This window comes from Desulfocicer niacini (assembly GCF_054657595.1).
Genome location: NZ_BAAHYK010000019.1, coordinates 1 through 57,671 on the forward strand (window position 1 = coordinate 1; position 57,671 = coordinate 57,671).

The following is a 57,671-nucleotide window of genomic DNA, read 5'->3' on the forward strand; positions in this document are numbered from 1 at the left end:
CATTTTTAAATAATGGTCAGGGCCTTTTTTGTTTTTATAATGGATAATGACAAATTTTTCCCAGATAGTTTTTAACCTGAATTGTTTTTGGGGATCGGGATTTGACATAGTCCGGTAACAGCGGAAGCTTGCCTCCACCCCCGGGAAGATCAATCATGTATTGGGGAATGCACATGCCGGACAACCGTCCCCGCATCTGTTCCATGATTTCAAGCCCCACACTGATGTCGGGGCGGAAATGAGCTGTGCCTGCAACGGGATCTGGATGGTGTAGATAGTAGGGTTTAACCCGGATTTCAAGAAGTCGGGTCATGAGTTTTTCCATGGTATCAGCATTATCATTGACCCCCTTTAAAAGTACTGTCTGACATCCCAGCGGAATGCCTGCGTTTACCAGTTTTTCGCAGGCATTGGTTGATGCCGGGGTGATTTCCCGGGGATGATTGAAATGGGTGTTCATATAAAGCGGATGGTATTTTTTCAACATCAATACCAGATCCTTCGTGATGCGGGTGGGCAGGGTGCAAAGGGTTCTGGTATGAATCCGGATGATACGCACATGTTCGCAGGCTTTCAGGGCAAAAAGTATCCTGTCAAGCTGTTCTGTTTGCAATAGGAGTGGATCACCGCCGGATAGAATTACCTCATTGATGGCTGGATGGGCCTTGACGTATTGGATACCCTCCTCAATTCTGTTACAGCGTTTTTTCCCGAAATGAAGATTTTCTTCCCCTACCTTACGTTTTCGCATGCAATGTCGACAGTACATGGCACAAAGATTGGACACCAGAAAAATGACTCGTCCCGGATAGCGATGGATAATGGCCGGTACAGGAGACTGGGGCTCTTCGGCCAGGGGATCTTCCACATTTTGTTGATCAGTAAGTTCCGCCACATCGGGGATGGCCTGTTTCCACAGGGGATCATTCATATTTTCAATTAAAGAAAGATAATGGGGAGATATCAACATGGGATATCGACGGGTCACGCCTGCCAGTGCTTTAACATCCACATTAAACCGTTTTGGGAGCTGGGCAGGTGTCGTAATTGCCTGTCCAAGCTGGGACCTCCATGTTTTCTCTTCTGGGCTTTGTTTTGCTTTTTGATCTTGTTTCAATTCACTTTTTTCCAATTATTTTGTTGCCTTAAAGGTGATTTTAAAAGTACTGGCCGAACCTATTCTTTTTGATTTTGGGTGTCAATGTGTTTTTTATATGAAAAAGTAAGTACTGGGTTTTAACAGCAACTGCTTTTTCATTGTTCGTTATGGTAGGTGCTACTGCCATGCGGGTTTATATAAAAACGCTGCCTCAAAGTAGCGACAGCAGAGCCCCCAACGACAATCCGATCCGGCCCAGGACCGTCGGCGGCCCTTTTGCCCTGCCGGTCTAAAGCGCAGGACCTGTGGCAGGTTTGTTCTAAAACAGCCTGCGCTTTTTAACGACCGGCAGGGCAAAAGGCCTGATCGCCTTTAGCTCCGATCGTGACGGATCGGATGGTTGTTGGGGGCGGTATTATGCCATTTTCATACTTCGTTGTGTTCGCCAGGACATGCGGGTTATATGAAAAACAGATCCAGGCTGGCTTTTCCATTGATCCTTGGACTTTGTTTTTATCATGGGGCATGATATGAATAATTTTATACGGTTATTTTAAGGAACATTTAAACTTGGAAATTCAACATGAACCTGGGAGAATTAATGTGAAATTCGCATGCCTCGTTCTGCTTTGCGTTTTTGTATGCTCGGGATGTGGTGGAGAAGACGAACCCGCAATTAAAGTGAATTTGAAAATAAAAGAACAGACTATCCTGAAAAATGAACCTGATGCACTCACCTATGCATATCTTCCCCAGTATTCACACACCGTTTCTTATACCCGCCATCATCTTCTTGTTTTATACCTTCGAAAAGAGACGGGGTTGAACATCAAACAAATATTTCCTGATACCTTTGATCAATATATGTACATGGTGGGGCAAAATAAAATTGATATTTCATTTTCCAATCCATTTGTTTATGTCAAAATGGCCCATCGATACGGTGCAAAGGCCTTTGCCAGAAGTATAGAAACCATCGGAAGGAAAGATTTCAGGGGGCAGATTATCTGTAGAACGGATAATACTGCCATTAGAACCCTGTCGGACTGTGTTCAAAAGCGGTGGATTGCCGTTGATTCTACCTCTGCCGGTGGCTTTCTTTATCCCCTGGGTTATTTTCTGGATCATGGCATTAAAAAGTCTGATTTTAAAGAGATCTCCTTTGCCCCCGGTCCCGGAGGCAAACAGGAAAAGGTGGTCCTTTCCATCTGTGCAGGTAAATATGATATCGGCACTATTCGTGAGGGTGCTTTGGATGTGGTGGTGGGAAAAATTGATATGCAGCAGATACGGATTCTGGCCGTGACGCCTCCCTATCCTGGTTGGGTGTACGCTGCCCGGAAAAGCCTGGATAAAACTATCGTAGAAAAAATACGCATGGCCTTTGAAAAACTTGACATAAACAATGACAACCATCGAAAAATTTTAAATGCTGCCCATTTTGCCAAGATTATTCCTGCCATGGATTCTGATTTTGACTCGGTAAGACGATTGGCCATCAAGGTTGATATAAGCCTTGGCCCGTAATTTTTTCGGGCGTGCTCATCAGATTGACCACTGCGGGGAGGGGGCAGCCAACTGTGACGGTTGCTCCATGTTGTGGGCAGGTCGCCAGTGCAAATTGGGTTGATTGCTCCAACTTGTTGTTCAGTGTGTTGCGGTGCATGTCAAACCCATTCTTAACCCCGCATTTCAGAGCGCCACAGGTGCACTAAAGATGCATATTGAGAAGGCAGAGGTGACGTTTTGCTGACATTTCTTATCCCGCCAAAGGAAACAATAAAGTTGATGAAACCCGGATTTAGAAAGAAAATATATGCAGCTTTTTTTTCTCTGCTTTTAATTCAGGGCCTTGTCCTTTTTTTCTGGGTCAGCCATGTCATGAAAATGTCATTACTTCAGGAAATAAAAAATCGTGGCATTTCCATTGGAACCACCCTGTCTGCCCGCATGGTGGAGCCCATGCTGGCCATGGATTTTTTGCGAATGCGGGTACTTCTGGACGAAACCGTGCAGCTTGAACCGGATATTTTTTATACCTTTGTGCTGGATGGGGAGGGCCAACCCCTGATTCATACATTTAAACAGGGATTTCCCACCCAATTAAAAAACCTGAATGCGGTATCTGATGATCATAAGGGTTCCATGCAGCTTTTGGATACCGGGGATCAGCTGATTTATGATTATGCGGTTCCCGTGGTTGTGGATGCCCATCGTCTGGGTACCTTAAGGCTGGGTTTTTTGAGAACCCGGGCGGAAAAGGCGGTCAGTAAGATCATGGTTTCTGCGGTGGTCACCATCACTTCAACCATATTCATTGCCGGGATTATGGGCACCCTGCTTTTGAATCCCATGACAAGAAGTATCAAAAAACTACATGATTCTTCGGAGCAGGCATTGCGGGGAAATCTGGATGTGAGAACGGCTCCCATGCTGTCAAAAAACTGTTGGGACATTATGAAGTGCCATCAAAGTCAATGTCCGGCATATAAGAATTATCATCACCGATGCTGGTACATGGCCGGCACCCTTTGCCCCACCTGTGTGGAGGGTGAATATGCCAAAAAAATTGATTCTTGTCACCAGTGTCAGGTCTATCGCAAATGCTCTGGGGATGAAATCCAGAGTCTGGCCGAAAGTTTTGATGCCATGACCCTGTCGTTAAAGGGAAATCTGTCCAGTCTTAAAAATGCCGAGGTTATTTTAAATGAACAAAAAGCGCGCCTTCAGACCATTCTGGATGCCATCCCTGATTTCATTTCCCTCCAGGACCATAAGGGGAGATATGTATCTGTGAATAGAGCTTTTTGTGATATGTTGAATAAAAAAATAGAAGATATTGTGGGCAAACTCAACGAAGACCTTTTTCCCCTGGGCCTTGCACGGCAGTACAATAAAGAAGATAGACAGCTGTTTAAATCCGGCCTGCCTTTGATTAAAGAAAATAAAATAACGGATGAAAAAGGCGTTTCATGGCTGCATGTGGTGAAGATTGCTGTTTTAGATGCGGATAATCGAGTGGGGGGGCTTGTGTGCAGTGGCAGGGATATTACAAAGCTTAAAGCCGTGCAGGAACAATTGACCCATGCCCAAAAAATGGAGTCTGTTGGACGTCTGGCCGCCGGAGTTGCCCATGAGATCAACACCCCGTTGGGGATTATTCTGGGCTATGCCCAGATTCTTCTGGAAGATGTGGAAAAAGAGGGGCAGATCCATGACGATGTGGCCACCATTGTCAAGCAGACCCGGATTTGTTCCAAGATCGTGGCGGATCTGTTAAGTTTTTCACGGTCCCGGGAAAATATTATCAGTGAATTTGATATTCATCATGCCATTGATGAAGTGCTGGATGTGATGTTGCATACCTTTGGATTAAATCATGTGAGTGTGAAGCGCGATTACTATCCCGGTCCTTTGAATATGAAAGGGGATAAGGAAAAGTTGAAGCAGGTGTGTATGAATCTGTTGAACAATGCCTTTGATGCCATTGAACAAGACGGCATGATATCCATTCACACCGGTTTGGGAGCAATGGCTGATGAGATAATGATCTCCATCTCTGATACAGGGCATGGCATCAGCAGGGAAAATATTGCAAAGATTTTTGAACCCTTCTATACCACCAAAGGACCGGATAAGGGAACCGGACTGGGGTTGTCAGTGACCTTTGGCATCATAAAAGAGCACAATGGCAGAATTGATGTTTTTTCTCCTCCTCAGCCAGAAATAGACGATGGTGGCATGGGAACCCAATTTGTTGTCAGTTTACCCACAGGCCTGAATCCTACTGGGGAGGTGCCGGAAAACAAGATTTTACGAGAAAAGGAGTCGTAAATGGCAAAAATTATTGCACTGGATGATGTTCTGGATGCGGTTCGGCTCATTAAACGAATTCTTGAGCGAAAGGGACACACGGTGATTCCCTTCACAGAGGAAGAAGATGCCATTGGATATGTGGAATCCAATGTCGTAGATCTCGCCATCTTGGATATTAAATTGAAAAAAATGAGTGGGGTTGAGGTGTTGGAAGAATTAAAAAAAAGATCCCCGGCCCTTGAGGTGATCATGCTCACAGGATACCCCACCATTGAAACTGCCCGGGAGTGTTTAAATCTTGGGGCTGCAGAGTATTGTGTTAAACCCATTGATAAGGATGAATTGGAAGAAAAGGTGGCCCAGGTGCTGGGGGGGATTTGAAAAATAGTTCCTTTGGTGTATGGACAATTGCATTGTAATTGATTTAGATTGTACGTAACAAATTTTAGAAATAAGTTTAACTGGATTCTTTGTATATGGAGGCGCAGTTATGAAAAGACATCTTATAACATGTACAATAGTTCCAGTATTGTTTTGGGTTTTCTTTTTTTCATCAAGCGTATTTGCATACGATTACGGGTTTGATAACATTACAAACAATAATGCAGGAGACGCCGCCATAGGTGAGGCCCAGCTATCTTTTTCAGTGACAGCTTATTCCTCTACACAAGTTGAATTTTTATTCAAAAACATAGGGTCTGAAGCATCCAGCATTGCTGATATTTATTTTGACGATGAGGTCCCGTTGATGACTTGGAGCCAATTTTCACAGATGGACATGAACGTTGTCTCTTTTAGTGAAGGTGCTAAGCCAGGTAATCTGCCTGGGGGAAAAAGTTTTGAATTTTCATCAGATTACAGCTATGATTCAGATTCGCCAACCCAACCCAATGGCGTTAATCCAGGAGAAGTCTTGGGTATTGTTTTTGATTACACCGACGGCTATGGCTTGGAACAGATTATAGCCGCCTTGAACAATGGCTCCCTTAGTGTGGGCATCCATGTGCAGGGATTTGGCTCAGGGGGCAGTGAAGGTTTCATTTCAGCATCTTCAACCAATCCCGTTCCAGAACCTGCCTCCATGGTATTGTTGGGCATAGGTCTTATGGGAATTGCTGGCATTTCACGAAAGAAAGTATTGAAAAAATAGTTTTTAAAAAAATAGAGACCTTCTTCCTTTTTAGATTATTCCAAAAATAATTATATCTTTTGGAGAAAGGATCCCTGGAAAATGGAAGCTATTGCGTTAATAAGTGTAAAATCAAGGACTCCAAAATATAGCTTCGCTTTTGCTTTAAGCTATGAATTAAACGCGTTCTTGTGAATATGCCCCTGATTTTTATCATGTCAGGGGCATATCATTTTGGGGTTTTGTCATTACATCGGTCAATCATTCTCTTACGTTTTGCTGTTTCCCATCATATGATGGAAATATTTTTGAACAAATTTACCGGAAATGGTATCTGACACAGAAAAGGCAAGGGCTTTTTCCGGCAGAAAATGTCCTGACAGGGCCAGGAATATACTGCGGGAAAGTTCATTGAGTATTTCCTGAAAATCATGAAGATCAGATTCCGCACCAATCCCATAAAACAGACATCTTGCAGGTCTCATGTTGTATATTTCACATGCTGTGCCGTTATTCAAAGGGCATAAAGACGTTTTTTTTTTTGATCCAGCCACCGCTTTTTGTATTAATATTTCCCGTTGGGCTGAAGAAAAATGTCGGTTTGTTCTGGAGTAAAGGTAAACCACTTCCATGAATGGAATTTCAAAGGGCTCCTGGCAACAAATATGTGACCCTTTACCACAGGGAGTCTGTGTTGCCGTTTTTTCGTTGTTATGATTTTCCATCTCGTGGGTCATGTTTTCAAGCAAGGCCTCATAATCTGAAAAAAAACGGCTTAAATCCACCCCTTTTTTCATCTCCAGGGAAGCCTCCCTGATTTTCAGGGTACCGGATTTTTTCCCATATTGTCTCAACAACTTCCACTGACGATAATTGGAGGGACTGGCTCGGGAGCATTTTAGTTTTTTTTTGGCAGCCTTCAGGCCCAGTCCCCGGCGAATCATGTAAGAGGTGATAAATGTGCCGGTGCGGCCGATGCCATGGCGGCAGTGCACCAAGACTTTTTTCCTTAGATAAATGGCCTCGTCCAGCCAGGCCAGGGCTTTTTCCATCTCTTCCATTTCAGGGATATCCTCATCCCATATGGGAAGATAATAGACCTCAAATCCAGCACCTTCCTCAATTTCATGGAGATCGCTGAACTCTGCGCATAGATTTACAATGGCGTTTATGTCCTGGGCTTTGATGGAATCCAGTGCCTCATAGGAGGTGGGGGCATATCCCACGGCAAGGTTGTCTGTGATCCACGTTAATTCGTAAGCTGACATCTAAATCATTCCTCAGGCCCATGTTGTGGCCAATCTCTTGGGTTATGGCTGGTTTCTGAAATCATACCGTCCTGCCATGAATTCATCAATTAGAAAGCCCATGTCATGATCTTTTTTAAGATACATATCCATGAGCCGGGTTGCCCCCAGAAGTCGTCCGATCATATCCAGGGTTTTTTCCATAGTTGACAGGTCCGCATGTCGAAATTCACCGTCCACAAGGTCGGACTGAACCGTAACAGTAAAGCCCAGGCGGTTCAGAACACCTTCAATGAAAGTGGCTCGCAATTTTCTTCCCCCGGGTTCCCCCCCGCCGCCTGAAAATCTGAAAAGAATATAATTATTCCCGGGCAGGTCCGTGCAGATGGTATCTAAAATAACAAAATGATAGCCAAACCGAAAGTTTATATTCACATACTCCGCTGACGCAACGGCGTAGCTGCCAAATCGGGGGGAATCCGCAGAGATAATTCCCCCTGCCATCACAATTTTATCGTGGGTTTCCCAATCAAAATGAGTGGCCTCGGACCAGTGGATTCCAGGCCTTAAAAGTCCCTTTAAGACCCATTGCATGGGAAGGCTTGTGATTTCTTCGGGGGTAATGGTTGAACTGTATTCTGCATTTGATGTAATAGCCTGTCCCACATCCAGGAGATAAAAAAGCATGGGGATGGGGCAGACAAGTTTTTTGGCGGACCTTGTGGGCCTGCCTTGTCTGTTTCCGGTAAAAAACATCTCTTTCACCGCTGTTTCATGGGCAAACCGGACAATATCGTGCAGGGATCGGCAGCTCCCGGGGGCAAAATGGGTGGATTCCGGATCGGTGAGTTTTAATTTTGCTGAAAAATCAATTACGTACCTTAATTTGATCATGAATGAGCTATTTTTAAAAAATGTCTCATTGGCTGGGGGGCGTTCAAGGGGTGTGGTGGATGATGATGGGTGGATGCCATCATATACCATTCCCCTGTCTGCATCCACAGTGATTCCACGTCCATGGATGAGGTGTTGAAACCCATGTTGCACATTGACAATGGCCGGTACCCCAAATTCCCTGGTAAGGGATGAAAAATGGCTGGCGGTGCTTCCCGAAGCCATGACCACTGCGGCCATGTTTTCAATGGCGGTGACAAACCGGGGAGGTGCATGGCGGACCACCAGTACAGAACCTCGGGGCATATCCTTCAAATGGGATATTTCAGACAGTCTGTAGACAGAACCAGATGCAATGCCCGGGCAAGCCCTTTTCCCTCCAGAGCAGAGAATGGTATGCGCTTGTTTTTTTCTTTCCCGGGGATGGCCTGGCTTTTTATCTCCTTTGTTCTCCATGGCATGCATGTGCAACGGTCTGGACTGAAGTATAAAAAGCCTGCCCGATGTGTCCTGGCACCATTCAATGTCCTGGGGATGCTTAAAATGTTTTTCAAGGGACAGTCCCCACCTGGCAAGGGTTAAAAGAGCAGGATCATCAACGGAAAGTTTATTTCTTTGATGTTGGGGACTTTCAATGGTAGACGTTCCCGTATTAGATTCATCTCTTATATTTGAGGTCAGCCCCATTTGAGTTTGTTTTTTACCGCAGGTTGCCTGAAGAATAACCCCTGGATTTTTCCATGATATGCGGATCTCATCCGGAGATACACCGCCGTCCACAAGAAGTTCGCCCTGTCCCCACACCGAATGGATCACCAGATTGTCTGATGTTGGTGTTTGAATGTCCCTGGTGTACATGACCCCCGAGGCCATGGAGTCAATCATTTCAAGAACCAGAACAGCCATGGGGGTTTCCGTATCCAATATGCCATGATTGATTCTGTAAAAAAGTGCCCGGGATGCATATTTACTGGCAATGATTTTTTTATAGCTGTCGGGGATATCCGTTGGGCCAACGTTTAATAATGTGTGATATTGCCCGGCGAACGAGGCAATGCCATCTTCTTTTACAGCACTGCTCCGAAGGGCGATGCGGATATCCTTTTTTCGATTTTGCCCCAGTTTATTTATGGCTTTGTCCATGGCCACTTCAATCTCATGGGGTACAATACCCTTTAAAATGAGATGCTGGATCTCAGATGCGGTGTGTTCCAGGCAGGTGGCATCAGTGATATTCAGGGTGGCCAGTTTTTCATTAATGGGCGTTTGTAAATTGTTGTACGCCAGAAAATAATGAAACGCACGGGTGGTAATGACAAATCCATCGGGGGTGGGCAGATGAAGTGCCTTTGCGAGATGTGACAGATTAAATGCTTTTCTGCCCACCATGGCCTCATCAAAGGAGGCTGCTTTGTCAAAAGAAACGGTGAATGGGGCAGTACATTCAAATTTTGGTGGGGCCAGCATGAATTGGACATAAAAATCAAATTTTTTGAAATAGGCGTGCAGGTCCCGGTATTTTGATGGACACATGGTTAAAAGCGCGTCAACCATGCCTGAAACCGCTTGGGAAAATTGCCCATAGGTTTTTATAACCGCCTGGAAATCATATCGTTTGTGATGATAATAAAGATCCTCCAGGGCGGCCAGATGTTCATGGGCGGCCTTGTCCTGTGCCAGTAACGCCTTAAAAGCCTCATATTTTTCTTTTAAAACCGTTTCCGGAGAAAATAACTGATATGTCCAGTATCTGAATAGATTTTTGATTAACATGGTCTATTCTTTCACTTGGTTTTTAGGGGTAGATGTGAAACACCGGGGATTTTTAAGGGGACAATAAAATGAGCTCCAAACGGGCGGTTGTTATTATCAAGTCCCATGATGGCGATTTATGATCAATTCTGAATGGGTAACTGGATTTTTCGTCCCGCTAACATACCGGGTAATTAAGCCCAAGAATATCACTGAAAGTACAAGAATACAAGTCCAGCCCAAATTGCCGGAAAGAAATCTGCCGGGTGGACTAATTATGGTTGAAATGATAAGTAGGGCAGCATGTAATCGTTGATGCCTTGCCGAAAAGAAAATTCGGCGTAAGAAAAACAATTTGTTGGGATGATATAATGGAAAGATTTTTTGTAATTGTGGTTTCAGCCGCCATCGGAACGGCCTTTTTTGTCTGGTTTTCCCATGCCATAAAAAAACAATCCATGCAGGACTATGTCATGTCCCACCAGTGGCTGTTGCATCCCAATTCAATTTGTTACTGGCGAACGGTCATGGCTGTTTTTGGATTTGGGCTTTACTTTTTTTCCTCCTGGCAATCCCTTGCCATATTTATATTTACCTTTGCCGCCATTCTTGATGGGGTGGACGGAGTTGTGGCAAGGGGGTGCGATCTGGTTTCCCGATGGGGTGAATCTCTGGATCCTCTTTGCGATAAATTGACCTATTTGCCGCCATTAATCGGGTTTGCCCATGGGGGAATTCTTTCGGTAAAACTGGTGTGGATACTTGTGGTGATCGAGTTTGCAGGTCAGTTCTTTGCCCGACGTATTCTGACAAAGATGAATTTTTCCGGTGCTGCCAATAATTTTGGAAAAATAAAGGCCATCATCTGTTTTGCTCTTGTGATTTTATGTGCGTTAATGGATAAAAATCCGGGTATTATAAATATTGCCGACGGGGTCCTCATGTCCTGTGTCATCCTTGCCTTTGCATCGGTGGCATTTAAATTTATTCCGAACCGACTTTATGCTGATATTCTGTCTTCTTTGAACTTCTGCTGTGGTGTGACAAGCCTGATATTGACATACCAGCATCGATTTGCATGGGCCATCTGCATCATCATTGCCGGACAATTGTTTGATCTGTTTGATGGTCGCATGGCTTTAAAGCATGGCGGTACCAAATATGGTCCCTACCTGGATGACATCGCTGATTTTGTCAGTTTCGGGCTGGCCCCTGCCTATGTGGTTGTGCAGAAAAGCGGTACATTGGCCTTGGTGGTGGGGGTAATTTTTATTTTTGGGGTGGCCTTTCGCCTTTACCGGTTTGTGGCCATGGATAAAAAGCGAACGGATATCCCCGAGGGAATATTTAACGGACTTCCCAGCCCTGCAGGGGCATTGATAGTTCTGGGTGCCGCCCTTATTGCACCACCGGTGATATTGTGGGGATTAACAATGCTTTCTGTGGGCTTGATGGTGAGCCATATACGGTTTGCTCATTTTGGGCGGGTGATTCTCAAGAAAATACCAAAACCTGTGTTTTTCATGATTTGTGCATCCATAATTGTTGTGCTGGCCTTTATCCTTAAAACAAAAAATGTCCAGATGTTCGGATATCTGATTCTGGGGTCTGTTTTAACATATATGATGGTGGGTCGAAAAATGTCATGAAAAAAGTTTGCTTGGAGCAAGGGCTGAGAATGGGTTGCCCCCCATAATTCATGGGGGGCAATGGACAAGTAGGGAGTTAGATCTTATTGATTTACCACTTATCAAGCCCGGCTTGCTGCATCTCAAGCACTCAGCCTCGGAATAACGGTAAATTGAGCACAGCAAAGTCCCTTAAGGATCCGTAAATTCTTGATCAATCAACATTGTCCTACATCCATCAGGTATAGTCATAAACCCCTTTACCAGTTTTACGTCCGAATCGTCCGGCTCGCACCAGTTTTTTCAGGTAGGGTGCCGGCATATATTTATCTCCCATTTCTTTGTGAAGCCCTTCCATCACCAGGAGCAGGGTATCAAGCCCGATGAGATCTGACAAGGCAAGGGGGCCGATGGGATGATTGCAGCCCAGCACCATGCCCTTGTCAATGTCTTCTGCCGAGGCAACCCCTTCCCCCAGCACCAGAAAAGCTTCGTTGATCATGGGACACAGCACTCGGTTTACGGCAAAGGCCGGGGCTTCCTCCACCAAAATGACCTCTTTCCCCAGGCTTTTCCCCCATTGTTTTGCAATTTTCAGGGTTTCATTGGATGTTTCATGTCCGTTGATGATTTCAAGAAGCTTCATCACCGGTACCGGGTTAAAAAAGTGGGTACCGATGAATTTGTCCGGGCGCTGGGTGATGGCAGCCAGTTCCGTGATGCTTAACCCCGAGGTGTTGGTGAAAAAGAGACAATGATCCGGTACAATGGTTTCAAGCTGAGCATAAACCTCTTTTTTAACGGCCATCACCTCGATGATCACCTCCACCACGATGTCTGCCCCGGTTGCGGCCTCGGTGAGATCCAGACAGGGCGTGATGCGCCCCAGCACCGTGTCCATCTCTTCCTGGGACATTTTCCCTTTTTTGACATTGCGTCCCAGGTTTTTCCGAATGCTGTCCATGCCGGTGTCCACAAATTGCTGTTTAATGTCCCGGAGGGTCACATCATAGCCCGCCTGGGCGCATACCTGGGCGATGCCGTTTCCCATGAGACCGGCACCCAGCACGCATATTTTTTTTATTTCCATGATACCTCCTTTTCCTTTCTGAATTCTATCCTCCATATGAAGGATAGAACCACTGTTTGATTAAAAAAGTTTTTTGTAAGAATCTCGCATATCCCGTTTTAAAATCTTTCCCGTGGGGGTTTTGGGCAGTTCATCCACAAACATGATTTTTTTGGGGATTTTAAAGGAGGACAGATGAGCCTTGCAGTGGGCCATCATCTCTTCTTCCGTTACCACCTTACCGGCACGGAGCTTGATTACGGCCACCACAGCTTCCACCCACTTGGGATGATACACGCCCACTGCCGCCACTTCCTCCACATGGGGATGGAGATACACCGCTTCTTCCACCTCCCGGGAAGCCACATTCTCCCCACCGGTTTTGATCATGTCTTTTTTTCGATCCACCACGGTGATATAGCGGTCTTCGTCCAATACCCCCAGATCTCCAGAGTGGAACCAGCCGCCTGCCATTGCGGCTTCTGTCTTGTCCGCTTCCTTAAAATACATGGTCATGGCATGGGGCCCCCTGCCGCAGATTTCACCGGGAACATTGACTTCAAGGATTTCATTGCCATCGGGATCTTCGATTCTTGATTCCATGTGAAGACCGCCCATGCCGGCGGAGCCGATTTTTTCCATGGCGTCTTCGGCCTTTAAAATTGTGTGGTAGGGGGCAAGTTCCGTCTGGCCATAATAGTTATACACCCCGGCATCGGGGAATTTTTCCAGAAGCTCCCTTAAAATTTCCCGGGGCATGATGGATGCCCCATAATAGCATTTCACCAGGCTTGACAGATCATACTTATCAAAATCGGGATGACGCAGCATACCTATCCACACCGTGGGCGGAGCAAAGAACATGGTGGCTTTATACCGGGCAATGTTTTTTAAAATCATGCCGATGTCCGGCGACATGAAAATGTTGGTGCCCCCCATCCAGAACACAGGATTCATGAACACATCCCGCTGGGCACAGTGGTAAATGGGCAGGGCATTGATGTTGATATCAGAACTTTCATATTTGCCGTCAATGATGGCGCCCATGTACTCTGCAATGAGGGCCTGGTTGCTGATGATGACCCCCTTGGGAAGGGATTCTGTTCCGCTGGTGTAGGTCATCTGGGCGGGATCTTCAATGCGCAGGGTCACATCGGGCTCGGTGTCGGGGTAGGGGGCATACCAGTCATCAAAGTTGAGAAAATTTTCTGAAGGGACCTGCTCCCCGGCCCCTTGGTTGGACCAGATCAGGGTTTTCACCGTGGGCATTTTGTCCAGCACATCCTTTACCTGGGGATAGAGGGTGTCTTCCACGATGAAGACCTTGCTTTCCGAATGGTTGATGCAGTAAGCAATGTCATTGCCCTTTAAAAGATAGTTCACGGCAAGGTATATGGCACCGATTTTGGCACTGCCCATCCAGGTCAGCACATGGTGATGGGTATTGTGGGCCAGAATGGCCACCCGGTCATACTTTTTAATGCCGAGATCACAAAGGGCATTGGCCACCTGGTTGCACTCTCGTTCCAGAGCTTTGTAAGTGCGGGTGATCTCATTGAACACCAGGGCTGTTTTGTCCGGAAAATGATAGCTGGTCCGTCGAAGCATGTCTGCAATGACCCATCGGTTAGTGCGATTGTTACGCTCCATGATGAATTCAATGTTTTCTTTGTTAATAAGGTTGTATCGTTCCTTGTCCGCGTTTGAAAGGGGTGCTGATGTACCTGGCATGATTCTATGCCTCCTTTTAAAATTGCGACCATAAATGCATGGCAGGACACCTTGATTAATCGAGTTCTTCTGGATCAGTCGAGCTGTCCTGCGTGGATATATCCTTTCCGAACGTGCTGGGCCATGATCCCCGGCTTTGGTTGTCCCAGGCGGGAAAAGGTCAATGGTGTACCGGGATCAAACATTCATTATTCCCTGCCGGGCCAGATTCTTTTTGTCCGGCAATATGACGCTACAGGTATAAAATTACAACATTTCAATGGCACAGGCCATGGAAACGCCACCTCCGCCGCACAATGTGGCAAGGCCCAGGGATTTTTTCTGGTGTTTCATCGCATAAATTAACGTTGTCATGATACGGGCACCGGTGGAACCCACCGGATGACCCAGGCCGATACCGGAGCCATTGACATTGGTGATCTCCCGGTTGAGCCCCAGTTCTTTTTCACATCCAAGGTATTGACCGGCAAAGGCTTCATTGACTTCCAGAAGATCAAAATCCGTAAGGGCAAGGCCGCTGTTGTTTAACATGTTTTTAACCGCAGGCACCGGCGAAAGTCCCATTACCGACGGATGACATGCGCCTCGGCCCACGGCCTTGATGCGTGCAAGGGGAGTTAGTCCCAGTTGTTTTGCCTTGTCTGCAGACATGATGATCATGCCGGTGGAACCGTCGTTGATACCACTGGAGTTCCCGGCGGTGACCTTGCCGATTTTGGGAACAAAGGCCGGCGGTAGGGCTGCCAGTTTTTCCATGGTCATGCCGGGACGAAAATGTTCATCCTTATCAAAAATCAGGGGATCTTTTCTTTTCTGGGGGACTGAAACAGGAACAATCTCTTCTTTAAAAAGCCCTTCATTGGTGGCTTTTTCTGCAGCATTGTGGCTTCTAAGGGCAACTTCATCCATTTCTTGTCTGGTGATACCAAGGTGCTGGGCTATGAACTCCGTGGTGTGTCCCATGATGTAGGGCTTGCCAATGAACATGCTCAAGGGTGCTTTTGTTTCATCCACAGGACCATCTTCCGGATGGGGAATGATGTGGGAACCGCAATGCAGGGCATGGATCATGTTGTCCACAAATTGATGGTCCTGGAGGCGGCAGCCCCAGCGGGCAGCTGGCACGGAATAGGGAACACTTGACATGTGTTCCGTACCCCCGGCCAGGATGACGTCGGCCATGCCTGCCTGGATCATGGCCATACCGGAAATGGCGGCTTCCATGCCGGAAATGCACACCCGGTTAACGGTGACGGCGGTGATGGTATCCGGGATGCCCGCCAGAAGAGATGCCACCCTGGCGGTGTTCAGGGTATCGGCGGATTCAATGCAGCAGCCATAGCGGACATCGTCAATGATAGCGGGATCAATCCCTGCCCTTTTGATGGCTTCTTCCATGGTGATGGCTGCCAGATGGGCACCGCTCATATCCCTTAGAGTGCCGCCAAAGGCCCCGATGGCGGTTCGGCATGCGGATACGATGACAACTTCTTTCATGATAATTTCTCCTTATATTTTTTGTTTAAAACCCATTGTCATGGATGATAATGGTCGGGCTTTCTTCGGCAAGAATGCCGTTTAGTTTTCCAAGGGTCACGGGGAGCAGGGTTTCAATAAAAAATCGCGCAGCCATGAGTTTGCCATGGTAAAAGGCTGCTGTTTTATCCGTTGCAATTGCCTCGGTTATGGTTTTGCCCTTTAGGCGTTTTGTCAGTGCCGGAAGGGCAGCACTAGCCCGCCACAGGAGCATCCAGGCCATGATCAGGTCTCCTGCAGCATCCATCAGGGGGTGGGCCACGGCAAAGGCCGATTTGAATACGGGTGATTTTATGCTGGCGGCAATTGCCATGGCCTTGTTGTAAAACGTATCGGCAACATGATCTACATGATCTGCCATTTTTTCAAGTTCTTTATGCTGCCTTGCCTTTTTTGTGGCTTTTTTAATTTCCGAGATCAAGGTCGTCAGGTGGGCACCTTTGTTCATGGCGATTTTTCTTCCCAGAAAATCCATGGCCTGGATGCCGTTGGCACCTTCGTATATGGAGCATATTTTGCAATCCCTTGCCAGCTGTTCCATGGGATATTCCCGGGTATAGCCATATCCGCCGAAAATCTGCATGCCGTCAATGCACACATTAAATCCTTTTTCACTGCAATAGGCTTTGACAACGGGGGTGAGGATTTCAATGAGCCCCGCATAACGCTTCTTTTCTTCCTGGGTATCTGCACAGTGTTTCTTATCAAAACAGAAGGCCGTAAAAAGTGTCAGGCTTCGCATGCCCTCCACATAGGCCTTCATTTTTAAAAGCATGCGTCGGACATCCGGGTGACCAATGATGGGCACCTGGGGAGCACCGGGCTTTGCACTGTCTTCCAGCGCACGCCCCTGGAGGCGACCTTCGGCATATGTTAATGCATGCAGGTAAGCACAGGAGGCATGGGTAAACGCTTGGGTGCCGACTTCCAGACGTACGTCATTCATCATATGAAACATGATGGCCATGCCCTGGTTTTCTTCACCCAGGAGCCAGCCCCTGCATTTGCCGGCGCTGCCAAGGGACATGCTGCAGGTGGGGCTGCCGTGGATGCCCATTTTTTCTTCAACTCCGGTACACACCACATCATTGGGTTCACCAAGGCTACCGTCTTCGTTGACCCAGATTTTGGGAACCAGGAAAATCGAGATGCCTTTGGTGCCATCCGGGGCACCTTCAATTCTTGCAAGCACCGGATGGATAATGTTTTCAGTGAGATTCTGCTGACCATTGGTGATGAAAATCTTGTTACCGGTGATGGAATAGGTACCGTCGTCATTTTTCACCGCCGATGTGCTCAAAGCCCCCAGATCCGATCCTGCCTGGGGTTCGGTGAGTAGCATGGTGGCCCCCCACTCACAGGTGTACATTTTTTTTAGAAAGAGTTTTTTCTGTGCCGGGGTACCGAAAAGATCCACCATTTTTCCGGCCCCATGTCCCAGAATGGCGTAGGTCATGAGGGTGTAATTGGCACCTATCATATATTCCAGTGCCGCCTGGGCCACAATGTGGGGCAGCCCTTGACCTCCGTATTCCGGATTCTCCGTGAGTGCCCCCCATTCGCCCTCCACCAGAAGTTTATGCACCGGGCGAAAGCATTCGGGTACCTTTACTTCGCCTTTGTCAAAGAGTACCCCCTCTTTATCGCACAGGGTGTATGTGGGCAGTATTTCCTTGACGGCAAGATTCCTTGCCTCCTTTATGACCATGTCCGCCATTTTTCGGTTCACATCGCTGTAGGCACCAGAATTAAGAATGCTCTGGGTGTTCAGCTGTTCGTATAAAACAAACTCAATGTCCCTTCTGTCTGCAATTACTTCTGCCATGGTTATTTCTCCTAAATGATTCAATAAGGAAAGTTTTATGAAATCTGGTAAATAATATTTACTCACCTTGTTTTGTCATGTCAAGTAAAAATGCATTAAGCTCTATATTTTCAGCCAATTCAAGGGTGGGGTTTCATGAGGGTGCCCAAAAAGAACTTGAATCTGCGGGTCACACCGGGTATTGAGTTTAATAAGGTGTTTTGATTAATCTCCAAAATAAGGATCACAGCCCATGCACGAAAATTCCACTGCCAGGATACAGGGGGTCATGACCGCGCCCCTGGATTTTTACGGTCTTATGGATGATCTGCCCCTGGGTATTTCCATCCTGGACCTGGATTTCAGGATTGTTTTTGTTAATCATGTATTTGAAGCGCTTACAGGCTATTGTGTTTCCGACGCCCGGGGGATTCCCTGCTGCCATATTGTGCGAAGTCGTGATTGTGTTATAAATTGTCCCGGGTTGTCGGTCATCCGGGGGAAATCACCCATCTGTATTGAAAGCGATATCATCACCCGGGATCGCCAGCGTCTTCCGGTGCGCATTACCGTGGCGCCACTTGTGGATACCGGCGGCACGGTCACCGGTTACATTGAGACCCTTGAAAATATTCGTTCCATGAAACAGGAGGGGGGAAAGAAAAACAAAGCTTATAGTTTTTCAGATATTGTGGGCAGAAGTCCCCAGATGGAGAAAATTTTTCAGACGGTCCCTATTCTTGCCCAGAGTGATACCTCCATTCTCATCACAGGGGAGACGGGTACCGGTAAAGATCTGGTGGCCGAAGCCATTCATCAGACATCCACCCGGGCTGCGGGCCCCTTCATTAAAATCAACTGTGGTGCATTGCCGGAGACCCTGCTGGAGTCGGAAATTTTTGGTCATCAGAAGGGAGCCTTCACCGGGGCAGTGGAAAACAAACCCGGCCGGTTTCAATTGGCCCACAATGGAACCATTTTCCTGACGGAAATAGGTGACCTGCCCGTTCCTCTCCAGGTAAAGCTTCTGACTTTTCTGGATGATAAAGTCATCTATCCCCTTGGCAGCACCAAGGGATTTAATGCTAATGTCAGGATTATTGCCGCCACTCACCGGGATCTTGAATCTATGGTTAGAGAAAAACGCTTTCGTCAAGATTTGTTTTTTCGCCTTAATGTGGCCAGGATACATCTGCCTCCCTTGAGGGAACGGGAAGGAGATATCCGTCTTTTACTGGACCATTTTGTCAATTTTTTTTCCAGTAAGCTCAATAAAAAAAACAATCGCTTCATCCCGGATGCCTTGGCTATTTTGCTTCGATATGATTACACCGGTAATATCCGGGAACTGCGAAATATTGTGGAATATGCAGTGAACATGGCGGGGGAAAAACCCATTGAACCGGATCATTTGCCCGCCTATCTGTTTGATGATGCCAATACCTTTATCCCCGTTGTGCCTGATATTATCCCTCCACCTGATCGTCCCCGTACCGAAAGAGGCCCTGCTGCGGCACCAAGGACCTGGGCCGGTGCAGAGCGGGAGATGATCCTTGATGCCTTGATCCAGGCAAAGGGAAGAAAGCAGACTGCAGCTGAGATTCTGGGGTGGGGAAGAAGCACCCTGTGGCGGAAAATGAAACAATATGAAATAAAATGAGCCTCCCTGTTTTTAAGCAAGTATGAATCATTGTGAAACTATTTGACAGGATAAGCAGGGCAGGTTTATACTGTTTGAAAATGAAAATTTCAGATTATAACAATGGCATTCCATGCGAGAGACAATCCCCATGATAAAAAAAATTCTCATTCCCATTGCTGGAGATGATGTGGCTCCCCGGTTTGATCTTGCCACGGAAGTTTTGATTATCATTGTCTCAAAAAATAATGCAATTGAAGAAGAACGTACCATTGTGCTTCCCAGGGCCTCTGCTGAGAAGCTTTGTCATCTTATTTTGACGGAACATATCCATGTGGTGATCTGTGGTGGCATTGAAGATGAATTTTATCAGTTTCTTCGATGGAAGCAGGTCACCGTTTATGACGCTGTCATTGCTACCTGGCAGGAGGCCTTTGATGGTTTCCTCCAGAATCGTCTGGCATCGGACAGCATTTTTTACACTCGAATGGTTGAGGGTAGGCATGTTTAAAAATTTCAGAATAAGCAGTTTTCTGGATCGAATCTACAATTCCAGAAAGGCATCCGCAGAGTATTACATTGTGCTTCGCAGAATTATTATCACCACCATGATGATTCTGACCACGCTTCCCCTGGGCATCATGATTATCATCAATCATTTCCAGTACCGCAATCATCTGAGAAATGAACTCATCACGCCCATCATCACCATGGCCAATAAAACCAAACATTCATTTGAACTGCTTCTGGAGGCGCGTCTGTCCACGGTTCGCTTCATCGCCACTGCCTACACCTATGAAGAGCTGAAAGATTCCCAAAATATCAAACGAATCCTTTCCTCCCTTAAAAATGAATTTGGCGGGTTTGTGGATTTGGGACTTATAGGTTCCAATGGTACCCTCGAGAGTTATGCTGGCCCCTATCCGCTGCTGGGTAAAAATTATGCCGATCAGACATCCTTCCAGGAGACTCTGATTAAAGGGAAATACATCAGTAATGTTTTTCTGGGCCATCGTAAATTTCCCCACATTGTTGTGGCGGTTCAACACCTCAACGATGACGGCCAGACCTGGATTTTAAGAGCCACCATAGACACGGATCAATTTGATAATCTCATCCACAGCATGGGACTCGATTCCAAAAGTGATGCCTTTCTTGTGGACAATCAGGGCATCCTTCAGACCAATTCAAAACTGTATGGCAACACCCTTGAAAAATGTCCGTTCAATATTCCCAGCAACCGCTTTGAATCCCATATTTTTGAAACAGAAGCCCCGGATGGCCAGAATGTGCTTATTGCCAGTGCGGGTTTCAGTGCTGCCAATTATACCCTTGTGCTGGTTAAGCCACGGTCTGTGGTGCTGCAGTCCTGGTACGCCCTTAAAACAGAATTGTTTGTGGTTTTTGTTATTGGGTTCAGCCTGATTCTCCTGACCATTATTCAGATCACCAACAGTCTGGTGCGACGTCTCCGGGAGTCCGACGAAAAACGCGAAAAAGTGATGGATGAATTGCAGCACAGTCAGAAATTGTCATCCATTGGTCGACTGGCAGCCGGAGTGGCCCATGAAATAAACAATCCCCTTGCCATTATCAATGAAAAGGCAGGGTTGGTGAACGATCTTCTGGATTATTCCGAGCCCTTTGGTAACCAGGCAAAATTTAAATTGCTGGTTTCTTCCATTCTGCAGTCCGTTGACCGGTGTCGGACCATTACCCACAGGCTGCTTGGATTTGCCAAACGCATAGATGTGAGAATTGAGCCCATGGATGCCAACGTGGTTGTAAAGGAAGTGCTTGGTTTCCTGGAACGCGAAGCGCTTTATAGAAAAATAGATATCCGTCTGAAACTTTTTGAAGAATTAAATACCATTGATTCCGACAAGGGCCAGATTCAGCAGGTGCTGTTGAATTTGTTGACCAACGCCTTTGCTGCTGTGGAGGATGGGGGGGTTATCCGCATTGAAACGGAAAATTTTAGGGTTAGCGGGGTCAGAATTACGGTGAGTGACAATGGCACCGGTATCCCCGATGATATTATTAAACATATTTTTGATCCGTTTTTTTCCACCAAGAAAGAAAAGGGCACCGGCCTTGGCCTTTCCATTTCTTATGGCATTATTGACAAACTGGGTGGCACCATAAACGTATTCAGTAAAGTGGGGCAGGGTAGTGATTTTGTGATCACCCTTCCCAAAAATCCAGAACATTCACCGGAGGATGATCATGACCAAGAAGAGCATCAAAATACTGCTGATTGATGATGAAGAAGAATTTGCCAACACTCTGGCCGAGCGTCTGGAACTCAGGGGATATGAAACCCGAACCGCTGCGTGTGGAGAAGATGGACTGGACCTTCTATCTAAAGAACGCTTTGACATTGCGGTTCTGGATTTAATGATGCCCGGAATGAATGGACTTGACACACTTCGTCGCATCAAATCTGATGCGCCGGATATGCCGGTGGTGCTGCTGACAGGGCATGGTTCCACCAGAGAGGGTATGGAAGGCATGCGCCTTGGTGCCTTTGATTATCTCATGAAACCCCTTGATATCAAGGACCTGACCCTGAAAATTCTCAGTGCAGTGGATGCATCGGACGGAGAAAAAAATGAGTGAACAGGATTTTTTAAAAACCCGTTTATTTGGGAAATTGACTGCCTCTGCCACCCATGAGTTCCAGAATGTTCTGGCCATCATCAAGGAGAGCGCAGGACTCATGGAGGATGTACTGGCCTTTACTCCCATGGAAAATGCCGACATTCTGGAAGAACGTCTGGGGATGCCCCTTTCCACCATAAAAAAACAGGTGGCAAGGGGTGTGGAGCTGGTTTCGTGTCTGAACGGATTTGCCCATACAACGGACCATGCCCGGACGAAGGTTGATCTGGTGGTCCTTTCCAGAAGGCTGGTTCATTTGACCCGTCGTCTGGGGGCAAATGTTGGTGTTGAACTGCTGCTTGAAGAACAGGATAAGCCGCTTTATCTCACCGTTGATGCCATGCAGCTCCAGCTTTGTATGTCCTGCGCCATGGAATCACTTTTCAGCGTCCTGCCGGCCCGGGCAGTCATTTCCATTGGGTTTAAGGGTATCGGCTCACCGTCTTGTGTGAGATTCAGTGTAACCCATCCAGACCAGCCCCTGCCCGGGGATTTGCCCGGACACCTTTCTGAAACGCTTTCCTGGCCCGTTCTTCTGGCGGCGGCAGCACTAATTGATGTCCGTCCAGAAGCCAATGAAACGGGAGTCTCTATTTTGTTCTAAGATATCCGCTTAATTCCAGGCGCGTGTTGTCCATGGGTGACATGGCCGGTTTTGCCAGATCGGGGGCAGCCTCCAAGGCAACCTCAGCAGAGCCGCCCCCCCGATGGGCAATAGGAACCGGACAATTGAGCTGTCTACAGTTCCGGTCCGGGCCCATTGCCCGGCGGGGGGGGCGGCGGTATAATACCATTTGGCTCCGCGTCTATGACCATATATCTGTTGTGTCCGACAGGACATGCCCGTCATATAAAACTCCGTTTAAAGGACTGCATTTATTAGAGTTTCATTTTTCGTTTTGGCTGGTGGTAGTAGGCATGAATGTTTATACTGAATCCCATATGATAAATTGGAACATCAAGTAAAAATACTGTGGGTGTTTTTATTCTCACAGCCCCGGTTTCTATATCTTGCCCCTGCCCAGCAATTCTAATTTTGGAGTCATATGCGTTTAAAACCAAAGAAATGGTCGTTTTCATCAACGTAATTTCACGTGAGTTACACATCAGAGAATTCGATTAAAAGCCATAATTTGAATTGCTGGCCCCTGCCTGTTGCATTTATCCATTGAACCAAAGAACGTTTAATGGTTTCCCAAAATAAGCTTGCTCATAACGCAAAGCTGCTCCCACCGCAAAGAAACCCTGTGACCACGCCTCCCAAATCCATTGCCACGATAATCCCCCCCATTTTGCCGGATGTCTTTTTTGTGTTTCATAAAGACTCAATATCTTCCATCTAAAATGATTTATTTTGTTTCAAAATGATCTAGGGTTTATTTGTGTGTATTTACTAGTATCCGGTTTTATTGATAATGTTTGTCTTGGCACGCCTATTGCTGTACATATGAATAACCCAGGCAGCAAGCATACGAGATAAAAGCTGGCCTGTGAAAAACGAGAACAGAAAGATCTTTTAATATAAACATGTATGGCAGCAACCCCCTGCCACAACGAAAAATGAAACTCCCCTGATTTTGCTCTGTTGGACGGGGTTTCATAAAAAACATTAAGGAGGATATCATGGCGATTATCTCAATAACTGGCGCATTGTTTACCCATTCTGATCAGACCGTTGCAGAGCTTTCATCGGCATTGGGATACACGGTGATTACAGATCAGAAAATCATGGAAGAAACAGCCCTTAATCAGGGCATAAATCCCGATAATATTCAAAAGGTTGTGGATTCCAAACAGATTCCCTTTAATGATTTCACCCATGAAAAAGAAAAGATTATTGCTGGCTTGAAAAAGACCATGGCACAACATGTTCTTGGGGGAAATGTCATTTTCCAGGGGATACTTGGTCACCTTGTCCCCAAATGGGCCACCCATGTCCTTCGGGTTCTCATTGTAACAGACAAGGAAACACGTATTCAAAACGGGATTTCTATTTTGAATCAATCGGAAAAAGAAGTTACCAACATCGTTAATCAGGCAGATAAACATGCCATCCTCTGGGTAAACAGCATCACCGGAAAAAAAGCATGGGATGAGTCTTTGTATGACATTGTGGCCCCTTCGGATAAACTCACTGTTTTTGATACCGTTGCCTTGATCAGTGAGCATCATGACACTTTGTCCACCATGTCCGATGAACTGGTTAAAAAAGAGGCCCAAGACTTTATGCTGGCAGCAGAGGTGGAAGTGGCCCTTGCCACCACCGGCGGTGGACTCATGGTGTATGCAGACGATGGTAATGTGGTGGTGACCATCGATAAAAACGTGCTGCTGCTGTCTAAATTCAAGCAGAAGATCACAAATATAGCTGAAAAGGTGTCCGGTGTGAAATCCGTGGAGACCAAGATCGGTAAAAATTACTATAAATCCGACAGCATTCGTAATTTTGAATTTGAGACGCCCCTGCATGTTTTGCTGGTGGATGATGAAAAAGAGTTTGTGCAAACCCTTTCCCAGCGACTCCAGATTCGTCAGATCAACAGTGATGTGGTGTACAGCGGTGAAGATGCGCTGGAGACCGTTCATCGCGATGGTGCAGAGGTCATGGTACTTGACCTTAAAATGCCCGGCATTGATGGATTCCAGGTGCTTCGGGAAATCAAGAAATCCAAGCCCGACATTGAGGTGATTATCCTCACCGGTCATGGTACCGAAAAAGATAAGGAAACCTGCATGGAACTGGGTGCATTTGCCTATCTCCAGAAACCTGCTGACATTGATCTGCTGGCCGAAACCATGAAACAGGCCTATGAAAAAATAAATCTTAAAAAAGAATTGGCCGGTGGTGATGCCGGTGAGGACAGTACAACAAAATAATAATTCACTATTAGAAATGGGGAAACAAAATGAAAATTAAAGTATTGATCGTGGACGATGAAATTGATTTCGCTAAAACCCTGGCCCAGCGGCTGGAATTGAGAGATTTTTCCGTAACCCCTGTTTTTTCCGGTAAAGCAGCCTTGGAAATTGTGGAAGAAATTGATTTTGATGTGGTGGTTCTGGATGTGCAGATGCCTGAGATTGACGGCCTTGAGATTCTTAAAAAAGTTCGCAAAGTGCTTCCTCTCACCGAAGTGATCATGCTCACCGGCCAGGCCACTGTGGACAACGCCATCAAAGGGATGAAGCTCGGGGCCTTTGATTTTCTGTTAAAACCTGCGGATACCGATCTGCTCGAAGAGAAAATTAAAGAGGCCCACGGTATAAAAATGCGCCACGAGGATCGTATTCGAAAGGCGGAAATTGACAATATAATCAAACAGCGGGGATGGTGATCCTTAGCGTTAAAAGGTAGTCCTTGACGTATTAATTAAACACGACACTATAGGTGTACGACTTGTCTTAACCATTTGAATTTTCATCCATTGCAAATGTGAAAGAAATATATCGGGAGATAACAAATTGACAACACAAACCTTGGCCCAGAGTGGCTCAAAAATTGACTGGAAACGACTTTTTTTTCTGATCCTGGGGCTGGTCCTATTCTTTGGGGTGAATTTCAGTCCAGCCTGGCCCGATGCGGTGGACCCCACAGGTAAACATTTTCTCCTTGCACCCCAGGCCAAGGGAGCCCTTGCGGTTTTCCTTCTGGCGGGTATCTGGTGGGTCTTTGAAGTGGTGCCCATTGGGGTCACCAGTCTGACCATTGGTGTGTTACAGGTGCTTTTTATGGTCCGTCCGGCAAACAAGGCCTTTAAAGATTTCATGGACCCATCGGTGCTCTTTATTTTTGCTTCCCTGGTTATCGGTATGGTTTTTACCAAGACCGGATTGACAAAACGCCTGGCCTATAAAATGCTCTCCATTGTGGGGGAAAAAACATCCATGATTTATCTCGGATGTTTTGTGGTGACGGCGGCCCTGACCCACATCATGGCCCACACAGCTGTGGCGGCCACCATGTATCCACTGCTGCTCACCATCTATCACATGTATGCCGATGATGATACCCCCACAAGGTTTGGTAAGGGGCTTTTCATAGGTATGGCCTATGTGGCGGGTGCTGGCTCCATTATAACCCTGCTGGGTGCCGCCCGGGGCGCCGTGGCCCTGGGTTTTTATAAGGATATCGTGGGAAGGGAAATTTCCTTTTTTGATCTGAGTTTTTTCATGTTTCCCATTGGCTGGATCATGGTGTTTGTCCTGTGGGGATTTTTCATGATCTTTTTCAAACCGGAAAAGAAAAGCATTCCCGGATTGAAAGAAAAAGCGGTGCGCCTGAGCTCAGAGATGGGTCCCCTGACGAAAAATGAAATTTTGGCAGCGATTATTATTTTTTCCTGCATTGCCGTTATGTCCCTTCGTTCCTTTGTGCCCATGCTGAAACCTGTTGATAAAACGGCTATTATTCTTATTTCAACCATTTTGTTCTTTGTCCTTGGTATTCTTGATTTAAAAGACCTTGAATCCATTCCCTGGAATATTATTCTCCTCTTTGGCGGTGCCATGAGCATCGGGTTCTGTCTCTGGGAAACCGGTGCTGCAGAATGGCTGGCCATCAACTGGCTGACCATGTTTCAGAATTCCCACTGGTTTGTCTTTGTCATGAGCATCGCCTTTTTTGTCATGATAATGACCAACTTTATCATGAACGTTGCCGCCATTGCCATATCACTGCCCGTGGCTCTGGTTATTGCCCCCTATCTTGGTGTTTCCCCGGAGGTGATTGTGTTTGCATCTCTGGTTACGGCGGGCATGCCCTTTCTGCTCTTGGTGGGGGCGGCGCCCAATGCCATCGCCTATGATTCCAAACAGTTCACCACTGGTGAGTTCTTTAAATACGGTATTCCGGCAAGTATTATTCTTATGATCCTGGTGGGGATTTCCGTGGCTGTTATCTGGCCGCTTATGGGTATGCCCATTCTGGTTCATTGATGGACGATTAAAATTTTGTTTAATTGCGACCTTGCCCCCGTGGCAGGGTCGTTTTTTTTTAAAATACATTGCATTACCATGGTACAGTCCGGGCTGAGTTTGTTTTAATCTGTTTGACATTTACTTCAAAGGGTGTATAAATGAAAGGTTTGCAATTAGAATAATAAGGGGCCGGTGACAACAATGAACTCCCAAGTGGGGACTATGTGATCAAGCCTCCAAATGGTTTTAATGTGGTAAGATGAATTAAACCTTGGAATTTAAAATGAAATATGATGTTATTATTGTAGGGGGCGGGCCAGCGGGCCTCTTTGCTGCTTATTATCTCATGGAGCATGCCAACTTGAAGGTATTGATGATTGAGAAGGGCAAGGCACCCCTGTCCCGACAATGTCCTAATCACACCCTTCAAAAGTGTGTGGGATGCACCCCGTGCAATATTCTCTCCGGCGTCGGGGGCGCAGGTCTTTATTCAGACGGAAAACTAAATTTTATTCCCCGCCTGGGTAAAACAGATCTTACCCAGTTCATGTCCCAGAGAGCCGCCCAGGAACTCATTGACGAAACGGAAACCATATTCACCCGTTTTGGCATGGATGGCCCGGTGTTTCCCACCAACATGGAAGCGGCCCGGGAGATTCGAAAGGATGCCAAACGATTTGGGATTGATCTGCTGCTCATCAAACAAAAACACCTGGGAAGTGATAATCTGCCCCGGTACATTGCTGACATGGCAGAATATATTGAGAAAAAGGGGTTGATCATACATACCTCGGAAACCGTGATTGATGTGGGGGTTGACAAGGGGCGGGTGAACCGGGTCATCACGGACAAGGCGGAATATCTCACCGACAACGTCATCCTGGCCCCCGGCCGCATCGGAGCCAACTGGGTGGGAAATCTTGCCCAGAAGCACGGTATTGACCTTTCCCAGCGGGGTATTGAAGTGGGGGTACGGGTGGAGGTACACAACGACATCATGGATGACCTTTGCAATATCATTTACGATCCCACCTTTTTTATCCAGACCACCACCTATGATGATCAGACCAGAACCTTCTGCACCAATCAGGGGGGATTTATCTCCCTGGAGAATTACAAGGATTTTGTCTGTGTCAACGGCCATGCCTACACCAACCGAAAATCCAGCAATACCAATTTTGCCTTTCTTTCCAAAGTGGTGCTCACCGAACCGGTGACGGACAACCAGGCCTATGGCGAATCCATTGGTCGACTGGCCACCATCATCGGGGGAGGAAAACCCATTCTCCAGCGGTTTGGGGATCTTAAAAGGGGAAGGCGTTCCACCTGGAATCGTGTAAAAAAGGGCTATATTGAGCCTACCATGACCAATGTGGTATGCGGGGACATTGCCATGGCTCTTCCCGAGCGGATTTTATCCAATCTCATTGAGGGGCTTGAAACCCTTAATCTGGTGGTTCCCGGGGTGTCCAATGATGAAACCCTTCTCTATGCCCCGGAGATTAAGTTTTTTGCCACCCAGATAGAGACCGATAATCATCTGGAAACCGCCATAAAGGGAATTTTTGTGGCTGGTGATGGTCCGGGTGTGGCGGGAAACATCGTGTCTGCGGCAGCCACCGGACTTATTCCGGCCAGAAAAATTATTCAGGGATCTGTTTGATTCCTGAATGATATCAGCTTTGTATTTTAAAATACGTCCGGATATTAAAGGGCGTGAAGAATATTATTTGGTGATCAAACCTGTTCTTTTAGATTAAGTAAGAAACCCGGCCTTGAATAATGAACTGTTACAGGGCCCATGGAGAAAATTATGGATGTCATGGCATATTGTCCTGAAAAAGTATTTACACCGGAAAATGCAGTCAGGCATATTAACAATGGAAGCAGGGTGTTTATCGGCACCGGATGTGGTGAACCCCAGCAATTGATTAAAGCCATGGTGGATGACCAGCGGATTCAGGATATCGTGGTGTATCAGATGCTTTCGTCTTCATTTGCCAAACATATGGATGACGAGGGTTTTTTAAACCGCTTCAGTCTTAAATTGTTTTTTATCAGCGTATCCATGCGTCAGGCGGCCTTTGAAGGAAAAATTGATTATATTCCAGTGTATCTTTCCCAGATCCCCCAGATTTTTTATTCCCAGGAAATCGGGTTGGATGTAGCGCTTATCCAGGTGAGTCCTCCGGACCGGTTCGGCTTTTGCAGCCTTGGTATATCCGTTGATATCACCCTTGCTGGCATGCAGAGTGCAAGGACGGTGATTGCCCAGATAAATCCGGACATGCCCCGAACCTGGGGTGACAGTCTGGTCCATGTGGATGAGATTGATTTTCTGGTGCTGCACCAGGAACCGGTGGTGGAAATGCCTCCCCAGGTGAAAAACAATAATGTGGTGGAGCGCATCGGCCATTATATTAATCAGCTGGTGGATGACGGGGCCACCATCCAGGTGGGATTCGGGCATTTGCCCAATGCCGTGGTTTCTTTTCTGGACAATAAAAAGGATCTGGGGCTCCATACCCAGGTGATCACCGACGGGTTGCTTCCCCTTTTTCAGAAAAAGGTGATCACCAACCGCAACAAGTCCTACCTGCCGGGACGGGCAGTTGCTTCCCTTTGCATGGGATCAAAGGAGCTTTACGACTATGTACATGATAATCCCATGTTTTATTTCAGGTCCTCAGAATTTGTCAATGATCCCAATGTGATTGCGAAAAATGATAATTTTATTTCCATCAGCTCGGCCCTGGAGATGGATCTCACCGGACAGATATGTACCGATTCCAAGGGGTATCTTTTTTACAGCGGTATTGGAGATCAGGTGGATTTTATCCGGGGAAGTGCACTGAGCAAGGGCGGGTTTTCCATCATTGTAATTCCTTCCACGGCCCAGAATGGAAAGGTTTCCCGCATTGTTCCCCATCTAAGTGAGGGGGCCGGTGTGGCCACCACCCGGGGGGATATTGACATTGTGGTCACGGAATACGGCATTGCGGAACTGCGAAGAAAAAGTATCTACCAGCGGGTCATGGAGCTTGCCCAGGTGGCCCATCCACGGTTTCGTCAGCAACTTATTGAAGAGGCAAAGAAAAGGCGGTATATCTTCCCCGATCAATTGCCCCCCACCAGTCAGGATCTTCTTTTTCTGGACGACTATCATTATTCCATGTCCCTGCCCATGGGGAAAAACATCAGCTTCAGACCGCTTCTGCCGTCGGATGAATTTGAATCCCGGCATTTTTTCTATTCCCTCCAGGAAAACACCATTTACTATCGTTTCTTCCACAAGCGCAAGGTGTTTTCACGGAAAATGCTCCAGGGACAGTGGGCCAGTGTGGATTATCGCAGAAACATGTCCATCATCGGGTTTCGCCAGCTTGGCAAAAGAAAACAGATTATCGCCATCGGTTCCTATGCTGAGGTGGACAGGGAAACCGCAGAGGTGGCCTTTCTGGTCAAGGAAGAGATCCATGGTCTGGGGATTGGTTCAAAACTTCTGGATATCCTGGAGAACATTGCCAAGGAGAATCAGTATAAACGGTTCACCGCCACTGTGCTTGCAGAAAACAGGAAAATGATCCATGTGTTCCGCAATCGTTATCCCCATGCAAAGATCAGTCGCACCGGAGGTAGTGAAGTGGAGATTGAAATGCCCTTTGACCCTGAAGCTGAATTCTGAAAGCAGAAACGCCCCCTGATGCAGGGGGCGTGATATACCAATTTTATTTTTTCTTGGAACTCAGTTCCGGGAAATCCCAGTAGAAAAATTCGTTGCTTGCGGGACCTTCACCCTTTTCTTTGCGGGCAACTTCATTTTCCCTCAGCTCAATACGTCTTATTTTACCACTGATGGTTTTGGGAACCTCTGTAACAAATTCAATTATTCTGGGAATCTTGAATTTGGCAAGGATGTCAATGGTATGCTGGAAAATTTCCAGGGCCAGTTCCCTTGAAGGTTCAAACCCCTTGTTTAGAATTACATAGGCCTTGACCAGCTGATGACGTTTGGGGTCAGGGGAGCCAATGACTGCGGCTTCACCAACAGAGGGATGTTCCACAAGGGCGCTTTCCACCTCAAAGGGACCCACCCGGAAATCAGAAGATTTGATGACATCGTCGGCACGGCCCACAAACCACCAATATCCGTCGGTGTCAATGGATGCCCGGTCTCCGGTGTAATAGTAATTATCCACAAACACCGATGCCATTTTTTCGGGACTTCCGATGTATTCGGTGAACAGGCCGATGGCGCGCCATTTGTCAAGTTTGACAACAATGTGGCCAGGCTCATCCGGAACGGTGATCTCTTTTCCTTCATCGTCAACCAGGGCCACATCGTACATGAATGAGGGGTATCCAAAGGAGCCGGATTTCATTTTGCCTTTCATCCATGGGGGATTGCCGATCATGGCGGTGGATTCCGTCTGGCCGTAGAAATCACGGATCTCGGTGCCCGTGGCTTTTTTCCACTGGGTGATAACCTCGGGATTCAGGGGCTCGCCTGCACCAATAGATTGACGCAGGGAAGACAGATCGTATTTGGACATGTCCATGTTGATGAACATTCGCCAGGCGGTGGGGGGCGCACAGAATATGCTGACCTTATGTTTTTCAATGGCTTCAAGATAGAGTTTTCCATCCAAAACGGTGAAGTTAAAACCTGCAACGGTGGCACCCACGTTCAGGGGACCGAAAAAGCTGCTCCAGGCCCATTTTGCCCAGCCGGGGGCACTTAGGTTGTGGTGAACGTCCGTGGGCTGGATGCCGGTGAGAACAGAGGTTGAAAGATGTCCCAATGGATAAGATGTGGCGGTGTGTCCCACGCGTTTGGGCAGCCCCGTGGTACCGGAGGTGAAAAAGCAGAAGATGACGTCGTCTGATTTTGTTTTGGCAGCTTCTGCGGTTTCCGGCTGTTTTTCAAGTTCGGAATAGCTTACCCATCCGTCTTTGTTACCCAGTACGATTTTTATCTTAGGGGTGCTGCCGGTTTCTTTAAGGGCTTCATCCATGAGATCTGTGAATTGCTCGGCGCATACGATGCAATCCGGTGCATAGGACTCAAAGCGATACTGCAACTCTCGCATGGTCATGCTGGTGGCGGTGGGGACATTGACAAGCCCTCCCTTGACGCAGGCATAAGTCGCAAACCAGGTTTCGGGAACAATGGGGTTCATCATGTACATATTATCCCCTTTTTTGATACCCGCACCGCGCAGTGCATTGAGGCACTGGTTTGATTTGGCAGCAAATTGGGAATAGGTAAAAGATGCCTCTTCCTTGGTTGCGATATCCGTCCACAGCAGGGCCGTGTGGTCGCCACGCTCTTTTACATGGAAACCTTCAAAAATTTCTTCAGCCCAGTTGAAGTATTCAGGAAGTTCCATGAAGTTTAATTTCTCAAAGAATGCCTTTGCAGTAGCTTCTTTGTTATTATCGTCTTCCATCATGTTGATTTCCATGACTTCTTTATACAGATTTTCCATGGCCATATGTTCTCTCCTTGGGATACCGGTTGCGACAGCGTGTCGTTACTAATGAATATTGCCTGTGATTATCTTTTATTGGAGCCAGTTAACGGAAGATGACCGTCACCTGTTTTATCTGTTTTTAAATTTCAGATATGCAGATTCAGCAACGTAATTATGTGGGGGAAAATGACAAATCAACATCAAGTCCCAGCCTAATGCGCATGATTAGAAAAAATATAAAAATTTTACGGAGATAAGAATTATTTTTGCTTTCCTAACGAGCGCTCAGTCTATCCATGATTATGATGTATAATTGAATATTCTTTATTTTGTCAAAGACTTTTTTTGGCTTGATGCATTTATAAAGTAAATATGATTTATAAACTGAACATTATTTAAAATAAAGGCGGGGGATTGTATTTGTTGTGGAGATTGTTTTGAGAGGCTTTTTATTTAAATACAAACTGTTATTGGACTATGGCCGGATTTTAGATCTTAACAAAGATAGTCAAGCCCTCCCCTTTACAGCGGGGAGGGTAGAGGGGATAATATGGGAGGATTAGCCGATGAAAGCCTCTTCGGGAATTTCCATGACCGGTGTGTAATTGGTGGTCAGGCCATTCATTTTGCCAAGTGTGGTGGGAATATGGCAGGTGATGAAATAATCGGCGGTGGCCACCTGGCCCTGGTAATAGGCCACATCTTTTTTCTTGGCCTTTTCAATTTTGGGGGCAGCCACCACGGCTCGCCACAGATGAAACCATGCCATGACCACATCGCCTGTGACATCCAGGAAGGGGTGGGCAGCTGCAAAGGCATTGAGTACCTGTTCCGACATGGCAGCCATACCCATGTGCATGGCCACTTCGCCCAGGCGATTTACGGCAATTTCACATTTTTTCGCCATGGGCACAAGGGAGTCGATTTCCTTGGCCGCTGCGATGGTTTTATTCATTTCACCCAGAAGATCCATAAAGGGCCTGCCCTTGTTCATACCAAGTTTTCTGCCCAGGAGATCCATGGCCTGGATGCCGTTGGTACCTTCGTAAATGCTGGTGATTTTGCAGTCCCGTAGCAGTTGTTCCTGGGGATATTCCCGGATATATCCATACCCGCCATACACTTGGATGCCCTGGGCGCAGACTTCAAAGGATCTGTCCGTGCAATAGGCTTTAAGAATGGGGGTTAAAAGCTCAATAAGTCCTTTATAACGGGCCTTTTTCTTTTCATCTTCTGCCAGGTTTACCTTGTCAAAGAGCAGCCCGGTGTAGTAGAGCAGGGTGCGCATGCCCTCCACATAGGCCTTCATGTTGATGAGCTGTCTTCTGACATCGGGGTGTTTGATGATGGACACGGACTGGGGTTCCTTATCAAACATTTTTAAAAGATCCGTTCCCTGGACCCGTTCTTTGGCATAGTTTACGGCGTTGATATAGGATGCCGTGGCAAAGCCGAATCCCTGCATACCAGTACCCAGTCGAGCCTCATTCATCATGACGAACATGGCCTTCATGCCCTTGTTTTCTTCCCCGAGAAGTTCGCCAATGCAGGGGCCTTTGGCGCCAAAGGACAGGGAGGCAGTGGTGTTACCATGGATGCCCATTTTCTTTTCAATGCCGGTGCATTCCACGTTGTTGGATTCCCCGGGGGTGCCGTCTTCATTTACCTTGTACTTGGGCACCAGAAACAGAGAGATTCCCTTGGTGCCGGCAGGAGCTCCTTCAATGCGGGCCAGTACAGGATGAACGATGTTGTCCACCATATCCTGGTCTCCGCCCGAGATAAATATTTTATTGCCGGTGATGGAAAAGGTACCGTCGTCATTTCTGACAGCTGTTGTGGTTAAAGCGCCCACATCGGAACCGGCTTCGGGTTCAGTCAGGCACATGGTTCCGCCCCATTTGCCTGTGTAAAGGTTGGCAAGATAGGTTTTTTTCTGGGCCTCGGTGCCGAATTCTTCCACAAGTTTGCCAGCCCCATGGGTGAGTCCCGGGTACATCATAAAAGCGCAGTTGGCACCGGTGAACATTTCCCCTGCTGCCATGGCAAGAACCTTGGGCATGCCCTGTCCGCCATATTCGGGGTCATCGCACATGGCCACCCATTCACCTTCACAAAAAAGTTTGTAGGGTTTGTGAAAGGATTTCGGTACATGGACCTGCCCGTCTTTGAGGATACAACCGATTTCATCCCCATCTGTCTGGGTGGGAAGGATCTCTTTAATGGCCAGGTTTCGGGCTTCGGTGATGACCATATCAATGGTTTTTTTGTTGAAATCTTCAAATCGCTCATGTTTGGAAAGATCTGCAACATTGAGCATTTCATGAATTACAAAGTCCTGGTCCCGTCTGTCCGCGATGTGTTGTGCCATGATTAATTCTCCTGTGGGGTTTTGTTGCCGGCAACGCCGTTCAAAAATATATTAAAAATCAATTCAAGTCTTTTGTGGTGGCTTTCTTCATCATCCGCTTCAAATAGGGACGACCAGGACACGGAATGGGCAATGTCCGTGAATAAAAGGGCCATCTCCCGTGGGGGATAGGATTTGAACTCACCGTTATTCCCTTGCTCAAATGTTTTTTGAAACAGAGATACCATTTTGTCATTCATCCGGTTGACCTTTTCATTGAGCTTGGGAAGCAGGACCGAATCAATGGTGCTGCGCTCGGATATATAAATGCGGATGAATTCATTGTTTGTGCGGTAAAATTTTGATTTGGCAAACAGAAACTGTTTCAGTTTTTCAGTGGGGGAAAGGTCGGGTTTGATGCTGATTTCATAGAGAATATCCCCCAGTTTATGAACCCGTTCCATGACAAGCTCATGATAAATCTGTTTTTTGCTGGAGAAATATTTATATATGGTTCCAAGGGGATATTGGGCGGCTTCACTGATCTGGGCCATGGTGGTACCATGGAAGCCCTGGGCGGCAAATATGGAAAGAGCCGCCTCCATGATTTCCCGTTGTCTTCTTAAATCATCCCGTTCTTTTCTTGAAATATCCATTGCATACTCTCCATTATTATTTCAATGTTAGAATTCATATTCTATTTTTTGGTTTGAATTGTCAAGGGATTTTATTTGGTCACCGGGAAGTAGCGTTTTATTTTAGTTGGCTTGGTCAGTGAAGTACCTGGCCAGACAATGAAAAGATTGCCCTGCCATGGGCTCAGTCTTGTATTATTGGCAAGGCTGGGATAAAAAACAAAAAAACTATTGAGCATAATCGAAATTTGATGGCAATCAAAAGGGGATGGAATTAGAATCAGATTTGATAAAATATAATCTGAAAAGTAAATATTCGGCTTGTTCTTATGACTGTTTTGACAGTGCCCCATATTCGCCTGTTTGGGGCTGTGTAGCATGCGAATGCTATGTAAAGCAGAGCAAAACAGGTGAATATGGGGTGCTGGCCGAATATTTACCTTTGAAGGTTAAAAATAAAAGGAAGAACATGAACGTAAAATTAATACTGGCTCCGTTACAGGGGTATACCGATGCGGTTTTTAGAGAAATTTATACCAATCATTTTTCAGGCTTGGACGAAGCCCTGGCCCCCTTTGTTTCCACCATGGGGGAGCAGCGTCTCAAACCTGCCCGCATCAAAGATCTTTTACCTGAAAACAACCCCAATCTCCCGGTGGTTCCCCAGATTCTGGGCAATGTGGCAGCAGATTTTATTTTCATGGCCCGACACCTCACCCACTATGGATACGATACCATGAACTGGAACATGGGGTGCCCCCATTCCAAGATTGCTAAAAAGAAACGGGGTTCAGGCATGCTGCCCTGGCCGGATATGGTGGATGCCCTTCTTTATGATGTTTTTTCCTCCGGGGTGTGCAAGCTGTCGGTGAAGGTGAGACTGGGAAGAAAGGATAAGGATGAAATTTTTAAGCTCCTGCCGGTGTTTGAAAAATATCCCCTGGAAGAGATCATTGTTCACCCCAGAACCGGGATACAGATGTACGAGGGGGATGCCGATATTGATGCCTTTGAACGGGTGAGCCATCACACTGACCACTGCCTTGTGTATAACGGAGATATCACCTCCCGGGATAAATTCCAGAAAATTCAAGATCGTTTCCCAAGGATACACAAATTCATGATCGGCCGGGGAGTACTGGCGGATCCTTTTCTGCCCGCTAGAATCAAGGGGCTTTCCTGGGATCACCATCGAGAGGTTGACATCATCAAAGCCTTCCACGACGAGCTGTTTTACACCTATTCGGATAAGTTTTTTGGCCCTGTGCATGTGACAGGCCGCATGAAGGGATTCTGGGCCTATGTCGGCCCCTCATTTAAAAACAGTCGAAAGCCCCTGAAAAAACTCTTGAAGGCCCGGGACAGGGAGGCATACAAACTGGCGGCAGATGCCTATTTTGCCTCGTGTCCAAAGTATTGCCCCCAATATTGAATTTTTGGGCTTGGTCATAACACGGGCCACCCGTCACAATTGATGGGCCAACGGGGGCAGGTTTGTGTTATTGTGATTTTATCAAACACCTGGGTTTAAAAGTAAAATGAAACAAAAGAGCCAATAATGCAAGTCTGACCCCATCCCGAAGTGGCCCACGTTGTGATCAAGCCTCGCTTTGTACTCTTGGGCCTTTTCTGTCACTAACTGAAAATTAAAAAAACTTTTGACCCATTGTGCTGTTTGGGTTATTGTCTTATTAAAGATATTATAATAACGCGTTTATCCTTTCTGCCACGTTGTCCCACTCGTTTCCAGCATTCTTCATTTTAGTTTTTTTCTAGCGCCCATGGGCCATCAGTGTCAGAGTTGTAATGCATGCCCCTGTCTTTTTCTGCGCAAGGGACATGGGTTTTATCAGGGTCGAATCATAAAGATAAAAAAATCACAAGGATGCCGCCAGGGCAAACTTGACCTCCTGCCTTTCTTTTGAGTCAAATTGAGAAGTAATGAACTGTCCGCTGCTGTGATCAATTACCCGATTACCATATTTTCCGGGATGGTCTGTGGCGACAACAGATATGCTAACCCTTTTGCAAAGGAGTCACCATGACGGATAAACAGGCTGTCCCCATTTTTCTCCAACGGGCACGGGTGGGGATTTTTGTTCGCAGGTTCATGTTTTTATTCTTTGTTTTTGCAACCCTTTACAGCCTGGTGGCCATCATTTACTCCACCCGGGTGATCTACAAGGTAAAACTCAATTATGCCATGGTCATCGAGCAGTTAGACGGCACAAGAAAAGCGGTGACCCAGGTGGGATGGCATGCCAGGCTGCCCTTTTTCACCCGCATAGAACAGGATGTGCCCCTGATGAACCAGAGCCTTTACCTTGGTGCCAGCATGGAGCCCATGCGCATTATTTCCAAGGAAAATGTGGCCCTGTGGACCTCGGCGGTGCTCACCTACCGCATCAATAACTTGAAAACCTGGGCCATTGAAAATCTTTCTCCCCGGGATCTGCTCCAAGGGGATTTTGACGGCATTGTCAAGGATATTCTCCAGGCCCAGAAGGTCAACAGCCTCATTAGTGACCGGGAACAGATAAAAGAGAAAATCTTCAATGCGTTGAAATCTCGCCCCATCAATGAAAAAGGCCCCACCCTGGAAGAAAAATACGGCATGGAGGTGGTCAGTTTTGTGCTCCGGGAAACCAGGTTTGGGGACAAGCTGGTGGAGGCCACGGAAGAGAAAAAGAGAAGGGAACTCATTGCCGAGGCGGCCAATTATGCTGCGGACCAGGAGGCTGATCGTATTCGTAAACTGTACAAAGCCTATCTGGACAGCATCAGTTCGCTCCAAAATGCCCTGGGGGGCAAAGGGCAGGGTATCAGCACGGATCTGCTGCAGTTTTTAACCCAGCAGAAGTGGGCCACGGCCTATGCAAACCAGACCGGTCAAAAAACCTTTGTAATCCATGACAGTCGGGTTTCTCCCGGCCTGACTCTGCCTTCAGAGGCGGGTTCATCCCTTCCGGTGGAAGCTGTCAATCCATCGGATAAACAATAGGAGGGGGTGCCATGCCAAGGCGGCTGACCAAAGAAAAGACCCATATTCGTCTTCCTGAAACACAGATAAAGCGCATTGATGCCCTGGCAGATTCCTGGTCACATGAGACACGGGCGTTCATGAGGGCCAGGTTGAATCAATATCAGCCCGGTTACCGGGTATTTAAGTGGATGAAAGCTTTTTTTTCGCGACTGTTCTTTCTGCGGCGGAAAAACAGGCGCATGCATGTGTTAAATGATCCGGACATCCTCACGGACTGGAAAAAGCGATTCAAATACTCCGGCGAAACCCATCCGGCAAAGTCCTGGAATAAAATCATTGAAAAAGGATTAACCCCGGCGGAACGAAAATATCTCCTGGCTGTTCTTGACACCCATCTTACGGATATCCATGTGCCCGTGGAGGTGGAAAGCATCATTGAAAAAATATACAGAGCCCATATCAGAAAAGAGTATCTAAGCGGGCAGGATGTGCCCAAGGCCCCCCTGCTGCTGGTGGAGGGATCAAGCGGCAGTGGCAAAACCGCCACGGTGCAGGAAGCCCTGGATAAAATTATTTTCAGGGACGAGGTGGTTCCAAGCATTGACTGGCGGGTTAAACGGGATGAGATCCTCGCCCGGCAAGGAATTTTTACCAGTCTGGAACAGGTGGACCCGGAGTTTGCCATGGCCATTGCCCTGCGACGGGTCCGGCGATTTTATCGACGTCTGTCCAGAATTCCCCTGGTGAACCGCATGTTTAAAAAGAGAATCATGGAAAACCTCACCCACTTTGAAGAGCGGGGTATTGTGGTTGATTATTCCACCATTACTCCCAATGATTACCAGACCGCCTATGCAGGTGAACCCGGCAATCTTTTCAGAAAGGCCATGGGGCATCCACGGGTTACGGCCATCCGCCATGTGGAAGAGGCCCACAGCGCCTTTGGCAAGGCCGAAGCAAGGGAGATGGGGGCTTCCGGCCAGCAGCGTTCCCTTATAGACACCGCCAATATTGTCCTTGATGAGATCATGAGCGGCACAAGGGACTGTTTTATTGTGGCCACCACAGACCAGGCCCATCGGTTTGATCCGTCCATTTATCGGCGTTTTGTGGAAAAAGGCAGAATCATTGATGTGTCTGAGTACTGGATGAACCCCTTAAATTTAAAGCAGATTGTTTTGCTGGAATTGAGACGACATAATCTCACCATGGACGATGGAGGAAAGACCAGCCCCCTGAATTGCACCGTGGAAAAAATCTATGCGGTTTTCCGGGAACGTAGCTTGAAGGTAACCCCGGCCTATGTTCGCAAACTGGTGGAATCGGTGATAGATATGAAATCAGCCTTTGCACCGGAGATGCTGGATGACCCCTTTCTGGTGAGGAGTGCCTTTCAGCTGGTGGCCCGGAATGTGTATGGGGAATTGTATAAAAAAGTGGTGGATCGCATGGACAGAAATGCCCCCTGGGAGGAGTATGTGGGCAACATCAAAGATAAGTTCAGTGAAATGGCTAATAATTGTTTCACCTATGGGGTCAGTGAAGACAAGGGCGTGGTGCTCACAGGTCCCCCGGGAAGTGGTAAAACCTTTCTGGTGCGTACCTGGTTGAGTGAAAGCGAGCATGTCCATGACATTGCCACAAGCCCTGCGGCCCTTCAGGACCCCAGCAACCCCATCCACGGGGTGGTGACCAACCTGGATCGGGTATACGACATTGCCAAAATGATTGCGCCTGCGGTGGTGTTTTTTGATGAAGGGGACTCCCTGGCCCCCCGGCGAAGCCCATCCGGGGGTGCCCCCACCGATGCGGTGACCAATAAGTTTTTAAGCCTCATTGATGGTGAAATTCCCTTGAACAAGGTGTTCACCGTTTTGACTACCAATCGACTGGATATTTTGGACCCGGCCCTGATTCGTTCCAAACGCCTGAAGGTGCTGGAGGTTTCCGGGCATCTCCGGCAAAAGGACATTGCCGATATTATCAAAAAACAGTTTGCCGCCATCAGTCATGGTCGGCAGATTTCCGTGGAACGGATCATTGAAACCGCCCAGGGCATCTGCAATACCCCGGCGGATTTTTCATCCTTTACGGAAAAAGCCATTGCGCTTTGTTCCACCGAATACAAGGTGCTCATGAACTTGAGGGATCTTCAGGATTCATCGGAAATAGATAAAATTAATTTTATTAAATTTAATTTTAAAACCCTCATGGGGATACTGGATGCCATGAACGCGCCGCCTTTGCTCAAGGCGGAAATTAAGGGAGACCCCATTCATTTTGTAAGGCGCTATGCCACCATATTAAAGCTGGCAGAGCGCATAAAAAGTGAAAAAGAGTATCCCATAGGCGAATCCCATCTGGAATCCGCCCGCAAGGAAATTTCCCAGAGTCCTGTGCGTAAGGGCAATGTGCAGCTCAACGAGTTTCTGGAAGCAGAACTCAGCCAGGAACCCCAGGTGGGCTTTATCATCGGGGTGGGTGCCAACGAGATGACGGGCATTCTGTTACCCATTGCCACAAGTTTAACCAGCCGTCTGAAACAGGAACATATTCTGGTGACGGGGGCGGTGTCTTCTCCGGCGGACAGCGCGGCCCAGATGGATCTTGCCGTGCAGATGACAAGGCAGTCGGCAAGGGAGGCCCTGACCATGGTGAAAAATTATCTGCAGGAGCTTTCAGGGGATATTAATATTGCCGGGCTTTTTGAGGATTTTCTCAAACGCTATGCCATTCACCACCAGCTGCTGTCTGCCTCTTACAATGTGGGGGGGCCTTCGGCGGGGTATGCCCTGGCCCTTAATACCCTGTCAGCCTTGTTGAGAATTCCCCTGTGCAATGATTTTGGCATCACCGGCGCTCCCTGGACAAAAGGGGTAAGAAAGGCCGAAGTCGGGGGGTCTGTCATCATCGGCGGTCATCGTAAAAAAACGGAAAAAGTGCTGCTCCATCTGCGGCGCATGTACATGCCTCTGCAGAACTACAAGGACCTGGAACCGGAATTTTTGATGGGGTATTGGGCTGCCGGAAAGGATATCATTGCCGTTACCCATTTTGCGGATCTCATCCCCGAAGTGGCGGCCCTGGGAGGTGAGCAGGATGCAAAACGAAATGCCCTGGTGGAGATGCGTATCCGCATTAAATCCCAGGCCTATCATGGGGTGAAACGCAATCAAGAAATGTTGAAAAAAGAAATTGTCCAGGGGAAAAAAGAACTTAGAGATATACTTGAAATCGAGATTTTAGATCGGCTCCTTGCCATCAAACGATATCTACTGGATGCACATAGAGACCGTTATCTAGCCCATGAAAAAATCTTTGAGATTTATCATCATCCGAAATGATTCGGGTTTTTTTTGTTAGAAAATAAAACTTCCGGGCATCCTCAGCAGAGCCCCCCGATGGGCAATAGGAACCGGCCAATTGAGCCGTCTACGGTTCCGGTCCGGGCACATTGCCCGTCGGGGGACGGCATAATGCCATTTGGCTCCGTGTCTACGACCCATTATTCGTTGTGTCGGCAGGCCGACAAGATCGTTTATATGAAAAGGCCGTCACCCCGGTGATTCTTCGGGGTGACGGTGATAAAAATGATGCCGGGAGGTTTTTCTTTACGGATTTTATGCGTTCCATCCTGCTCATAAATTATGATACCTGAACGATGTGGTACCCAGGCCTAAGCAGGTGGGTGTGAAAAGTGAGGCAGGGAAATCAAGCATAATGTCCCCTGTATCAGTTGACCATGCGTTTACGACCCTTCCACTCTTTTTCTCTGAGTTTGAATTTCTGTATCTTACCGGTGGCAGTTTTTGGAAGCTCACCAAATTCAATGGTTTTGGGGGCCTTGAACCGGGCGATGCGGTCCTTGCAGAAGGCAATAATATCTTCGGCCGAAGGAGTGGTTCCGGGCATGGGAACCACAAATGCCTTGGGTACTTCACCCCATTTTTCATCGGGGACGGGTACCACCGCCACCTCCATGATTTCAGGGTGCTGGTAGAGCACATTTTCCACTTCTACGGTGGAGATATTTTCGCCGCCGCTGATGATGATATCTTTTTTCCGATCCATGATCTGGGCATAGTTGTTGGGATGCATGACGGCCAGATCACCGCTGTGAAACCATCCGCCTTTAAAGGCCTCTTCGGTGGCCTCGGGATCTTTGTAATAGCCCAGCATGACATTGTTGCCCCGCATGACGATTTCTCCGATGGTCTCGCCATCCCTTGGCACCGGTTCCATGGTCTGGGGGTTCACAACATCCATGTACATGGCAACAATATAGGGAACGCCTTGTCGCGCTTTGATCTGGGCTTTCTTTTCCGTCGGCAGATCGTTCCATTTGTTTTGCCACTGGCAAACACTGTGGGGACCGAAAACTTCTGTCAGTCCATAGGTCTGGGTGATATTGGCGCCAATGTTTTCCATATTCTGGATCACCGTGGGAGCCGGGGGTGCACCGGCGGTCATGATTTCCAGGCGGTGACCGAGCGTGAGGTTCTGCTGGGTGGCATAGGTGGACATGCCGATGAGAATGGTGGGGGCCGCGCACAGGTGGGTGACGTTTTTTTTCTCAATCAGGCGATAAATCTCTTCGGGAACGACTTTTCTAAGGCACAGGTTGGTACCGCCCATGGCGGTGATGCCCCAGGTGAAACACCAGCCGTTACAATGAAACATGGGAAGTGTCCATAAATAGGTGGAGTGGCTGTTGACACCGAATTCCAGCTGTTCACCCAGGGCGTTCATGTACGCCCCCCGGTGGTGATACATGACACCCTTGGGACGTCCAGTGGTGCCGGAGGTGTAGTTCATGCTGATGACCTGATATTCGTCATCCACGTCGGGGACCATGGGTTCCGGGGAGCCGGTGCCCAGGAATTCTTCATATTCCATGCCGTCAAGGGGGCTGTCTTCACTGATATCGCAAATGTTGACAAAGGTATGCACCTTGGGGATCTCTTTGATCAGCGGTACCAGCACTTTTGAAAATTCATTGTCCGCAAAAAGGGCCTTGGCATCGGAGTGATCAATAATATAGGTAAGTTCACCGGCGGACAGGCGAATATTGACACTTACCAGGACGGCCCCGATCATGGGAACAGCAAAATGGGCTTCCAGCATGGGGGGGGTATTGGGGCAGATAAAGGCCACCTTGTCGCCTTTGCCGATGCCCACGTTTTTAAGTGCGCTTGCCAGACGATTCACCCGTTGATAAAATTCCGTATAACTGTACTGTTTGTCTTCATATATCACTGCGATTTTATCATCGTATACAGATGCGGCACGACTGATGAAGTGAACAGGGGTAAGGATATCAAAGTAAACGCTTTTATCAGACATATGAATTTTCCTTTTGTAATGAAATAAAAAAGGGGGAGGCGTATACAACCGCCGGTCTGAAACGATCAGACCGGCGGTGTGAATCAATTAAACGCTGAGTGGAAAGTTAAATCAATGACCTTCGTGGGTGTAAAAGGGCCATTTGTGGAAAAACCATTCATTCCACAGCAGTGGAATAATCCACCAGAAGTTCCATATCAGGGATTCACCATGGGTGAATTTGTGTTCCCAGTGGGGATTACCAAGGCCCCATTCGCCCCAGCCGACATAATAGAATACAATGTAGTTGATGGCGCAGAAGACCAGGACACCAAAGGTTCTGAACCAGAAGGCACCCCAGGAGTCTTTGTCCGCCATGGGAACCATATCATCAAAATAGTGGTGCCAGATAAGAAAGGGGATCAGGGTAAAACCGGCGATCTCAGCAGAGTGGTACCATAGGAATCGAAGGAGTTCTGCGTCTTGGGGTTTTGCTTCTTTCAGGTGATGAATGACTTCATGGGGCAGCCACAAAGGAGCAATGCGGATGCAGATAAGTGCCATGATGTAGCCAAGGATGACGTTGATAATAAAGGATACAATGCCTTTCCAGGGCTGGGGCAGGGTGATGATGCTCCAGGGTTTCATGCGCCATACATTGGCGGTCATGAAAAGAATGACGATCATCCATTCCCACCAGCCAAATACCCAGTGAAGATGGGTAAAATCAGCAATACCGCCCCACCAGGGGGTGTTCAGGCCATAGGATGCACCCAGTGCTTTACCAAAAACCAGTCCCCAGAAGGGAACGATGAGAACCGTGTAGAATATCAGTGTCCAGAAGGAGCACCAGGCGATTTCTGTCAATCCTGCCTGGGGCTGGGGAAGGTCACTGGGACGCACGGGCCATTTACCAAATAAAATGGTGACAAAGGGATAGCTGTAAAAACCGATCAACACAAAACAGACCACAGCACTTTCTGCAAAATGTTTGGCTTCCATGGTGGCCAGATCAATTTTGCCGGTAAGGCCCGCAGCCGCCAGGGCTTCCAGGTTACTCTGGCTTAAAAAATTAAAGCCCAGACCCAAAATTTTGTAAAAAACGATGTGGATGATAAACCACACCACTACCAGGTTGACAATGGTTTCAACCAGCCCCCGGGCGGGTTGGGGTAACTTCTCAAAGGGCCAGTCACCCAGAAACATGTGCTGGTAAAGTCCCACCAGGATCATCATGGCAAGGTACATGACAAATGGATAGGGAAAAGAACCCACTGGACCTCTGGGATCACTGAATACGTACCACAATATCCAGGCGATTACCGTGAAACAGACAAACGAAATAATTCCGGTCAAGGGTTGCCCCCAGCGGGCTGTTAATTCGCCTGGAGCCGCTGCTTTTTTTTCTTCTTTGATTGAACTGCCGGATTGAAAAACACCTGCTTCTGCCATACTTTTCTTCCTCCGTTGAATGTTAATAGGGTTCTCCACATTTTAAAATGGTGTGGTTTTCCCCTTTCATCGACGACAACCATAGACTTAAATTATGCCTTTGGGGTGCTGTGATTTTGATGTCAGTCCCCCATGGAAGCACTTGGTCAACCGGGACAGGATTGCACTTATTTAACGATATTCTCGGAATTTTCAGAACAAAAAAGTAATAAAAAAAACTTGAATCTGTGTTTTACATTCGCTCAACGTCTGCTGTTATAAGGAACGCAAGTTACTAAAGAATATTTAAGGATGAAAGTATAATTCACGGGGCTTCATTGAGCGAGCGCTCAATCTTCTACGGAATTTACTTTATCCGCTTGTCTCCTCATTGTCAATAAATTTTTATGGAATCTTGATTTTTATTGTTTTTATTGTATAAGTAGCTGTTATGATATGATTATGTTGTTTGTTTTCCCTGGGCCAGGTAATTCATGAACAGGTCTGGATGAACCCTGGAAAAACGATCAAAATCTCCCATTGTTTCCATTCCTGGAACCATGGCCCGGACCACAGGAATTTGTATGTCCTTTCGGGTTATATCCACGTAACAAGGCGGGGTTTTCCAGGATACGAGCAATGCTTCAAGCAATGCAAGGTCCGACGAGGGACTGCCGGTGGTGAAATCCGGAAGATTTTCATATCCCACCAGTGTATAGTCGCCGCTGAAATCCCGGGAAGGAAGGCTTTCCGGAAACGGGTAAGGGGTTTCTGTCAGGGCGGATATTATGGCTTTGCGGGCATTTAAATGGGCTGCAGTACCCTTGTGAATGACCCCGTCTATGCCCTTTACAAAACACTTGCAGCAGGGAATGCCAGATGGCGGTGTGATGTCCTGGAACAATACATCAATGCCAAGCGAGCGATAGGATTCCAGAAGGGCAGCCAGGCGATCCTCCCGGGCCACCAGACGAAAACAGGTGGCAGGATCAAAGGGAACCGTGCTTTCCTGATGCCTTTCCACTACTTCAAGAAGGGCAGATACTTTAGCCTGATCCAGCGTATTCCCGGAAGCAAGTCCGGTGGAACCCAGTCCGGAAAAAAGATCCACTTCATCAAGATTCAGAAAAAGAAACAGGGCCTGGGCAGGTAGCCACACTTTTTCCGATTCCTGGTGGGAGGGACGAACTGCCTCCACCCAATACAGGGGTTCATCCCGATATTGTACCTCCAGGGCAAGTTCCCGGGGATGTATTATGGTTTTGTCCTGGTTTTCCAGGGTGGAGGCGGAGCCGTAAATCAAAGGAAGTGGGGTTTTTGTCCCCACTACCTGATTGTCGGTCACAGAGACGAAGGCAGCGCATCTTTCCACGATTTCCATGGAAAGTGAGGCCCTGGCATCATCTAATGTCAGGCCCTTGCCATAACTTGTCTGGGTACCGGACAGGTTAAATTGATGACGGCCGTTTTCTGTGCAGGTATTGAATTGCCATTTTCGAAGCAGTGCAATGGGACTTAAGCTGGACTGATGGCGCATTTCCGGCTCCATAAAGACCCCTGCCGATGCTAGTTTTTCCAGGGCCGTTGCCGTGGTTTTTTTTGCTGAACAATTTGTTTGCGTGGTGTCTGAAGAAATATGAAATTTATGGATCTCCTTTATTTCCAGGCCATCTGTTACAGGGGGGCGGCATTCACCGGCACATATAAGGGGCAGTTTGGGTTCTGTTGGCGGGGGAAGCGGCGCATGGTTATTTATATTGTCCCCGAACAATTTAATCCATTGGGCATGAAGTCGTCGGTTGGGTTCCAGCGCCCATCGCAGATGAATAAGAGGGGAATATTCTGCCAGTTCTTTGATGCGCTGTTCAGAAAAATAATCCCTGGCTTTTCCCATGCCGCCTGTCAGCAGAAGTTTTTCACATAGAAGGGCCAGCAAGATCAAATCATTGTGCTGTTTTGCCTGGTGGATATGGGTCTTGATTTTTTCTGATGGAATATCGGAAACAAGATCCAGGGCTGCCCGGTGGAGAAAACTGTCCATGGGAGATTGTTGTAAACGTATTAGTATGTCATCCAGAAGTGAAAGAGCCTGGGGCACTGCCTGGAAATAACCAGCGGCGGCCTGGGTTTTTGTAAGTGTTAAAACATAAGATAGTTTCTGTATCATGGGCGTCCTTTTTGGGTGGGTGATCACAGCGCCGGGTATTAAAAATAGCCGAGGTTGTGATCAATCCCCATTTTTTTATTTTATATGGTGATGGGATGATATCGAAGGGCTTGATTTGCCCATTTTTAGGTTGGGTATATACCACGAGGTCGTATGATAGTTCAAACCCTATGTGTTAATAAGACGTCAACATTAAGTTTTCATCGTGCTGTGCGTCGTTGGGGTTGTTCATTAAACCTGAAATTATGGCCCCACTCCAAAGTGGTCCATGGTGTGACCAAGGCCAAAATTTGAACATTGAGTTAAAGCCGGGCCAGCATTTTATGGTTTTTTTTTATATCATGGTGTGTTATTATAATCGATTTAAAATTAATTTTACTTGAAATGGGGGAATACACCCTTGGAAAATGATATCATATTGATTTACGTCGATGATCAGCCCGTAACCTTCGCACGCATTGAACATATCCGGCCCGATATAAAGAACGGTTGGTTTGTCATTAAACTTTTGATGCTCCAAATTCCTTTGCAGGTGGTCTCCTGGATTCTGAAAGCCGACTATATTAATGGGGACTCTTTTTTTATGAGCGGTCAGAAAATGCGGATGGAAAAGGTCGTCTGCCCTGTTGACGAGGAGTTTTTGGCACTCCAGGAGAAGGATCTCGTGCCGGAGGAGGATTTCCCAGGAAAAAAGGATGAAAAAAAAGGGACGGAAGGGGACGTCTTATCCTTTGCCCGATATCAACAGCTCAGAAACAAAGATTGATTAAACGGGTGTGTGTTATGAAAATAGGTTCCTTGATGTTGCGGGGACACACTGTGCTTGCCCCGCTGGCCGGTGTAACCCATCTTCCCTTTCGCCGCATTGTAAAAAGCTGTGGGGTGTCCCTGGTTTCCTCCGAGATGGTGAGTGCCAAGGGACTTTTGTATGATTCGTCGAAAACAGCTAATCTTCTTAAAACCATTTCTGAAGAAAGACCACTTTCCGTTCAGATTTTTGGCGCAGATGCCCATGCCATGGCCCATGCCGCTGATAGGATAGGCAGTTCCGGCAGGGCCGATATCCTGGATATCAATTTTGGCTGCAGTGTAAAAAAGGTGGTTAAAACCGGCGCTGGCGCGGCTTTGATGAAGGATGCAGGAAATGCTCGGCGGATATTGACGGCTGTGCGAAAGGTGCTTACCATTCCCCTGACAATAAAAATTCGTTCCGGCTGGGATAGCTCCGGTGACCAGGCCCTTGACATTGCCACCATGGCCCAGGATTGCGGTGTGGATGCCATCACCATTCATCCTCGCACTGCGCATCAGGCCTTCCGGGGGACTGCCGACTGGGCCTTAATTCGCAAGTTAAAACAGCGACTTTCCATTCCGGTCATAGGCAATGGCGATATCCTCACAGCCCATGACGGCATACAAATGATGGAGACCACAGGCTGTGATGGGGTGATGGTGGGGCGAGCCGCCATGGGTAATCCATATATTTTCACCCAGATAGAGGCCCTGGCGGCTGGAAAACCACTGGAAATACCTTTGATGGCCGAGCAGTTTGATCTTATGCGACGTCTGGTGGATGCCTGTGTGGATGGATTTGGAGAGGCGGTTGCCTGCCGGATGATGAGAAGTCGTTTGGTATGGTTTGTAAAAGGATGGGACGGATGCAGTCATTTTAGAAGAAATCTTACTGGTATTACCTCCCGTGACCAGGCCCTTGAACTGATTGACGCCTATGAGCACAAGCTTTGCTCTTTTTGATGCGCCATTCAAAAAATCTTGACATAATGGATTAAATTATAGATAAAGAAAGACTTGAGTTTGCAGGGCACCTTTTTTTTGTAAATTTTGGTACCACATCTCTTAAAATAAAAAATCTATTTAGATATCGTTAATGAACACAGAAAAAAACGGCGTATCGCGTCGCGTAAAAAAAGAAGTAAGGAGAGTTTTTATATGAACGATTTTCTTCAGAGCCTCAGGGGAGGACAGAAGGATAAACGCACCCCCAAAACCAGGCGTGGCGTTGACAATAATACAAGCCCACATTATAACCAGCCCCCCAACTATCCGGGAGGGTATCAAAATCCCCGGGGCGGTAATGTGAAACGTGTTACCAGAAGCAATTCTCCTGCAAAATACCCAGTACAGGAGATGGATATTCCCGTGCTGAATGATGATTTTGCAGAAAGGGCGTTGGATGTGCTTGATGGTTTTCTGAAAAACCAGGAGCGGCTTGTGGATATACAGCAGAGACGAATTCTCATAGAGGAACGAAAAGCCGATGCCCTGGAAGAAATTCTAGAATATCTTCGCTCCACCGCCATGGCGGGGGAAAGATTCCAGGATTATTCCACTCCAGATCGGGAGCACGTCTCCGGGACATATCCGGTTGAACCGGGTATGCCGACAGACTGCTGTGAAAAAGAAAATATCGGCAATACAGATGCCCCTTTTCATAAAGGTGTGCGAGATATCAGACAAGGGCATGGGGAATCTGTAATGGGATCATCGCCATGTGAAAATGATCTGCCTGTGGAGCATCTGTCCCAGGAGGACCCTTCAGATCTTTTTCTCCAGGAATCCAAAATTATCTCCCGGGAAAAACCGGTGCCGGAGAAAAGGGCTTTTATTAAAAAAGTAGATTCTTCCAAATCTGAACCTTCCAAAAAAATGCCCCGTGTTACCGGAACAAAGCAGGCTAAAAAAGAAATTAAAGTCATCAAGCGTCCCCGAGCTGATAAGGCAAGGGCGGTACAGCAGCCGATTATAACCCATGAGCCTGTGGCTGCGGCCCCGACTGATGTCGTTGATGGCATTCTGCCCCGGGAAAAAGTGATGCAGATCATTGAGAGTATGCGTGAAAAGGGTGCCACATTTGATCAGGTTGCAAAATATCTGGTGGAGATTAATCAGCCCACATTTTCCGGTCGCGGGGAATGGCATGCTCAGACGGTGCATCGGTTGTGTAATCGCAAAAAATAGCAGTTGCAGTTGCGTCCCATGGCTTATTCCATTGCGCTTTTCAGGGCTGTGGGGCTGTGTTTTTCAGGCCTGATCACAACATTGGTGGCTACCCAAGCCCAAACCAAAGTGGGCCATGTTGTGACCAAGCCTTTCTTTTTTTTCGGGTAGAAGACGAAAAGGGAGGGCAAAAAAAGCCTTTATTGATAACGGGTTTCTGGAACAGAAAGGCTTTTCATGTATGCTTCCCACTCCAGCGGCAGCATCTGTTTCTTTTTTGAGTTGCAGCCCTTGCAGCAGGCAACCACATTTCCCTTGACGGATTTCCCCCCCCTGGCCATGGGGACGATGTGATCCATGGTCAGGGTCTTTGGAGGGAAGGTTTGTCCACAATAATAGCAGACGCCCTGGGATCTCTTTCGCTTCCACCACTGGCTGTTTCGCAGTTCCCTTGCCTTGCTCTTTTCTTTTTTGAGCAAGGTCTCATCTTGGGAAAAGAAGTAGGACATGTCCATCATAAATTAATACCCGAATTCCTTCAGAGCCTTTTCATTTTGGCTCCAGTTTTTATTCACCTTTACAAAGAGTTTCAACAGTACCTTTAAGCCGGTCATACGCTCAATGTCTTTTCTGGCCTGGGTACCGATTTTCTTGAGCATGGCACCCCCCTTGCCGATGATAATGCCCTTCTGTGAATTTCTGTCCACATGGATACTGGCATGGATTTCGATGAGGCTTTTTTCTACCTTGAAAGAATCCACAGACACGGCAATGGAGTAGGGGATTTCCATGCCGGTCAGTCGAAATATTTTTTCCCGGATCATTTCCCCTGCAATGAATTTTTCTGTCATGTCCGTCAGGGTGTCTTCGGGAAAAAGCCGGGCTCCCCTGGGCAGATGCCCCTCAAGTTCGGAAAGCAGCGCGTCCATGTGGGTGCCATTTTTTGCGGATATGGGGATAATTGCCTTGAAATCTAGCAGGGGGGAATATTTTTCAATGAGTGGCAGTACCCTGTTTTTTTCAATACGGTCAATTTTGTTAAGCGCCAGAAGAATCGGTTTGCCCGTTTTTGCAAGTTGTTCAATGATGAGGGTATGGGATTCTTTTTTGCCGGAGGTGACATCCACCAAAAGAAGAATGGCATCCACATCCTGAACGGCGGCAAGGGCCTGATCCACAATTTTGCGATTGAGAAGTGAGCTGGCTTTATGAATCCCCGGGGTATCCATGAACACCATCTGGGCCTGGGGACGTTCCACCACCCCCAGTATCCTGTCTCTGGTGGTCTGGGGTTTTTTTGAGGTGATGGATATTTTCTGGCCGATGATCTGGTTTAACAGGGTGGACTTGCCAGCATTGGGGGCACCGATAATGGCAATGAACCCCGATCTGAAATCGCTGTTTTCAGCTGTTTCCATTTGTGTCTCCTTGTTCTGTTCTGCAAGATTCCCCGGGAATGGTCTGGGATGACAAAGGTTCTGCAAGGCCTTCTTCTTTCGGGGACTCAGGGGAGATAAGGGCGGTTATTTCGTTGAGGACAATGTCTTTTCCCTGTCTGGTTTTGGATGAAAAGGCAATGAGCGCCTCCCTTTGTCTTTCCAGTTTACGACTTAAAATTGCCAGGCGCTGCTGCTGTTTGGTTCGGGATAGTTTGTCGGCCTTGGTCAGGACAGTAAGAAAGGGAATATGACGTTTTCCAAACCAGTCCATCAATTCAAACTCTTCTTTGCCGGGATCTCTTCTGATATCAATGAGCAGGATTACCCCCATGAGATTGTTTCTGACGGAAAGGTATTTGTCCACCATGGGGCCCCACTGGGCCCGAACGGTTTTGGAAACCTTGGCATACCCATATCCCGGCAGATCCACAAAGGAGATTCCTTCGTTGATGGTAAAAAAATTTATCAACTGGGTACACCCCGGCTTTGAGCTGGTTTTAACCAGGTTTTTACGGTTCACCAGGGTGTTGATCAGTGAGGATTTGCCCACATTGGATCTTCCGGCAAAGGCAATTTCCGGAAAAACAGGTTCCGTGAACTGGGCGGGTTTGGTGGCGCTTTTAATGAATTCGGCCTGTTTGATAATCATGAGGATTCCTTGAAATAGGTCTCCAGGCGATCCAGTCCCTCTTTTAAATTTTCCATGGAATTGGCATAGGAAAAGCGAAGATATCCTTCACCGTTGGCACCAAAGTCAATGCCCGGGGTCACACCCACATGAGCCTTGTCAAGGATGTCAAAGGCCAGGGCATAGGAGTCCATGGAGATGTGTTTTGCATTGGCAAATACATAAAAAGCGCCTGTGGGTTCCACTGATATTCCAAGGCCCATGGCCTTGATGCGTTTTATCATGTATTTGCGGCGTTCATCGTACTTTTCTTTCATGGCCCGGGTTTCTTCATGGGCATCTGTCAGGGCAGCTGCGCCGGCAATCTGCATCAACGAATTGGCCGAGATGAAAAAATTTTGCTGAAGAATCTGCAGGGGGCGGATGAAATATTCCGGTGCAATGAGATATCCCAGGCGCAGGCCGGTCATGGCAAAGCGTTTGGAAAATCCGTTGAACACAAAAGCGTCATCAGTGATCTCCAGAATGGAGTGTTCTCCGCCTTCGTAAACCAGGCCGTGGTAAATTTCATCGGAGATAATGCAGATGTCTCTTTTTTCGGCCAGGTCATGGATCTGTCTCATGCGATCAAGGCTGATGACCTGGCCTGTGGGGTTGGATGGTGAGTTTATCAGGATGGCCCTTGTTTTGTCTGTGATTTTTTCCTCAATGGCTTCGGGGGTGTACTGAAACCCCTGGCTCTCAAACACCGGAACGTTCACCGGTACCCCCTGGGCAAAGCGGATGAAATTGGGATAACAGGCATAGTGGGGGTCTGAAATAATGACCTCATCGCCGGGGTTGAGCAGGGCGGAAAAAAGCATGAGCATGGCGGGGGATGTGCCCGATGAAATAATGATTCTGCCGGGGTCCACAGTCACACCATATCGCTCTTGGTAATGATCCCCAATGGCCCGGCGCAGGCGGATATCCCCCAGGCTGTGGGTATACCCGGTTTCATTGCAGGAGAACGCCCTAGCTGTGGCAGTCTGAACACATTCCGGGATGTTGCAGTCGGGTTCTCCCACTTCCATGTGAATCACATTTATACCGTTTCGTTCCATTTCATGAATTTTTTCAAGAATTTCCATGACAATAAACGGGGTAATTTCCCGGGTTCTCCGGGCCGCCTTGATGGGTTTCATTTTTACAGTACCTTGTTCAGGGGGTATTCAATTATGCCTTCTGCACCTTCCCGGATGAGTTCCGGAATAAGATCTCTGGTGACACCGGCGTCCACAATACTCTCAACGGAGAACCAGTTTGACTGGTAAATGGATGCCACGGTGGGCCCATTTAGGCTGGGCAGCAGGGCAATTATTTTTTCCATTTTGTCTTCCGGGACATTCATTTTAAGTCCCACAAGTTTATCTGCCACAAGGGCACTCTGGAGGAGCAGGGCAATCTGTTCAATTTTTTTTCGTTTTACCGGATTTTCCCAAGCTTTTTTGTTGGCAATAAGCTGGGTGTTGGTCTGCATGATTTCGTGAATCACCTTGAGATTATGTGCCCGGATGGTGCTTTCGGTTTCGGTGATTTCCACAATGGCATCGGCAAGGCCTGAAACAATTTTCGCCTCGGTGGCCCCCCAGGAAAATTTGACATTGACATCAATGTTACGTTTCTTGAAAAAACGACGGGTGAACTGAACCAGTTCCGTGGAAATGGTTTTGCCCTGGAGGTCTTCCAGGGCCTTCATGGGGGAATCTCCGGCAACGGCAACAACCCACCGTGCAGGTCTGGCACTGACCTTGGAATAGACAAGGTCGGACACCACATGGACATCGGACTGGTGCTCTGCAATCCAGTCCTTTCCTGTCAGGCCGGCATCAATGACACCGCTTTCCACATTAATGGACATCTCTTGGGCGCGGCACAATGCGCACTCAATGGAATCATCATTGATGTCCGGAAAATAACTTCTGCCGTTTATGTTGATTTTCCAGCCGCTGCGACGAAAAAGGGCCACAGTGGCCTCCTGAAGGCTTCCCTTGGGAATGCCCAGTTTTAGAATGTTTTTCATTATTTATATACCTTTTTGGGATCAAATATGATGGGTTCGACAATCTCAATGGTGTCTTTATCACTTATTTTTCTAAAAAAACAGCTGCGATACCCTTTATGACAGGCTGCCCCTCCCTTCTGCTCCACCTTTAGCAGCACCGTGTCGTTATCGCAGTCAATTCGGATCTCCTTGACAATTTGCTCGTGACCGGATGTTTCACCCTTTTTCCACAGAGATTGGCGTGATCGACTGTAATAAGTGGCCATGCCCGAAGCAAGGGTTTCTTTCCATGATGCCTCATTCATGTATGCCAGCATCAGGACGTCACCTGTTTCAAAATCCTGGGCAATGGCAGGGATAAGACCACCGGTTTTTTTGAAATCAAGCTCTATCATCAGAGTCTCTCCTTTATTCTGGTTCATAAAACCTTTATTCTTAACTTTTTACCCGGAAGATGTCAAACTTTTTTCATATTCTGCAAGCGGTTTCCATAGGCTTGGTGGGCTGGATTCATGGTTTTTTTACAGGGGGAAAAGAGACTGAATTCCTTAATTTCCCAAAGGCAGCGTTATCCATGCCATAACCCAACCATCATCCAAGGTTCCCTGCTTGCCATGGTCTTTTTTATCTGATAAGTACTCACAATGGATTTAAGATCCGGCATACGCCAAAATTAAAATAGGGCTTGCTCACAACATGGGACACTTTGCGGTGGGGTCAGGCTTGCGTTATTGCGGCTTTTGTTAAAATTTTCTGAAACACAGGCGGTTGTCAAAAGACGCAATAACACAAGCCTGACCCCGTTGGCCCGTCAATTTTGACGCGTGACCCATCTTAATGGCCAAGCTCTTTGAATTAAAAACTTGAATATAATATCTATTAAAACAGCAGGGATCAATGACAGATACAGACAAAATCAGACCAGACAGATCTGCCTCACAAATACGAAAGCAGCGTGAAAAAAAGAGTCCCTCCGGTCTCTTTGCCACCCTGTTCAAATGGATGTTGATACTTGTATTTTCCACAGGCGTACTTGTGTGCGCCGCCGGGGCTGGATTTTATTTTTATATCAGCAAGGATTTGCCCCAGATAAACAGTTTAAAGGATTACCGTCCAGCCACGGTGACAACGGTATTTGCCGATGACGGCAGAAAAATAGGCGAATTTTTTCGGGAACGACGTATTGTTATTCCGTTGAATGAAATGCCTCAACACTTGAAAAATGCCTTTATTGCCGCTGAGGATTCCCGGTTTCGGGAGCATGGCGGAGTGGATTTTGTCGGCATCCTGAGGGCTTTTTTTAAAAACGTAAAGGCAGGAGCCATTGTCCAGGGAGGAAGTACCATCACCCAGCAGGTGACTAAATCTTTTTTTCTCACCCCGGAGCGTACCTATGAACGCAAGGTAAAGGAAGCTATTCTGGCCCATCGCATTGACCGCCATTTTTCCAAGGATGAGATTTTGTTTCTCTATCTCAACCAGATTTATCTGGGGCATGGGGCCTATGGCGTGGAAGCAGCTGCGGAAAATTATTTTGGCAAGCATGCAAAGGATCTTGATCTTGCCGAATCTTCCATGCTGGCAGGTCTTCCCCAGGCCCCCAGCAAATATTCACCATTCCGTCATTATGACCGTGCCCGTCAGAGACAGATTTATGTGCTTAACCGTATGAAAGAGGATGGCTACATTGACAATGTGGCCGCCACCGAGGCCATCAATAAATCTCTGGATATTCAGCCCCGGAAAAACTGGTTCATTGAAAAGGTGCCCTGCTACACGGAGCATGTCCGACGATATGTGGTTAAAAAATATGGTGAAGACGCCCTTTACGAGCAGGGGCTTCAGATATACACCGCCGTGGATATAGAGTATCAGAAAATTGCCCGTCAAGAGGTGCAAAAGGGCCTTGTGGAACTCGATCGACGTCAGGGTTTCCGGGGGCCCATTAAAACCCTGGCACCGGATGCCATTGAACCCTATTGCCGGGCCGCTGCGGCTGAAATGCACAAGGAAACCCCGGTACCTGATGCTGTGTACCAGGGAGTGGTCACGGGATTTGAAAAAAAGAGTAGAAATACCCTGGTCCGGGTGGGAGATTTTAATGGAATTATACCCGTAAAAGACATTCAATGGGCAAGAACCCCCAACATAAAGCTGGCCCCCTGGCAGAAGAAAATCAGCCGTCCAGAACAGGTGTTTTCCCCCGGGGATGTTATCACCGTCCGGGTGGTTACCTTGGATGAAAAAGCTAAGCGCTGGGTGTTTTCTCTGGAGCAGGAGCCCCTTGCCCAGGCTGCTTTGCTGAGTATAGAAACCGGCACCGGGCTTGTAAAGGCCATGATCGGGGGAAGAGACTATAAAGATTCCCAGTTTAACCGGGCCATCCAGTCACGCCGTCAGCCAGGTTCAAGTTTTAAGCCCATTATCTATTCGGCGGCCCTTGACAAAGGCTATACGGCCGCAAGCGTAATTATTGATTCTCCTGTGGTGTTCACCGATGCCAAGAAAGATTTCACATGGAAGCCCCACAACTATAAAGATACCTTCCATGGTCCCACCCTGTTTCGTCATGCCCTTGTCAAGTCACGAAATGTGGTGACGGTGAAAATTGTCCAGGATATTGGCATTGATTATGTGCTCGATTATGCAAAGCGGCTTGGTATCACCTCCCCCATTGCCAGGGATCTTTCCATCTCCCTTGGTTCTTCCGGGACGTCTCTTCTGGAAATCGTGGGGGCCTACACAGTTTTTGCCAACCAGGGGTATCGCATTGAACCGCTTTTTATTACCAAAATTCTGGATCGGGACGGCAATATCATTGAGCAGGCGGCGCTCAAAAGGGAAAAAGTCATTGATATGAGTACGGCCTATATAATGACAAGTATTCTGGAAAGCGCGGTGACCTCGGGCACCGGATGGCGGGTCAAGGCCCTGAAACGCCCGGCTGCCGGCAAAACCGGTACCACCAATAACCTTCATGATGCCTGGTTTCTTGGTTATACCCCGGAGTATGTCACCGGCGTTTGGGTGGGATTTGACAATGAAGCCCCCCTGGGAAAAGGAGAGACAGGCTCCCGCACGGCAAGCCCCATATGGCTGGGGTACATGGCCGGTGTGCTGGAGGGCAAGCCCATTCGTACCTTTAATGCCCCCGAAGGCGTTGTATTTGCAAAAATTGATGCTGCTTCAGGGCTTTTACCCAATGCCGCCTCTGCTGAAACGCTTTTTGAGTGTTTCAAGGAGGGAACGGTCCCCACAAAGGTTACCCCCAGCTCTAAAGTTTTGACGGAATCAGAAGATCTGTTCAAGTCGGATTTT

The 57,671-nt window shown here is 47.4% G+C and carries 43 protein-coding genes (1 of these 43 running past the window's edge); 22 read left to right on the top strand and 21 right to left on the bottom strand.

The annotated features are described in order from the left end of the window. Window positions 1-34: 34 nt before the first annotated feature. Window positions 35-1,117, bottom strand: coding sequence for a KamA family radical SAM protein (locus ACYQ2M_RS11705; RefSeq protein ID WP_459916529.1), 1,083 nt, complete (start codon window positions 1,115-1,117; stop codon window positions 35-37). A gap of 585 nt (window positions 1,118-1,702) precedes the next feature. Here ACYQ2M_RS11705 and ACYQ2M_RS11710 point away from each other — a divergent pair. The 4 genes from ACYQ2M_RS11710 to ACYQ2M_RS11725 all read left to right on the top strand — a co-directional run bounded on the left by ACYQ2M_RS11710 (window position 1,703) and on the right by ACYQ2M_RS11725 (window position 6,065). Then, window positions 1,703-2,626, top strand: coding sequence for a phosphate/phosphite/phosphonate ABC transporter substrate-binding protein (locus tag ACYQ2M_RS11710; protein WP_459916530.1), 924 nt, complete (start codon window positions 1,703-1,705; stop codon window positions 2,624-2,626). Window positions 2,627-2,887: 261 nt separating this feature from the next. Beyond that, window positions 2,888-4,933: an ATP-binding protein gene (locus tag ACYQ2M_RS11715; RefSeq protein WP_459916531.1), complete on the top strand. Its 2,046-nt coding sequence runs from the start codon at window positions 2,888-2,890 to the stop codon at window positions 4,931-4,933. Next, the gene (locus tag ACYQ2M_RS11720) at window positions 4,934-5,296 is read left to right on the top strand and encodes a response regulator (RefSeq protein WP_459916532.1); all 363 of its coding nucleotides are present in this window, start codon (window positions 4,934-4,936) and stop codon (window positions 5,294-5,296) included. It abuts the gene before it with no gap. A gap of 109 nt (window positions 5,297-5,405) precedes the next feature. After that, window positions 5,406-6,065, top strand: a complete 660-nt coding sequence (locus ACYQ2M_RS11725; protein ID WP_459916533.1) for a PEP-CTERM sorting domain-containing protein — start codon at window positions 5,406-5,408, stop codon at window positions 6,063-6,065. A 248-nt stretch (window positions 6,066-6,313) separates the two neighbouring features. Here ACYQ2M_RS11725 and ACYQ2M_RS11730 read toward each other — a convergent pair whose 3' ends face one another. Both ACYQ2M_RS11730 and ACYQ2M_RS11735 read right to left on the bottom strand, forming a co-directional pair. Then, window positions 6,314-7,312 carry a protein-tyrosine phosphatase family protein gene (locus ACYQ2M_RS11730; RefSeq protein ID WP_459916534.1) on the bottom strand — a complete coding sequence of 333 codons (999 nt, stop codon included), beginning with the start codon at window positions 7,310-7,312 and terminating at the stop codon, window positions 6,314-6,316. 42 nt (window positions 7,313-7,354) lie between these two features. After that, a complete protein-coding gene (locus tag ACYQ2M_RS11735; RefSeq protein ID WP_459916535.1) occupies window positions 7,355-9,958 on the bottom strand; it encodes a PEP/pyruvate-binding domain-containing protein in 2,604 nt (867 codons plus the stop codon). Between the two features lie 350 nt (window positions 9,959-10,308). Between ACYQ2M_RS11735 and ACYQ2M_RS11740 the strand changes: the two genes are divergently transcribed. Further along, a complete protein-coding gene (locus ACYQ2M_RS11740; protein ID WP_459916536.1) occupies window positions 10,309-11,586 on the top strand; it encodes a CDP-alcohol phosphatidyltransferase family protein in 1,278 nt (425 codons plus the stop codon). Between the two features lie 217 nt (window positions 11,587-11,803). On the opposite strand, the gene ACYQ2M_RS11745 is transcribed toward ACYQ2M_RS11740, so the two are convergent. The 4 genes from ACYQ2M_RS11745 to ACYQ2M_RS11760 form a co-directional block, all read right to left on the bottom strand. Beyond that, on the bottom strand, window positions 11,804-12,655 hold the full coding sequence (locus tag ACYQ2M_RS11745; RefSeq protein ID WP_459916537.1) for a 3-hydroxyacyl-CoA dehydrogenase NAD-binding domain-containing protein: 852 nt from the start codon (window positions 12,653-12,655) through the stop codon (window positions 11,804-11,806). Between the two features lie 60 nt (window positions 12,656-12,715). Beyond that, entirely contained in the window at window positions 12,716-14,365 is a 1,650-nt protein-coding gene (locus ACYQ2M_RS11750) for an acyl-CoA synthetase (RefSeq protein WP_459916538.1), read from the bottom strand. A 246-nt stretch (window positions 14,366-14,611) separates the two neighbouring features. Next, window positions 14,612-15,862, bottom strand: coding sequence for a thiolase family protein (locus tag ACYQ2M_RS11755; protein ID WP_459916539.1), 1,251 nt, complete (start codon window positions 15,860-15,862; stop codon window positions 14,612-14,614). Between the two features lie 25 nt (window positions 15,863-15,887). Then, window positions 15,888-17,726, bottom strand: a complete 1,839-nt coding sequence (locus tag ACYQ2M_RS11760) for an acyl-CoA dehydrogenase (protein ID WP_459916540.1) — start codon at window positions 17,724-17,726, stop codon at window positions 15,888-15,890. Window positions 17,727-17,958: 232 nt separating this feature from the next. On the opposite strand from ACYQ2M_RS11760, the gene ACYQ2M_RS11765 reads away from it, so the two are divergent. The 5 genes from ACYQ2M_RS11765 to ACYQ2M_RS11785 all read left to right on the top strand — a co-directional run bounded on the left by ACYQ2M_RS11765 (window position 17,959) and on the right by ACYQ2M_RS11785 (window position 22,609). Further along, window positions 17,959-19,365, top strand: coding sequence for a sigma-54 interaction domain-containing protein (locus ACYQ2M_RS11765; protein ID WP_459916541.1), 1,407 nt, complete (start codon window positions 17,959-17,961; stop codon window positions 19,363-19,365). A 130-nt stretch (window positions 19,366-19,495) separates the two neighbouring features. Then, window positions 19,496-19,855 carry a NifB/NifX family molybdenum-iron cluster-binding protein gene (locus ACYQ2M_RS11770; RefSeq protein ID WP_459916542.1) on the top strand — a complete coding sequence of 120 codons (360 nt, stop codon included), beginning with the start codon at window positions 19,496-19,498 and terminating at the stop codon, window positions 19,853-19,855. After that, window positions 19,848-21,605, top strand: a complete 1,758-nt coding sequence (locus tag ACYQ2M_RS11775) for a sensor histidine kinase (protein WP_459916543.1) — start codon at window positions 19,848-19,850, stop codon at window positions 21,603-21,605. The genes ACYQ2M_RS11770 and ACYQ2M_RS11775 overlap by 8 nt, the downstream gene beginning before the upstream one ends. After that, complete coding sequence (locus ACYQ2M_RS11780) at window positions 21,571-21,963, top strand: response regulator (RefSeq protein WP_459916544.1); 393 nt, start codon at window positions 21,571-21,573, stop codon at window positions 21,961-21,963. The genes ACYQ2M_RS11775 and ACYQ2M_RS11780 overlap by 35 nt, the downstream gene beginning before the upstream one ends. Then, on the top strand, window positions 21,956-22,609 hold the full coding sequence (locus ACYQ2M_RS11785) for a sensor histidine kinase (protein WP_459916545.1): 654 nt from the start codon (window positions 21,956-21,958) through the stop codon (window positions 22,607-22,609). Before ACYQ2M_RS11780 ends, ACYQ2M_RS11785 begins: the two co-directional genes overlap by 8 nt. Here ACYQ2M_RS11785 and ACYQ2M_RS11790 read toward each other — a convergent pair. Next, window positions 22,596-22,799 (bottom strand): hypothetical protein, encoded by a 204-nt coding sequence (locus ACYQ2M_RS11790; RefSeq protein WP_459916546.1) that lies wholly within the window; start codon window positions 22,797-22,799, stop codon window positions 22,596-22,598. The two genes, ACYQ2M_RS11785 and ACYQ2M_RS11790, sit on opposite strands and share 14 nt — an antisense overlap. 85 nt (window positions 22,800-22,884) lie before the next feature. Then, a complete protein-coding gene (locus tag ACYQ2M_RS11795; RefSeq protein WP_459916547.1) occupies window positions 22,885-23,085 on the bottom strand; it encodes a hypothetical protein in 201 nt (66 codons plus the stop codon). Window positions 23,086-23,628: 543 nt separating this feature from the next. Here ACYQ2M_RS11795 and ACYQ2M_RS11800 point away from each other — a divergent pair. The 5 genes from ACYQ2M_RS11800 to ACYQ2M_RS11820 all read left to right on the top strand — a co-directional run bounded on the left by ACYQ2M_RS11800 (window position 23,629) and on the right by ACYQ2M_RS11820 (window position 30,607). Beyond that, window positions 23,629-24,882: a cytidylate kinase-like family protein gene (locus ACYQ2M_RS11800; protein WP_459916548.1), complete on the top strand. Its 1,254-nt coding sequence runs from the start codon at window positions 23,629-23,631 to the stop codon at window positions 24,880-24,882. A gap of 29 nt (window positions 24,883-24,911) precedes the next feature. Continuing rightward, window positions 24,912-25,340 (top strand): response regulator, encoded by a 429-nt coding sequence (locus ACYQ2M_RS11805; RefSeq protein ID WP_459916549.1) that lies wholly within the window; start codon window positions 24,912-24,914, stop codon window positions 25,338-25,340. A 127-nt stretch (window positions 25,341-25,467) separates the two neighbouring features. Then, window positions 25,468-26,940: an SLC13 family permease gene (locus ACYQ2M_RS11810; RefSeq protein WP_459916550.1), complete on the top strand. Its 1,473-nt coding sequence runs from the start codon at window positions 25,468-25,470 to the stop codon at window positions 26,938-26,940. A 265-nt stretch (window positions 26,941-27,205) separates the two neighbouring features. Further along, on the top strand, window positions 27,206-28,585 hold the full coding sequence (locus tag ACYQ2M_RS11815) for an NAD(P)/FAD-dependent oxidoreductase (RefSeq protein ID WP_459916551.1): 1,380 nt from the start codon (window positions 27,206-27,208) through the stop codon (window positions 28,583-28,585). A 150-nt stretch (window positions 28,586-28,735) separates the two neighbouring features. Beyond that, a complete protein-coding gene (locus ACYQ2M_RS11820; RefSeq protein ID WP_459916552.1) occupies window positions 28,736-30,607 on the top strand; it encodes a GNAT family N-acetyltransferase in 1,872 nt (623 codons plus the stop codon). 43 nt (window positions 30,608-30,650) lie between these two features. Here the strand turns inward: ACYQ2M_RS11820 and ACYQ2M_RS11825 are convergent, their stop codons facing one another. From ACYQ2M_RS11825 to ACYQ2M_RS11835, 3 genes are all read right to left on the bottom strand, one after another. Beyond that, window positions 30,651-32,417, bottom strand: coding sequence for an acetate--CoA ligase (locus tag ACYQ2M_RS11825; protein ID WP_459916553.1), 1,767 nt, complete (start codon window positions 32,415-32,417; stop codon window positions 30,651-30,653). Between the two features lie 538 nt (window positions 32,418-32,955). After that, window positions 32,956-34,767: an acyl-CoA dehydrogenase gene (locus tag ACYQ2M_RS11830; RefSeq protein ID WP_459916554.1), complete on the bottom strand. Its 1,812-nt coding sequence runs from the start codon at window positions 34,765-34,767 to the stop codon at window positions 32,956-32,958. A 2-nt stretch (window positions 34,768-34,769) separates the two neighbouring features. Then, window positions 34,770-35,402 carry a TetR/AcrR family transcriptional regulator gene (locus tag ACYQ2M_RS11835; protein ID WP_459916555.1) on the bottom strand — a complete coding sequence of 211 codons (633 nt, stop codon included), beginning with the start codon at window positions 35,400-35,402 and terminating at the stop codon, window positions 34,770-34,772. Window positions 35,403-35,850: 448 nt separating this feature from the next. On the opposite strand from ACYQ2M_RS11835, the gene ACYQ2M_RS11840 reads away from it, so the two are divergent. From ACYQ2M_RS11840 to ACYQ2M_RS11850, 3 genes are all read left to right on the top strand, one after another. After that, on the top strand, window positions 35,851-36,813 hold the full coding sequence (locus ACYQ2M_RS11840; RefSeq protein ID WP_459916556.1) for a tRNA dihydrouridine synthase: 963 nt from the start codon (window positions 35,851-35,853) through the stop codon (window positions 36,811-36,813). Window positions 36,814-37,422: 609 nt separating this feature from the next. Further along, the gene (locus ACYQ2M_RS11845; protein WP_459916557.1) at window positions 37,423-38,382 is read left to right on the top strand and encodes an SPFH domain-containing protein; all 960 of its coding nucleotides are present in this window, start codon (window positions 37,423-37,425) and stop codon (window positions 38,380-38,382) included. A gap of 11 nt (window positions 38,383-38,393) precedes the next feature. Next, window positions 38,394-41,708: an AAA family ATPase gene (locus ACYQ2M_RS11850; protein WP_459916558.1), complete on the top strand. Its 3,315-nt coding sequence runs from the start codon at window positions 38,394-38,396 to the stop codon at window positions 41,706-41,708. Window positions 41,709-42,096: 388 nt separating this feature from the next. Here the strand turns inward: ACYQ2M_RS11850 and ACYQ2M_RS11855 are convergent, their stop codons facing one another. From ACYQ2M_RS11855 to ACYQ2M_RS11865, 3 genes are all read right to left on the bottom strand, one after another. Further along, window positions 42,097-43,707 carry an acyl--CoA ligase family protein gene (locus tag ACYQ2M_RS11855; RefSeq protein ID WP_459916559.1) on the bottom strand — a complete coding sequence of 537 codons (1,611 nt, stop codon included), beginning with the start codon at window positions 43,705-43,707 and terminating at the stop codon, window positions 42,097-42,099. 111 nt (window positions 43,708-43,818) lie between these two features. After that, the gene (locus ACYQ2M_RS11860) at window positions 43,819-45,138 is read right to left on the bottom strand and encodes a hypothetical protein (RefSeq protein ID WP_459916560.1); all 1,320 of its coding nucleotides are present in this window, start codon (window positions 45,136-45,138) and stop codon (window positions 43,819-43,821) included. Window positions 45,139-45,577: 439 nt separating this feature from the next. Continuing rightward, complete coding sequence (locus tag ACYQ2M_RS11865; RefSeq protein WP_459916561.1) at window positions 45,578-47,284, bottom strand: YcaO-like family protein; 1,707 nt, start codon at window positions 47,282-47,284, stop codon at window positions 45,578-45,580. Between the two features lie 400 nt (window positions 47,285-47,684). Between ACYQ2M_RS11865 and ACYQ2M_RS11870 the strand changes: the two genes are divergently transcribed. The 3 genes from ACYQ2M_RS11870 (at window position 47,685) to ACYQ2M_RS11880 (ending at window position 50,263) form a co-directional block, all read left to right on the top strand. Then, window positions 47,685-48,050: a hypothetical protein gene (locus ACYQ2M_RS11870; RefSeq protein ID WP_459916562.1), complete on the top strand. Its 366-nt coding sequence runs from the start codon at window positions 47,685-47,687 to the stop codon at window positions 48,048-48,050. A gap of 17 nt (window positions 48,051-48,067) precedes the next feature. After that, on the top strand, window positions 48,068-49,039 hold the full coding sequence (gene dusB / locus ACYQ2M_RS11875; RefSeq protein WP_459916563.1) for a tRNA dihydrouridine synthase DusB: 972 nt from the start codon (window positions 48,068-48,070) through the stop codon (window positions 49,037-49,039). Between the two features lie 195 nt (window positions 49,040-49,234). After that, complete coding sequence (locus ACYQ2M_RS11880) at window positions 49,235-50,263, top strand: hypothetical protein (RefSeq protein WP_459916564.1); 1,029 nt, start codon at window positions 49,235-49,237, stop codon at window positions 50,261-50,263. A 179-nt stretch (window positions 50,264-50,442) separates the two neighbouring features. Here the strand turns inward: ACYQ2M_RS11880 and ACYQ2M_RS11885 are convergent, their stop codons facing one another. The 6 genes from ACYQ2M_RS11885 to hisI are packed head-to-tail and all read right to left on the bottom strand — an operon-like array spanning window position 50,443 to window position 54,748. Beyond that, the gene (locus tag ACYQ2M_RS11885; RefSeq protein WP_459916565.1) at window positions 50,443-50,760 is read right to left on the bottom strand and encodes an HNH endonuclease; all 318 of its coding nucleotides are present in this window, start codon (window positions 50,758-50,760) and stop codon (window positions 50,443-50,445) included. A gap of 3 nt (window positions 50,761-50,763) precedes the next feature. Further along, a complete protein-coding gene (era, locus tag ACYQ2M_RS11890) occupies window positions 50,764-51,660 on the bottom strand; it encodes a GTPase Era (RefSeq protein WP_459916566.1) in 897 nt (298 codons plus the stop codon). Further along, a complete protein-coding gene (gene yihA, locus ACYQ2M_RS11895; RefSeq protein WP_459916567.1) occupies window positions 51,647-52,330 on the bottom strand; it encodes a ribosome biogenesis GTP-binding protein YihA/YsxC in 684 nt (227 codons plus the stop codon). The genes era and yihA overlap by 14 nt, the downstream gene beginning before the upstream one ends. Next, a complete protein-coding gene (locus ACYQ2M_RS11900) occupies window positions 52,327-53,493 on the bottom strand; it encodes a pyridoxal phosphate-dependent aminotransferase (protein ID WP_459916568.1) in 1,167 nt (388 codons plus the stop codon). The genes yihA and ACYQ2M_RS11900 overlap by 4 nt, the downstream gene beginning before the upstream one ends. 2 nt (window positions 53,494-53,495) lie before the next feature. Further along, window positions 53,496-54,371, bottom strand: a complete 876-nt coding sequence (hisG, locus tag ACYQ2M_RS11905; protein ID WP_459916569.1) for an ATP phosphoribosyltransferase — start codon at window positions 54,369-54,371, stop codon at window positions 53,496-53,498. Further along, window positions 54,371-54,748 carry a phosphoribosyl-AMP cyclohydrolase gene (gene hisI, locus ACYQ2M_RS11910; RefSeq protein WP_459916570.1) on the bottom strand — a complete coding sequence of 126 codons (378 nt, stop codon included), beginning with the start codon at window positions 54,746-54,748 and terminating at the stop codon, window positions 54,371-54,373. Before hisI ends, hisG begins: the two co-directional genes overlap by 1 nt. A gap of 502 nt (window positions 54,749-55,250) precedes the next feature. On the opposite strand from hisI, the gene ACYQ2M_RS11915 reads away from it, so the two are divergent. After that, window positions 55,251-57,671 carry the 5' portion of a penicillin-binding protein 1A gene (locus ACYQ2M_RS11915; RefSeq protein ID WP_459916571.1) on the top strand. 3 nt of this gene lie beyond the right edge of the window, so the window shows 2,421 of its 2,424 coding nt (coding positions 1-2,421); it begins with the start codon at window positions 55,251-55,253; the stop codon falls past the right edge of the window.

Excerpts from the sequence above, each read along its gene's own strand:
- ACYQ2M_RS11855 (WP_459916559.1), bottom strand. The coding sequence starts at position 43,707 with ATGTCTGATAAAAGCGTTTACTTTGATATCCTTACCCCTGTTCACTTC.
- ACYQ2M_RS11755 (WP_459916539.1), bottom strand. The coding sequence starts at position 15,862 with ATGAAAGAAGTTGTCATCGTATCCGCATGCCGAACCGCCATCGGGGCC.
- hisI (WP_459916570.1), bottom strand. The coding sequence starts at position 54,748 with ATGATAGAGCTTGATTTCAAAAAAACCGGTGGTCTTATCCCTGCCATT.
- ACYQ2M_RS11820 (WP_459916552.1), top strand. The coding sequence starts at position 28,736 with ATGGATGTCATGGCATATTGTCCTGAAAAAGTATTTACACCGGAAAAT.
- ACYQ2M_RS11815 (WP_459916551.1), top strand. The coding sequence starts at position 27,206 with ATGAAATATGATGTTATTATTGTAGGGGGCGGGCCAGCGGGCCTCTTT.
- ACYQ2M_RS11880 (WP_459916564.1), top strand. The coding sequence starts at position 49,235 with ATGAACGATTTTCTTCAGAGCCTCAGGGGAGGACAGAAGGATAAACGC.
- ACYQ2M_RS11715 (WP_459916531.1), top strand. The coding sequence starts at position 2,888 with ATGAAACCCGGATTTAGAAAGAAAATATATGCAGCTTTTTTTTCTCTG.
- ACYQ2M_RS11740 (WP_459916536.1), top strand. The coding sequence starts at position 10,309 with ATGGAAAGATTTTTTGTAATTGTGGTTTCAGCCGCCATCGGAACGGCC.
- dusB (WP_459916563.1), top strand. The coding sequence starts at position 48,068 with ATGAAAATAGGTTCCTTGATGTTGCGGGGACACACTGTGCTTGCCCCG.
- ACYQ2M_RS11885 (WP_459916565.1), bottom strand. The coding sequence starts at position 50,760 with ATGATGGACATGTCCTACTTCTTTTCCCAAGATGAGACCTTGCTCAAA.
- ACYQ2M_RS11840 (WP_459916556.1), top strand. The coding sequence starts at position 35,851 with ATGAACGTAAAATTAATACTGGCTCCGTTACAGGGGTATACCGATGCG.
- ACYQ2M_RS11735 (WP_459916535.1), bottom strand. The coding sequence starts at position 9,958 with ATGTTAATCAAAAATCTATTCAGATACTGGACATATCAGTTATTTTCT.
- ACYQ2M_RS11795 (WP_459916547.1), bottom strand. The coding sequence starts at position 23,085 with ATGAAAACGACCATTTCTTTGGTTTTAAACGCATATGACTCCAAAATT.
- ACYQ2M_RS11770 (WP_459916542.1), top strand. The coding sequence starts at position 19,496 with ATGATAAAAAAAATTCTCATTCCCATTGCTGGAGATGATGTGGCTCCC.
- ACYQ2M_RS11800 (WP_459916548.1), top strand. The coding sequence starts at position 23,629 with ATGGCGATTATCTCAATAACTGGCGCATTGTTTACCCATTCTGATCAG.
- ACYQ2M_RS11825 (WP_459916553.1), bottom strand. The coding sequence starts at position 32,417 with ATGGCCATGGAAAATCTGTATAAAGAAGTCATGGAAATCAACATGATG.
- ACYQ2M_RS11725 (WP_459916533.1), top strand. The coding sequence starts at position 5,406 with ATGAAAAGACATCTTATAACATGTACAATAGTTCCAGTATTGTTTTGG.
- ACYQ2M_RS11745 (WP_459916537.1), bottom strand. The coding sequence starts at position 12,655 with ATGGAAATAAAAAAAATATGCGTGCTGGGTGCCGGTCTCATGGGAAAC.
- ACYQ2M_RS11780 (WP_459916544.1), top strand. The coding sequence starts at position 21,571 with ATGACCAAGAAGAGCATCAAAATACTGCTGATTGATGATGAAGAAGAA.
- ACYQ2M_RS11720 (WP_459916532.1), top strand. The coding sequence starts at position 4,934 with ATGGCAAAAATTATTGCACTGGATGATGTTCTGGATGCGGTTCGGCTC.
- ACYQ2M_RS11750 (WP_459916538.1), bottom strand. The coding sequence starts at position 14,365 with ATGCCAGGTACATCAGCACCCCTTTCAAACGCGGACAAGGAACGATAC.
- ACYQ2M_RS11730 (WP_459916534.1), bottom strand. The coding sequence starts at position 7,312 with ATGTCAGCTTACGAATTAACGTGGATCACAGACAACCTTGCCGTGGGA.
- ACYQ2M_RS11805 (WP_459916549.1), top strand. The coding sequence starts at position 24,912 with ATGAAAATTAAAGTATTGATCGTGGACGATGAAATTGATTTCGCTAAA.
- ACYQ2M_RS11785 (WP_459916545.1), top strand. The coding sequence starts at position 21,956 with ATGAGTGAACAGGATTTTTTAAAAACCCGTTTATTTGGGAAATTGACT.
- ACYQ2M_RS11900 (WP_459916568.1), bottom strand. The coding sequence starts at position 53,493 with ATGAAACCCATCAAGGCGGCCCGGAGAACCCGGGAAATTACCCCGTTT.
- ACYQ2M_RS11835 (WP_459916555.1), bottom strand. The coding sequence starts at position 35,402 with ATGGATATTTCAAGAAAAGAACGGGATGATTTAAGAAGACAACGGGAA.
- ACYQ2M_RS11790 (WP_459916546.1), bottom strand. The coding sequence starts at position 22,799 with ATGGTATTATACCGCCGCCCCCCCCGCCGGGCAATGGGCCCGGACCGG.
- yihA (WP_459916567.1), bottom strand. The coding sequence starts at position 52,330 with ATGATTATCAAACAGGCCGAATTCATTAAAAGCGCCACCAAACCCGCC.
- ACYQ2M_RS11850 (WP_459916558.1), top strand. The coding sequence starts at position 38,394 with ATGCCAAGGCGGCTGACCAAAGAAAAGACCCATATTCGTCTTCCTGAA.
- hisG (WP_459916569.1), bottom strand. The coding sequence starts at position 54,371 with ATGAAAAACATTCTAAAACTGGGCATTCCCAAGGGAAGCCTTCAGGAG.
- ACYQ2M_RS11860 (WP_459916560.1), bottom strand. The coding sequence starts at position 45,138 with ATGGCAGAAGCAGGTGTTTTTCAATCCGGCAGTTCAATCAAAGAAGAA.
- era (WP_459916566.1), bottom strand. The coding sequence starts at position 51,660 with ATGGAAACAGCTGAAAACAGCGATTTCAGATCGGGGTTCATTGCCATT.
- ACYQ2M_RS11865 (WP_459916561.1), bottom strand. The coding sequence starts at position 47,284 with ATGATACAGAAACTATCTTATGTTTTAACACTTACAAAAACCCAGGCC.
- ACYQ2M_RS11775 (WP_459916543.1), top strand. The coding sequence starts at position 19,848 with ATGTTTAAAAATTTCAGAATAAGCAGTTTTCTGGATCGAATCTACAAT.
- ACYQ2M_RS11830 (WP_459916554.1), bottom strand. The coding sequence starts at position 34,767 with ATGGCACAACACATCGCGGACAGACGGGACCAGGACTTTGTAATTCAT.
- ACYQ2M_RS11765 (WP_459916541.1), top strand. The coding sequence starts at position 17,959 with ATGCACGAAAATTCCACTGCCAGGATACAGGGGGTCATGACCGCGCCC.
- ACYQ2M_RS11845 (WP_459916557.1), top strand. The coding sequence starts at position 37,423 with ATGACGGATAAACAGGCTGTCCCCATTTTTCTCCAACGGGCACGGGTG.
- ACYQ2M_RS11760 (WP_459916540.1), bottom strand. The coding sequence starts at position 17,726 with ATGGCAGAAGTAATTGCAGACAGAAGGGACATTGAGTTTGTTTTATAC.